49 protein-coding genes and 2 pseudogenes (2 of these 51 running past the window's edge) are annotated in these 57,671 nt (G+C 67.9%); 18 read left to right on the forward strand and 33 right to left on the reverse strand.

Annotation, left to right across the window (positions count from 1 at the left end):
• The 4 genes and pseudogenes from istA to ACRYCC_RS34860 form a co-directional block, all read left to right on the forward strand.
• Positions 1–1,483: pseudogene (gene istA / locus ACRYCC_RS34845) on the forward strand (IS21 family transposase) (it extends 164 nt beyond the left edge of the window).
• Entirely contained in the window at positions 1,480–1,818 is a 339-nt protein-coding gene (locus ACRYCC_RS34850; protein WP_433818154.1) for an ATP-binding protein, read from the forward strand. The pseudogene istA and the gene ACRYCC_RS34850 overlap by 4 nt, the downstream one beginning before the upstream one ends.
• A gap of 54 nt (positions 1,819–1,872) precedes the next feature.
• A protein-coding gene (locus tag ACRYCC_RS34855) for an IS5 family transposase (protein ID WP_433818156.1) occupies positions 1,873–2,687 on the forward strand; the annotation gives its coding sequence in 2 pieces (ribosomal slippage) (positions 1,873–2,233 and positions 2,233–2,687; 816 coding nt in all).
• A 19-nt stretch (positions 2,688–2,706) separates the two neighbouring features.
• A pseudogene (locus tag ACRYCC_RS34860) lies at positions 2,707–3,171 on the forward strand (ATP-binding protein); the annotation flags it as partial.
• A gap of 64 nt (positions 3,172–3,235) precedes the next feature.
• Here ACRYCC_RS34860 and ACRYCC_RS34865 read toward each other — a convergent pair.
• Positions 3,236–3,811: a dihydrofolate reductase family protein gene (locus ACRYCC_RS34865; protein ID WP_433818157.1), complete on the reverse strand. Its 576-nt coding sequence runs from the start codon at positions 3,809–3,811 to the stop codon at positions 3,236–3,238.
• A gap of 100 nt (positions 3,812–3,911) precedes the next feature.
• On the opposite strand from ACRYCC_RS34865, the gene ACRYCC_RS34870 reads away from it, so the two are divergent.
• Entirely contained in the window at positions 3,912–4,394 is a 483-nt protein-coding gene (locus ACRYCC_RS34870; protein WP_433818158.1) for a winged helix-turn-helix transcriptional regulator, read from the forward strand.
• 375 nt (positions 4,395–4,769) lie between these two features.
• Here the strand turns inward: ACRYCC_RS34870 and ACRYCC_RS34875 are convergent, their stop codons facing one another.
• From ACRYCC_RS34875 to ACRYCC_RS34925, 11 genes are all read right to left on the reverse strand, one after another.
• Positions 4,770–5,504, reverse strand: coding sequence for a phosphotransferase enzyme family protein (locus tag ACRYCC_RS34875; RefSeq protein ID WP_433818160.1), 735 nt, complete (start codon positions 5,502–5,504; stop codon positions 4,770–4,772).
• A gap of 990 nt (positions 5,505–6,494) precedes the next feature.
• Positions 6,495–7,154, reverse strand: a complete 660-nt coding sequence (locus ACRYCC_RS34880) for a hypothetical protein (protein ID WP_433818161.1) — start codon at positions 7,152–7,154, stop codon at positions 6,495–6,497.
• 470 nt (positions 7,155–7,624) lie between these two features.
• Complete coding sequence (locus ACRYCC_RS34885) at positions 7,625–7,984, reverse strand: hypothetical protein (RefSeq protein WP_433818162.1); 360 nt, start codon at positions 7,982–7,984, stop codon at positions 7,625–7,627.
• 43 nt (positions 7,985–8,027) lie between these two features.
• On the reverse strand, positions 8,028–9,650 hold the full coding sequence (locus tag ACRYCC_RS34890; RefSeq protein ID WP_433818164.1) for an ISL3 family transposase: 1,623 nt from the start codon (positions 9,648–9,650) through the stop codon (positions 8,028–8,030).
• Between the two features lie 211 nt (positions 9,651–9,861).
• Positions 9,862–10,350 (reverse strand): tyrosine-type recombinase/integrase, encoded by a 489-nt coding sequence (locus ACRYCC_RS34895; protein ID WP_433818165.1) that lies wholly within the window; start codon positions 10,348–10,350, stop codon positions 9,862–9,864.
• Positions 10,351–12,179: 1,829 nt separating this feature from the next.
• Positions 12,180–12,884: a vWA domain-containing protein gene (locus tag ACRYCC_RS34900; protein WP_433818166.1), complete on the reverse strand. Its 705-nt coding sequence runs from the start codon at positions 12,882–12,884 to the stop codon at positions 12,180–12,182.
• Between the two features lie 26 nt (positions 12,885–12,910).
• Positions 12,911–13,816, reverse strand: a complete 906-nt coding sequence (locus tag ACRYCC_RS34905; RefSeq protein ID WP_433818167.1) for a protein kinase domain-containing protein — start codon at positions 13,814–13,816, stop codon at positions 12,911–12,913.
• Positions 13,813–14,838 carry a PP2C family protein-serine/threonine phosphatase gene (locus ACRYCC_RS34910; protein WP_433818168.1) on the reverse strand — a complete coding sequence of 342 codons (1,026 nt, stop codon included), beginning with the start codon at positions 14,836–14,838 and terminating at the stop codon, positions 13,813–13,815. Before ACRYCC_RS34910 ends, ACRYCC_RS34905 begins: the two co-directional genes overlap by 4 nt.
• Before the next feature lie 10 nt (positions 14,839–14,848).
• Positions 14,849–15,847 (reverse strand): hypothetical protein, encoded by a 999-nt coding sequence (locus ACRYCC_RS34915; protein ID WP_433818169.1) that lies wholly within the window; start codon positions 15,845–15,847, stop codon positions 14,849–14,851.
• Entirely contained in the window at positions 15,844–18,084 is a 2,241-nt protein-coding gene (locus tag ACRYCC_RS34920; protein WP_433818170.1) for a hypothetical protein, read from the reverse strand. Before ACRYCC_RS34920 ends, ACRYCC_RS34915 begins: the two co-directional genes overlap by 4 nt.
• 17 nt (positions 18,085–18,101) lie before the next feature.
• Entirely contained in the window at positions 18,102–19,274 is a 1,173-nt protein-coding gene (locus ACRYCC_RS34925; protein WP_433818171.1) for an AfsR/SARP family transcriptional regulator, read from the reverse strand.
• 110 nt (positions 19,275–19,384) lie between these two features.
• On the opposite strand from ACRYCC_RS34925, the gene ACRYCC_RS34930 reads away from it, so the two are divergent.
• A complete protein-coding gene (locus ACRYCC_RS34930) occupies positions 19,385–19,591 on the forward strand; it encodes a DUF397 domain-containing protein (RefSeq protein ID WP_433818172.1) in 207 nt (68 codons plus the stop codon).
• 55 nt (positions 19,592–19,646) lie between these two features.
• Here ACRYCC_RS34930 and ACRYCC_RS34935 read toward each other — a convergent pair whose 3' ends face one another.
• Complete coding sequence (locus tag ACRYCC_RS34935; protein WP_433818173.1) at positions 19,647–20,543, reverse strand: helix-turn-helix domain-containing protein; 897 nt, start codon at positions 20,541–20,543, stop codon at positions 19,647–19,649.
• Positions 20,544–20,818: 275 nt separating this feature from the next.
• Here ACRYCC_RS34935 and ACRYCC_RS34940 point away from each other — a divergent pair, with 275 nt between their 5' ends.
• Positions 20,819–21,676 carry an effector-associated domain 2-containing protein gene (locus tag ACRYCC_RS34940; protein WP_433818174.1) on the forward strand — a complete coding sequence of 286 codons (858 nt, stop codon included), beginning with the start codon at positions 20,819–20,821 and terminating at the stop codon, positions 21,674–21,676.
• A 428-nt stretch (positions 21,677–22,104) separates the two neighbouring features.
• Here ACRYCC_RS34940 and ACRYCC_RS34945 read toward each other — a convergent pair.
• Both ACRYCC_RS34945 and ACRYCC_RS34950 read right to left on the reverse strand, forming a co-directional pair.
• Positions 22,105–22,898 (reverse strand): IS5 family transposase gene (locus ACRYCC_RS34945; protein WP_433818450.1). Its coding sequence is split into 2 segments (ribosomal slippage): positions 22,105–22,565 and positions 22,565–22,898, totalling 795 coding nucleotides; the frame shifts between segments, so codons are not numbered across the junction.
• A gap of 533 nt (positions 22,899–23,431) precedes the next feature.
• Entirely contained in the window at positions 23,432–24,619 is a 1,188-nt protein-coding gene (locus ACRYCC_RS34950) for a helix-turn-helix domain-containing protein (RefSeq protein ID WP_433818175.1), read from the reverse strand.
• Between the two features lie 170 nt (positions 24,620–24,789).
• Here ACRYCC_RS34950 and ACRYCC_RS34955 point away from each other — a divergent pair, with 170 nt between their 5' ends.
• Genes ACRYCC_RS34955 through ACRYCC_RS34975 form a run of 5 tightly spaced genes read left to right on the forward strand, consistent with a single transcriptional unit; the run spans position 24,790 to position 28,500 of the window.
• Positions 24,790–25,695 carry an AAA family ATPase gene (locus ACRYCC_RS34955; protein ID WP_433818176.1) on the forward strand — a complete coding sequence of 302 codons (906 nt, stop codon included), beginning with the start codon at positions 24,790–24,792 and terminating at the stop codon, positions 25,693–25,695.
• Positions 25,685–26,161 carry a hypothetical protein gene (locus ACRYCC_RS34960; RefSeq protein ID WP_433818177.1) on the forward strand — a complete coding sequence of 159 codons (477 nt, stop codon included), beginning with the start codon at positions 25,685–25,687 and terminating at the stop codon, positions 26,159–26,161. Before ACRYCC_RS34955 ends, ACRYCC_RS34960 begins: the two co-directional genes overlap by 11 nt.
• A complete protein-coding gene (locus ACRYCC_RS34965) occupies positions 26,158–26,661 on the forward strand; it encodes a hypothetical protein (protein WP_433818178.1) in 504 nt (167 codons plus the stop codon). The genes ACRYCC_RS34960 and ACRYCC_RS34965 overlap by 4 nt, the downstream gene beginning before the upstream one ends.
• 22 nt (positions 26,662–26,683) lie before the next feature.
• Positions 26,684–27,550: a CBASS oligonucleotide cyclase gene (locus ACRYCC_RS34970; protein WP_433818179.1), complete on the forward strand. Its 867-nt coding sequence runs from the start codon at positions 26,684–26,686 to the stop codon at positions 27,548–27,550.
• Positions 27,547–28,500, forward strand: a complete 954-nt coding sequence (locus tag ACRYCC_RS34975; protein WP_433818180.1) for an S-4TM family putative pore-forming effector — start codon at positions 27,547–27,549, stop codon at positions 28,498–28,500. Before ACRYCC_RS34970 ends, ACRYCC_RS34975 begins: the two co-directional genes overlap by 4 nt.
• Before the next feature lie 1,028 nt (positions 28,501–29,528).
• Here ACRYCC_RS34975 and ACRYCC_RS34980 read toward each other — a convergent pair.
• From ACRYCC_RS34980 to ACRYCC_RS35005, 6 genes are read right to left on the reverse strand one after another with little or no spacing between them, the layout of a single operon-like run.
• Positions 29,529–30,362 carry a sugar phosphate isomerase/epimerase family protein gene (locus ACRYCC_RS34980; RefSeq protein WP_433818181.1) on the reverse strand — a complete coding sequence of 278 codons (834 nt, stop codon included), beginning with the start codon at positions 30,360–30,362 and terminating at the stop codon, positions 29,529–29,531.
• On the reverse strand, positions 30,363–31,559 hold the full coding sequence (locus ACRYCC_RS34985; protein WP_433818452.1) for a substrate-binding domain-containing protein: 1,197 nt from the start codon (positions 31,557–31,559) through the stop codon (positions 30,363–30,365). It lies immediately after the preceding gene.
• A gap of 32 nt (positions 31,560–31,591) precedes the next feature.
• Complete coding sequence (locus ACRYCC_RS34990; RefSeq protein ID WP_433818183.1) at positions 31,592–32,560, reverse strand: ABC transporter permease; 969 nt, start codon at positions 32,558–32,560, stop codon at positions 31,592–31,594.
• Entirely contained in the window at positions 32,557–33,546 is a 990-nt protein-coding gene (locus tag ACRYCC_RS34995) for an ABC transporter permease (protein WP_433818185.1), read from the reverse strand. The genes ACRYCC_RS34990 and ACRYCC_RS34995 overlap by 4 nt, the downstream gene beginning before the upstream one ends.
• On the reverse strand, positions 33,543–34,967 hold the full coding sequence (locus ACRYCC_RS35000; RefSeq protein WP_433818454.1) for a sugar ABC transporter ATP-binding protein: 1,425 nt from the start codon (positions 34,965–34,967) through the stop codon (positions 33,543–33,545). Before ACRYCC_RS35000 ends, ACRYCC_RS34995 begins: the two co-directional genes overlap by 4 nt.
• Before the next feature lie 2 nt (positions 34,968–34,969).
• The gene (locus tag ACRYCC_RS35005; protein WP_433818186.1) at positions 34,970–35,182 is read right to left on the reverse strand and encodes a hypothetical protein; all 213 of its coding nucleotides are present in this window, start codon (positions 35,180–35,182) and stop codon (positions 34,970–34,972) included.
• Between the two features lie 146 nt (positions 35,183–35,328).
• Between ACRYCC_RS35005 and ACRYCC_RS35010 the strand changes: the two genes are divergently transcribed.
• The 3 genes from ACRYCC_RS35010 to ACRYCC_RS35020 all read left to right on the forward strand — a co-directional run bounded on the left by ACRYCC_RS35010 (position 35,329) and on the right by ACRYCC_RS35020 (position 39,780).
• A complete protein-coding gene (locus ACRYCC_RS35010; RefSeq protein WP_433818456.1) occupies positions 35,329–36,525 on the forward strand; it encodes an ROK family protein in 1,197 nt (398 codons plus the stop codon).
• A 295-nt stretch (positions 36,526–36,820) separates the two neighbouring features.
• Positions 36,821–37,909, forward strand: a complete 1,089-nt coding sequence (locus tag ACRYCC_RS35015) for an integrase core domain-containing protein (RefSeq protein ID WP_433818187.1) — start codon at positions 36,821–36,823, stop codon at positions 37,907–37,909.
• Between the two features lie 356 nt (positions 37,910–38,265).
• Positions 38,266–39,780, forward strand: coding sequence for a hypothetical protein (locus ACRYCC_RS35020; protein WP_433818188.1), 1,515 nt, complete (start codon positions 38,266–38,268; stop codon positions 39,778–39,780).
• A gap of 12 nt (positions 39,781–39,792) precedes the next feature.
• Here ACRYCC_RS35020 and ACRYCC_RS35025 read toward each other — a convergent pair whose 3' ends face one another.
• Entirely contained in the window at positions 39,793–40,341 is a 549-nt protein-coding gene (locus ACRYCC_RS35025; protein ID WP_433818190.1) for a hypothetical protein, read from the reverse strand.
• Positions 40,342–40,422: 81 nt separating this feature from the next.
• Here ACRYCC_RS35025 and ACRYCC_RS35030 point away from each other — a divergent pair, with 81 nt between their 5' ends.
• Both ACRYCC_RS35030 and ACRYCC_RS35035 read left to right on the forward strand, forming a co-directional pair.
• Positions 40,423–42,093 carry a hypothetical protein gene (locus tag ACRYCC_RS35030; RefSeq protein ID WP_433818191.1) on the forward strand — a complete coding sequence of 557 codons (1,671 nt, stop codon included), beginning with the start codon at positions 40,423–40,425 and terminating at the stop codon, positions 42,091–42,093.
• A gap of 9 nt (positions 42,094–42,102) precedes the next feature.
• Complete coding sequence (locus ACRYCC_RS35035; RefSeq protein ID WP_433818192.1) at positions 42,103–45,390, forward strand: methyltransferase domain-containing protein; 3,288 nt, start codon at positions 42,103–42,105, stop codon at positions 45,388–45,390.
• Here the strand turns inward: ACRYCC_RS35035 and ACRYCC_RS35040 are convergent.
• The 11 genes from ACRYCC_RS35040 to ACRYCC_RS35090 form a co-directional block, all read right to left on the reverse strand.
• Positions 45,356–46,099: a class I SAM-dependent methyltransferase gene (locus tag ACRYCC_RS35040; RefSeq protein WP_433818193.1), complete on the reverse strand. Its 744-nt coding sequence runs from the start codon at positions 46,097–46,099 to the stop codon at positions 45,356–45,358. The genes ACRYCC_RS35035 and ACRYCC_RS35040 overlap by 35 nt on opposite strands.
• On the reverse strand, positions 46,096–46,701 hold the full coding sequence (locus tag ACRYCC_RS35045) for a hypothetical protein (RefSeq protein ID WP_433818194.1): 606 nt from the start codon (positions 46,699–46,701) through the stop codon (positions 46,096–46,098). The genes ACRYCC_RS35040 and ACRYCC_RS35045 overlap by 4 nt, the downstream gene beginning before the upstream one ends.
• Positions 46,682–47,710 carry a UbiA family prenyltransferase gene (locus ACRYCC_RS35050; RefSeq protein ID WP_433818195.1) on the reverse strand — a complete coding sequence of 343 codons (1,029 nt, stop codon included), beginning with the start codon at positions 47,708–47,710 and terminating at the stop codon, positions 46,682–46,684. Before ACRYCC_RS35050 ends, ACRYCC_RS35045 begins: the two co-directional genes overlap by 20 nt.
• The gene (locus ACRYCC_RS35055) at positions 47,707–48,879 is read right to left on the reverse strand and encodes a methyltransferase domain-containing protein (RefSeq protein ID WP_433818197.1); all 1,173 of its coding nucleotides are present in this window, start codon (positions 48,877–48,879) and stop codon (positions 47,707–47,709) included. The genes ACRYCC_RS35050 and ACRYCC_RS35055 overlap by 4 nt, the downstream gene beginning before the upstream one ends.
• Entirely contained in the window at positions 48,876–49,856 is a 981-nt protein-coding gene (locus ACRYCC_RS35060) for a hypothetical protein (RefSeq protein WP_433818199.1), read from the reverse strand. Before ACRYCC_RS35060 ends, ACRYCC_RS35055 begins: the two co-directional genes overlap by 4 nt.
• Positions 49,853–50,002 (reverse strand): hypothetical protein, encoded by a 150-nt coding sequence (locus ACRYCC_RS35065; RefSeq protein WP_433818200.1) that lies wholly within the window; start codon positions 50,000–50,002, stop codon positions 49,853–49,855. The genes ACRYCC_RS35060 and ACRYCC_RS35065 overlap by 4 nt, the downstream gene beginning before the upstream one ends.
• 113 nt (positions 50,003–50,115) lie before the next feature.
• On the reverse strand, positions 50,116–51,330 hold the full coding sequence (locus ACRYCC_RS35070; protein ID WP_433818201.1) for a class I SAM-dependent methyltransferase: 1,215 nt from the start codon (positions 51,328–51,330) through the stop codon (positions 50,116–50,118).
• Positions 51,327–52,061: a DUF1365 domain-containing protein gene (locus ACRYCC_RS35075; RefSeq protein WP_433818202.1), complete on the reverse strand. Its 735-nt coding sequence runs from the start codon at positions 52,059–52,061 to the stop codon at positions 51,327–51,329. Before ACRYCC_RS35075 ends, ACRYCC_RS35070 begins: the two co-directional genes overlap by 4 nt.
• Positions 52,055–53,296: an NAD(P)/FAD-dependent oxidoreductase gene (locus tag ACRYCC_RS35080; protein WP_433818204.1), complete on the reverse strand. Its 1,242-nt coding sequence runs from the start codon at positions 53,294–53,296 to the stop codon at positions 52,055–52,057. Before ACRYCC_RS35080 ends, ACRYCC_RS35075 begins: the two co-directional genes overlap by 7 nt.
• Positions 53,293–54,489, reverse strand: a complete 1,197-nt coding sequence (locus ACRYCC_RS35085) for an FAD-dependent oxidoreductase (protein ID WP_433818205.1) — start codon at positions 54,487–54,489, stop codon at positions 53,293–53,295. Before ACRYCC_RS35085 ends, ACRYCC_RS35080 begins: the two co-directional genes overlap by 4 nt.
• Positions 54,486–55,847, reverse strand: a complete 1,362-nt coding sequence (locus tag ACRYCC_RS35090; protein ID WP_433818206.1) for a class I SAM-dependent methyltransferase — start codon at positions 55,845–55,847, stop codon at positions 54,486–54,488. Before ACRYCC_RS35090 ends, ACRYCC_RS35085 begins: the two co-directional genes overlap by 4 nt.
• A 203-nt stretch (positions 55,848–56,050) precedes the next feature.
• On the opposite strand from ACRYCC_RS35090, the gene ACRYCC_RS35095 reads away from it, so the two are divergent.
• Positions 56,051–57,671: the 5' portion of a helix-turn-helix domain-containing protein gene (locus tag ACRYCC_RS35095; protein ID WP_433818207.1), read on the forward strand. 656 nt of this gene lie beyond the right edge of the window; only the first 1,621 of its 2,277 coding nucleotides appear in the window; the start codon lies at positions 56,051–56,053; the stop codon falls past the right edge of the window.

Genomic DNA, 57,671 nt, shown 5'->3' on the forward strand with positions numbered 1-57,671 from the left:
GCGGGAGACCCGGCTTGATCCTTATAAGCGGCTGGTTGACCAGATGCTGCGGGCGGATCTGGATGCGCCGCGTAAGCAGCGGCACACCGTCAAACGGATCTTCGACCGGCTGGTCGATGAGCACGACGCGGCACAGGTGACGTATCGGATGGTCCGTGTCTATGTCGCTGAGCGGCGTGGCGAGATCCGGACTGAGGCTGGCCGCGGGCCGCCGAAGGCGTTCGTGCCGCAGTCCCACCAGCCTGGCGTGGAGGCGGAGGTCGACTTCGGGGACGTGACCGTCCGGCTTGCTGGTCAGCAGGTCAAGCTGGTTCTGTTCGCGTTGCGGATGTCGTATTCGGGTAAGTCCGTGCACCAGATCTTCGCCTCCGGCGGCCAGGAGGCGTTCTTCGAGGGCCACGTGCGCGCCTTCAGGATGCTGGGCGGCGTGCCTCTCGGCAAGGTCCGTTATGACAATCTCAAAGCCGCCGTCGCCCAGGTGCTGGGGTTCTCTCGGGCCCGGGTGGAGACGGCGCGATGGACGGCGTTTCATTCCTTCTACGATTTCGAGCCGTTCTATTGCCAGCCGGGCATCGAGGGCGCGCATGAGAAAGGCGGGGTGGAAGGCGACATCGGCTGGTTCCGCCGCAATCACCTGGTGCCGATCCCGAGGTCAGCTCGCTGGCCGAGCTGAATGCCATGGTCGATAAGTGGGACGTCGCGGATGAGACCCGCCGGATCGGGAGCCGGCCACGCACCATCGGTGAGCACTTCGCGATCGAGCAGCCCCTGCTCAAACCGATGCCGGAGGAGGTCTTCGAGACCGGCCTGGTGATGTCCCTGCGCGTTGATCGCTATGCGCAGGTCAGCGTGCGCACCGATCGCTATTCGGTGCCGGCTCGGTTGATCGGCCGCAAGGTCCGGGTCATGCTGCACGCCTCCGAACTGATCGTCTACGACGGACAAGAGGAGGTCGCCCGGCATGAGCGGCTACTGGCCAAGGGCGGATCCCGGCTGGAGTTGGACCACTACCTGGAAGTGCTGGTCCGCTAGCCCGGTGCGCTGCCGGGGGCGACCGCCTTGGAGCAGGCCCGCGCGGCCGGCAAGTTCACCCCGGTGCACGACAGCTGGTGGGCGGCGGCTGCAATGCCCACGGTGACCGCGACGGCACCCGGGCACTGATCGAGGTGCTGTTGCTGGGCCGGCACATGAACCACGAACATCTCGTCGCCGGGCTGGCCGTCGCGTTGCGGGCCGGTGCGCTCACCGCTGATGCCGTGCCCCTGGAAGCCGCAAAGCAGCAGAAGCCGACCGGCCCGAACCCGCCGAACCGTTCGAGAACCTGTTGGAGCCCGGCACCGCGACGGTGACCTTCCTGACCGAACGACAGATGGCTCACCTGCCACCCGATAACCGGCCGTTGCCATCAGTGGCGGTCTATGACCAACTGCTGCGACGCCCTCGCCCCGGTGCTAAGCGTCCGGCTGAGGGAGAGTCTCCATGACCGTCCAACGCCACCGTGGGCTGACCGAACAAGCCGCCCAGGCCGCCGTCGACCAGGCCTGCCGGATGCTGCGGCTGCCCACTATCCGCGGCCAGTTCCCCGAGCTCGCTGAGGCCGCCGCCCGCGAACAGATGTCCTATCTCGGGTTCTTGGCCGAGCTGTTGATGGCCGAATGCGACGACCGCGCCCGCCGCCGCTCCGAACGCCGGATCAAAGCCGCCGCGTTCCCTCGGGAGAAGTCGCTACGTGCGTTCGACTACGACGCCAACCCCAACATCGATCCCGCTGTCATTCACACCCTGGCGACCTGCGAATGGGTGACTAAGAGCTCCTAACAGAATGATCACTTCGGGTGTGCGCGGGTCGGTCGGTCCGGTTCGGTGATCTTCATGAGGAAGGGTGAGGATCCGCCGTGGATCGTGGCTGACAGTTTGTGGGAGCGGATCGAGCCGCTGCTGCCGAGGGTGGAGCGGCGTAGCCGGTATCCGGGCCGGCTGCGGCTGGATGATCGCAAGGCGTTGTGCGGCATCTTGTTCGTGCTGCACACCGGGATCCGGTGGGAGTTCCTGCCTCAGGAGCTGGGTTTCGGGTCGGGGATGACCTGCTGGCGCCGGTTGCGGGACTGGAACCAGGCCGGTGTGTGGGACCGTCTGCATCAGATACTGCTGGCTGAGTTGCACGCCGCCGGGCAGCTGGACTGGTCCCGGGCGGTGATCGACAGCTCCCACGTCCGGGCGCTCAAGGGCGGCCCAAAACCGGTCCGAGCCCGGTCGACCGAGCACGGACGGGCTCCAAGCACCATGTCCTGACCGACGGGCACGGCATTCCGCTCGCGATCAGTCTGACCGGCGGCAACCGCAACGACGTCACCCAACTCCTGCCGCTGATCGAGAAGATCCCACCAGTACGCGGGCGGGTGGGACGACCCCGCAGCCGACCCGACCAGCTGCTGGCCGACCGCGGCTACGACCACGACAAATACCGGCGCATGGTCTGGGCCAAAGGCATCAAACCCGTAATCGCCCGGCGCGGCACACCCCACGGCTCGGGCCTGGGCACCCAGCGCCACGTCGTCGAACGCACCATCGCCCTGCTGCACTGGTTCCGACGGCTCCGCATCCGCTGGGAGATCCGCGACGACATCCACGAAGCGTTCATGACCCTCGCAGCCGCCATCATCTGCTGGCGCCGACTCGTCCGCTGATCATTCTGTTAGGAGCTCTAAGGGCCAGCCGCTCTGCCTCATCGGTGACAGCGGGACCGGCAAGTCCCACCTGCTGATCGGCCTGGACACCGAGGCCGCGATGAAAGGATTTCGGGTCAAGTACACCCTGGCCACCAAGCTAGTGAACGAGCTGGTTGAGGCCGCCGATGACATGGTGCTCAACAAGACCATCACCCGCTACGGACGCGTCGACCTGCTATGTATTGATGAGCTGGGCTATATGGAACTGGACCGCCGCGGTGCCGAGCTGCTGTTCCAGGTTTTGACCGAGCGGGAGGAGAAGAACAGTCTGGCCATCGCCTCCAACGATAGCTTCGGCGGCTGGACCAAGACCTTCACCGATCCCCGTCTCTGCGCCGCCATCGTCGACCGGCTCACCTTCGGCGGCAACATCATCGAGACCGGCACCGACTCCTACCGGCTCGCCCAGACCCGCGCCCGAGCCGAACACAACGTCGGCTGACCCGCCGCCATGTCGGCATACGAGTTCCGGTACGCAGGAAGATGCAAGCAAACGTGGGCTCGGCTCAGGTCGGGATCGTCGCCGTTGTGGTGGGTCGGTACCGTACATTCACGGCTGACCCGGGGTCGCCTTCGCCGACCCCGTGGAGGCGGATCGGCTCACCACCGGGGTTGTCATACAACCGGATGCCCTCGCCGAGGAGGATCGGTGCGATGTGCAGGTCGATTTCGTCGATCAATCCAAGTTCGAGAAGCTGACGGCCGATGGTGGGCGAGAACACTTCGAGGTTCTTGCCGCCGGCCGCCTCCAGCCCGATCCGCACCGCCTCAGCCGGACCGCAGTTCAGGAACGTGACTCCGTCGGCGGGCGTCGCATCCTCGGGGTGATGGGTGAGCACGAAGATCGGTCCGTCCCAGGCACCACCGTACGGGCGACTGTCATCCACCGCGGCGTCCCAACCGTCTCGGCCGCCCAGTACGGCGCCCGTGGTCCCGACGTACTCCTCGACCAGGCCCGGACGGAATGAGATTCCGGTCATCCAGTCCATTGCGTGGTTCGGCCCCGCCACGAAGCCGTCCAGCGACATCGTGAAGTGCCAGAGCACCTTCGCGCCTGCGGTCTGCGGCTGGGTGTCGCTCATTCGTCGCCTCCTACAACCTGCTTGCGTTTTGCAATCGGTAAGCTGACGCTAGGCCATCCGGTGGTAGATTGCAACCAGTCTGGAGGTGAGGTGCGAATTGGTGGAGTCAGCGCGTTCGGGTTGTCCGATCAATGCCGCGGTCGAGGCGTTCGGCGACGGCTGGAGTCTGCTCGTGCTGCGGGACGTGATGTTCGGAAATCGACGTTACTTCAGGGAGCTGCTCGCCGGTTCCGAGGAGGGGATCGCCTCCAACATCCTGGCCGACCGGCTGAAGCGGCTGGTGAACGCCGGCCTGTTGACCCGCGAGGACGCGGGGCCGGGACGGCGGGCCGCCTACAGCCTGACCGAGGCCTCGATTCAGCTGGTGCCCGTCTTCGCCCAGCTCGGCGAGTGGGGTCTGCGCCACCGCCCGACCACGAGGCGGCTACGGGTGCGGGCGGAACTGCTCGCAACCGGTGGGCCGGAGCTGTGGGCCGAGTTCATGGCCGAGCTGCGGACCATCCATCTCGGCGAACCGATACCGGAACGGGATGGTCCGAGCGTCATGGAACGCCTGGCCGAGGCCTACGCCGCCACGCTCTGACGCGGTGCCCAAACTCACCGACAATCTCAGCCCTTCGATCACCAACCGGTGCCCGAACCCGCCGACAAACGGTGCCGCATCTCGACGGCAAAGCCACACCTCCGCCGAGCCGACCCTGTGGACCGTCGGCGGTTCACCCCTACGGGGGTGGGACCACCTCTGCGCCGCGTCGCTAGTCGGCGACCCCGACGGTTCACCTCCACGTGGGGGTGAACCGGCGGCGCTGATGGAGCCGGAGACGTGGACGAAGTGGTCCCCACGCCCGTGGGGGTGAACCGCGGCTGCTGGTGGCGGTCGACTCGTTGTCGACGACGGCTTGAATACTGACCCCCTCCGGGCGTAGTGCAGAAGGGTTGGCTCTCCTCGAACGCGTTCTCAGACCGCTCGAACTTCGGCGAGCCGCTTGACTGCGTACTCGTCGTCCCAGCAGACGGCCGCTTCCCATGCGGCCGACGCTTGCGCGGCGATGTCGTGCGCGGCGTCGTCGAGGCCGGCGGCGTTGTGGGGCAGCACGAGGTCGAGGACGGGGACGTCGACGTGCGACTCGTCCCAGTCGATCAACGCGACCTGATTCGCGGTCATGCGGACGTTGCCAGGGTTGTTGGGGTCGCCGTGGACGACGCATGTCTGATGTCCGATGAGCCGCGCCCACGCTGCTCGGCATCGAGCAACGCTCTCAGGGGGCATCGCGCCGAGGTCGATCCTCGTCCCGGTCTCAGCATGCAGGAGGTCGGTCGACGATCGCCAGCCTGGGCGCTGCGGCCAGCCCTGCGTCAACCGATGCAGCTCGCGGAGCGTGCCGGCCACGCGACGCCAGTCTGCCTGCGTCTCGGGCGGTCCGCCATCCAGGTAGGTCATCACCACCAGACCGTCGGCGAAGAGCCGGCCGTCCGTCGTCGGGATCGGCACCGGCACAGTCAGACCTTCACCATCGAGGTATTGCAGGAGCGCGGTCTCCCACGCGAGATCAGCGTCGCTCCTGGCACCGAGACGACCGACCGCGAGGTGCCCGTTGAGGCGCACGCTCCACACGTCGTTGGCGACTCCGCCAGCGAGTGGTTCGATGCGAGCAACGTCTTCACCCCACTGCCCGAGCGCCTCCCACCCCACTGGCCACACCTTACGGGCTCCGAGCGTCACTGTCCTCGGCAGAAGATGATGCTCAGCATCACGAGTGTGGCCGACCAGACCGAGCACGGCCGCGTTGGCGGCCGCCAACAGCCGTCTACGGCATGTGTTTGGGGCAGAATGCACGCAAAGGAATGCTTCGGCCCGGTCGGCTACCCGACGACCGCATCCAACCGTCCTGCGAGCCCGGCCTGCTTGACCAGGCGCCCCCAACGTTCACTACGCCCGAACTGACCGGCTATTGCCTTCCCCGGTGGAAGGTCCCCTTCGGGTGTGCGATTGGCCACCGCCCAGCGCCACGCGCGCTGCTGAGCGCCCGCAGTACTGCCCGATCGGACTCTGCGACGGGACGGCTGCCCTGACCGCGCATCATCAACCGGCCGCGCTGGGTCTCTGTCTGAAGCGCCTATGAAGTCGATCGGCCGATACGTATGGGCTCCATCCGAGCCCCCGGACGGATCCACGGGGCTGGTAAGAGCGCCGTAGGAGCTCGCCGTCTCCGTTGCCCAGAGCGTATGAGCTGGCTCACTGGTCGTATGAGGCCCTGTATGAGCCACTTCGGGGGCCGTATGCGGAACGTAGGTGACAACGTTCTCGCGTCCGACGCCTCTTGCCGCGGTATGTCTGATCTGGCTCATCAGCAGCTCATACGAGCCGATCAGAGCACACGAGGGCCACCCGGCTATCAACCGACCCACCACAGACGGCTCGGCCACGGCCACGTTGGCCGCGAGACTTCCCGCGCTACCAACAATCAGCAACACCCACGGCAGCAGCCCGCTACGCCTGCCCTGCCGTGAATCCAACAGCAGCGTCATCAAGGCAGGAACTCTTGATGGGCTCCGTGGCAGCTCAACGGGCCCCTGCGCCGGGACTCGTCGTCCAGTGCTCGCGCTCGCTACGCGGCAAAGTAGAGCGTGTTCTCACCGAGCCTGCTGACGAGGCGGCCGAAGAGCCCCATATGCGACCGGCTTATGCCGGGTAGCCGAGAAGGCGTGCCCAGGGTCCTCCGACGCGGGTTCGGTTCGCGCTGTGGCCGGGCGGCAGGTCAAGGACATCAAGCAACGTCGGATCTTCGTCCACGGCGTGGTGGAGGTGTCCGATCTTGCCGGTGCTGCCCGCGCCCGTAGCGCCGATGAGCTGCCAGAGCCCATCGTCAGCGTCGTTCCCGACCAGCAGGACAGGCTCGCGACGCTCGAAGACCTCGATGGTCTGGATACAACGGGTGCCCAGAAGCCAGTGCCGCATCCACCACGCCCGTCGATCACGCTCCATGACGCGGTCTGCGACCCACCACACGAACGGGAGATCCACATGGGTGCGGGCCTGGTCCGCCACCAGGTCCGGGCCGCCCTGCGGCACGTGCTCGAACGGCTCGTCAGCGAGAGAGAACGCGTGGCCGCCCTCGTGCCAGAACATGACAGCGTGAAACGTACCGCCGTCTGGATTGCCGGCGCCGATCCCAATCGAGAGCCGGGCAAGGTGAGGCACCGGCCCGGTGGTCCAGCCGAACGCGTACGAGGCCAATTCACCCTGCGGGCCGACGAACTCACCGAACGCACGGCGATCCATGCCCATGGCATCGGCGGTCGGCACCTCGACGAACGAACCCTCCAGAACCTGGACATCCACGCGGCCAACCTAGCCGATACCGATCACGTCCAGGACGCGGGAGAGACGTGCGGAACCGCAGGCGCAACCGCGCTCCAGCTTCGCCAGCCACACCGTGCCCATCTCACTGACGAGGCGCGCTCGCCGCTGCGGCAGCGGACGCACCAGCACCGTATCGTCAGATGTCGATCATGGGCTGATCCGGGCCGATACGGTCTTCGGACTCGAACCCCATGCACACAAAACTACGGCCAGTGCGGGCACGAGGGCTCGTTGGTCCTGCCTGCGGATGCTGCCGGCGGCAGCCTGTGAGATCGGACCGCTGGCTAGTCCCCGTTCCGCACATGTCGCATCGTCGCTGGCCAGAGCTGCGCCCATAGTTGGTGAGCTACGCCGACCGTAAGCGGCTCACGGTCGAGGTCGATGGGCCGATGCCGCAGGAGGCCGGCTCGTGGCAGGACGCCGTGTTCCATAGTGCCGATGACTGCAGATCAGTCGTCTCCCGGCTCGGGGCCCGCGTACAGGTCGGCCTCGTCATCGGGGGTTTCGTCCTGGTCACGCTGGGCGAGGCCGGGCCGGAAGGGCGGAAGTCCAAGCATCTGGTTGAGGACGTCGACCAGAAGGTGACGGCGAGCGTCGAGGAACTGTGGGAAGCCGGCGATGTCGCGCAGAGCCTCGTTCTCGGGAATCCACTGTTCCCGTAGCCGGTTCGGGTCGATCTGGCCCATGTACTGGACAGGCGGCTTGGACCCGATGAACTTGTTGGTCTCGGCCGAGATGAACGCCAGATTCGCGAGGCTGTTCCACTCGTCTTTGGCGTACACGTGCTGCACCTGCGCCTTGGGGAACACGTGGCAACTGGTTCTGGCACTGATTTCGTGAGGTTGGCCCTTCTCAGTCGGCGAGGAGGATGCGTTTGCGCAGGAGGTCGGGGTTGGCTCGGCCGTACATTTGTCGTTTGATCATTTTGATGCGGTTGACATGTCCTTCGACCTTCCCGGAGCTGTAGGGCAGGGTGAGGCCGGCGTTGGCGGCGTCCAGGTCGCGGCGCAGGCCGGTGACGAAGGAGTGCAGTTCGGGCAGGTCGTCGGCTTGGACGCCGCGGATCCACTGTTCGAGGCGGTCGCCGCGAAGCTGGAGCATCATGGTGGCGAAGGCCTGGACGTGACCGCGCATGGCGGCCAGTGGCGGGCAGGCGCTGGTAAGGGCGTTGAGGTAGTGGTGTTCGTCGGAGTCGAGGTCGGCGGGGTTGCGCAGGAACCAGCCGGTGGCCTGGCGGACGGTGGGCGGAGGCTGCGGCGGCGGGGCGAGGGTGGTCAGTGACCTCCAGGGATGCACGTACTGGCGCACGGTGGTCGGCCTGCCGCGATAGCCCATCGCTTTGATCTCCTGGTAGAGCTGTTGGGCGTTGGTGCAGCCCAGGTTCCACCGTTCCCGCAGGTAGGGGGCGAACGCTTCGATCGCTTTGGGGCGTTTCCCAGTGCCAGTGTTGACCAGCAGTTCCTCGGGGCTACTCGCGCGGGCGAAGCGCCGGACGGTGTTGCGGGCCATCTGGAGCTCACGGGCGATCGCCCGCAGGTCCTGACCTTCGGCGATCAGCTGATGGACGGCAGCGTGCCGGTCGCGGGTCCGCTCAGCCAGACGTCCGGATCGCCGGCCCTCCTCACGGGAGACAGGTGGGAGGTCCGCGGTGGGTTGCGCTGTTGAGGGTGGGTCGCACTGCCGCGCGGCGGGGGTGAGTTCCCGCAGGTGGGAGCGGTGCTTGGCGAGGGTTCGCTCGACGGCGTCGCTGAGGTTGCGCCACATGTGCCACCTGTCCGCGACCTGGATCGCCCTGGGTGCGCCGCGGCTGGTTCCTTCGGCGTAGCAGCCGGCCCGGTCCCGGCAGACGATCTCGACACCGGGGTGGTCGCGCAGCCAGGCGGCCAGTGCGTCCGCGGATCGTTCGGGCAGTACATCGATGGGTCGGCTGGCGGTGATGTCGACCAGGATGGTGCCGTAGGTGTGGCCGCGGCGCAGCGCGAAGTCATCGACTCCCAGCACCCGGGGCCCACTGGCGAGTTCGGGGTCGGGCAGGGACCGGATCATCCTGATCAGCGTCATCCGGTTCACCGCGGCGGCAAGCCGGCCGGTCAGCCGCGCACCGGCCCGTCCGCCCAGGGCCAGGCCGATCGATTGCAGCACCTGCCTAAGCCGGACACTGTGACGCCCGTAGCGGACGGTCAGCCCGGGAACCTGCTCGACGAAGGTCTTCTTGCCGCAACCACCGTTACGGCACACAAACCGCAGAACCCGCAAGTGAACGACCATCTCCTGGCCACTGACCGCCGTATCGCACAGCCGCCGCTCGTAGCTACTGTGCACCCGCCCCGACACCACCCCACACCCTGGACACGCCAGCTGCGAGGTGCGTGTTCGGGCCCGGACCCGTACTGATCTGCCCGACCGGTAGACCTCCTCGACCTGCAAGCAGGCCAGGTGAGGGAACAACAACGCCAGCAACTCCGAGACCGTCACCTACCATGATCAACAACACGTCCCGGTGAGCGCTGGAAGATCACGAAATTCGTGCCAGAGCCAGTCTTCAGCCGGAATCAACATATGTTCCCTGGTCAGAGCGGTTTCCCTTGTTCTGGGTCCCCCGTTGGGGACTCGAACCCCGTGCAGCGTTGCCCAGTCGAAGCCCCGCGGGGTTCATCGCGGTTGGGGTAGCAGCTGGGGCCGCCGGTCAGTACATCCGGCCGATGTCGCGGCGAGCTCGGATGGCGCGATCCTCGGCCATGTCCTTGCCGTAGCGGCGGGCCATCTCCAGACCCGACCAGCCCATGTGCTCGGCCAGATCATCGATGGCACCACCCTGCTCACGGAAGTCGTGCGCGAAGGTGTGCCGGAACATGTGCGGCGTCACATGCACGTCATAACCCAGGCGCTTGCAACGACGGATCAGCATGAGCCGGATCCCGTTGTACCCGAACGGCGTCGCCGACCCCTTACCGAGCCACAGATGACCCGCCAACGCGGTACGCGCCAGCGGATGCGACTCCCGGGCCCGGAGCCACCGGTGCAAAGCCTTCACCGTCTCCTGATCCAGCAGAACCCGCCGCCCCGAATCCTCCGCATAACGACGCTCGGCCTTCTTCGGCTTCAGACGCACGACCGCTCCGGCCAGCGTCGGCACCTCGTGCGGCTCGATCTCGGCCAGCTCGGCCACCCGCATCCCATCCAGCATCAGCCGCGATGGCCCGGTCCCGCACATCGGTGAAGCCGTGCCCCTTACAGTCGGCCAGCAGCTCACGGATGAAGTCCCCGGTTAGCGTCTTGGGCTTGGTCTCCCGCGGCCGGTACCGATCCAGCACCCGGCTCCGGTACGGGCTCTCGATCTCCGTCTCCACCTCCAGCCAGTTGAACATCGTCCGCAGATTCCGCTGCACGTTCGCGGTCCCGTTCTGCGAGTGCCCGGCCAGATAGGAACGCAAGAAGGCGTTCAGTACCCGAGGATCACACGCCGGGGACAGATCCCCCGCGATCTCCTGATCATCAAGAAACCGGGCCAGCAACCGGGCAGCGTGCATGTAGACCCGGACCGTCTTGGCATCGAACGGCCGCCCGTTGCGGTTCGTCGCGGTCTGCAGATGCTGCTCGTAGTGATCGAGCATCATCTCCCGCGTCAGGGCCCCGGCGAGCACCTTACGGCCGACTGTGGCCGGGGCCTGGGCGGGCTGGGATCGGAACATGGACTTGGACTTGGCCGGCATGGTCGCCTCCCCACTTCGTGGGACGACCGGTTTTTAGTTCACAGGTCAACCGGTCGTCACCCACTGGAAGTGGTCAAGCGGCCCCTCACGTGACGGAGTCTTCCCAGCTCACACCCACGGTGGTGGGGCGGGCGGGACTCGAACCCGCGACCGATGGATTATGAGACCCGCTGCAGCCGTATCGATTGATGTCGGACGCTGCTTGGCAGTGATGTTTCGTGTCGCGTTGCGCGGGTTTCGGCGAATTTCCGTGCCGATCACTGCCGGACGGTGCCGCGATGATCCACGGCGTACGAGCAAACATCGCAGCGCCATTGCCCGGGTACCGGCCACCGACGCAGCACCATTAGTTCGACGTCCTTGAACAGATCCGACCGAACCAAGCAAGCATACCGAGCAGGCACCTCACCAATCCGATAGAGCAGAGCCAACAGCACCTCGAGACGCTCCCAGCCACGGCGGGGATCCCACAGCAAAACCGCAGCTCACAGTACCAACCGGGTTTTCCAGCGGCACAGCATGGGCGCCACTTCGGCTTGCGTGGCATGTCAGCGACGTCGGCGGGCTATTGATCTATGGCTGTAAGCCCGTCGGCCTTGCTCCAAGATTCGCCCTGGAGGTGGTCATGACCCGTGTTCATTCGCCCGTTGTCGGTCCCAGCCGTTTGCCTGATCAAGTTTCGGACAGTGCTGCGGCGATGATCACCAGAAAGTACAAGCCCATGAGCGTCGCAGCGACGATCACGAAGACAAGGACCGGTCCGCTGAGCTGCTGGCGGTGAGGGATGCCCGGTGGGAACCCGGGAGGGCCGTAACCGGGCGGGCCGTAGCCGGGCGGGCGGTACGGCGCGGGGCTCGGTGGGCGGAACGCCCCAGGGTGATATCCCGTCGGCGGGACGGGTGGCACAGCGGGCGGAGCGTAGAATTCGATCGGCGAGACGGGCGGACGGGTGTGGCTGATCCTGGCGGAAGTACTACGCGGCTGGGTGGGTCTGGGCGCGCAGATGGTGGGCAGGGGCTGGAGAGTGCGGGAGTCGACGGCCAGCCCATGGGACGTCTCGCACACCTGGCAGGCGATATGGCCGGGGTCGTTCCAGACGTCGCAGCGCAGGCATTGCCAGGTTTGGAAGTCGGTGCTGGTCATTCGGTCTTCCGATCTGCCGGTAGGTCGGCGGTGCGCTGGTCCAGCTCGCGGAGCAGCGCCTCGGTCTCGGCATGTGGCCGGAAGGTGATCAGCCGTCTGTCGTCCGGGTCAGCGGTGGAAGAACGTCGGCGCGCGGGCCAGAACCGTTTCACAGGCTGCCCGCCACGGTGTCGATGATCTCGTTGAGTTCGAACTCCTGGAGTCCTTCGCCCGCCTTGGACGGGAAGTGGATGGTGAGGTTCCACTCTTCGTAGAGGTCGACCCACGGGAAGGCAGGCGGGGCGTAGAGCACGAGTCGCTTGGCGGAGTTCTCCATGACGGCCTGGGTGCTGCGTGCGTAGCCCCACTGCTCGGCCAGCTCGTCCAGGCTGGCGGGGATGCCCTGCGGGTAGGAATAAGCGGCCTGGGCGTTCGGCTCTCCCAGCGGATGGGCGGAGGCGTCGGTGAACATCACGATGATGTGGCGGCGCCGGTCAAGGCCGCTTTCCCACGGTGAGTTGATCGCCAGGGCGAGCGCTTCCAGCCCGGACTCGGGGAAGTCGCCGCCGCCACCGGGGTAGAGGCTACGAACGAACTGGGCGAACTCGCCGGACTGTTCTGGGAAGAGCATAAAGTCGGTCTGCTGGATGGCGTCGTCGGCGTTGTCCGCGAAATCGCGGAAGGCGATCACCTTGATGCGCAGCTGGCTGATCGACTTGTTCTTCCGTGCCATCTCGTCCTCCAGCCGTTCGTGGAAGGACAGGGCGCTTTCCTTCACCCGGTCGAGCACCGGGCGCATGCTGTCGGTGACATCGATGCACAACACGATGTCGACGGCGTACTGCAGGTTCGCGCTATAGGTATCGTTGCTCACAGGGGGCCTTCCGGTGGAGGATTTGCTCAGCTCTTCAGACGGCGTAGCACGCACGCGTCAGGGTCTTTCAATGCCGTGAAGAAGTCGGCCGTCGCCGGTCGGGAGAGCGGGTCGCGCTCAGTCGCAGCCTCGATCAGCGCACGAAGCGACGGTGTCAGCCGCTCGTCGATGCCCAGGGGCAGCCGGGCGTTGACGACGTCGGCCGGAGATTCGAATCCGCTGGGCGCCTGGGGCAGCGCACCTGTCAGATAGCGATGCGTCATCAGAGCCAGCGAGAAAACGTCCGTGCTGGTGGTGATGTCGGAGGGGTGTACTTCGCCATCCTCTCGCATGTAGCGCAGCAGTTCGGGCGAGCAGTAGGGCGGTCCGCCCGTGATGACATCGCACTCGGGCGGAGCTCCGGACAGGTAGGAGTCCTCGAGGTCGATGAGCTTGGCGACGTGGAAGGCGTTGGCCGCGCGCTGCTGGATGACAACGTTCTCGGGCTTGAGGTCGCCGTGAACCATGCCGATCTCATGCAGGAGCAGGACGCTCAGCGTCAAAGTGCGCAGGAGCACGCACTTGTTACGGGTGTCGAGCGCGAAAACGTTCGCCAGCGGGGCGGGGATGATCCGTTCGGTCACCTTGTAGTACGTCGAGCGCTCGTAGAAGAACGCCACCGGCAGGACGAGATTGCCCGATCCGCTGGCCCGGGGGTTCACTCGGTCGCCGATGAGCCGCTGCCGGAACTCGAAGTCGGCGCATTCCTCCAGCAGGGCCCGGGTGCGCGGCGAGTCGGGAGCGCCTTCGCGCGGTCGTTTGGGATCGAGAAACTGCTTGACGAAGTAAGAGCGCCCGTCTCGTTCGGCGAAGGCCCATACGCATTTGCCGCCGCCCTGGTTGGTGGGCTCGCTGACAATGAGGTAGCCACCGATGGAATCTCCGAGTTTCACAGAGCCTCCCGGCGGAGTGGCGGCATACGACGCTCGTAGCCGGGTCGATAGGTGTGCCAGGTTCGGGTGCGCCACTGCTCCAGCGTCAGGCCGTCGTAACGGAGGGTGGGCCGGTAACGGGCGACGACGTCGTCCGTTCGTGCCGAAAAGAACGTCTGGAGTTCTTCGAACCCACGGAATCCGAGCGCCACGCCGCTCAAGGAGGCATCGTCCCCCGAGGCGGCGCCAGCCCAGTCGCACAGGCGCTGCGCCCAGTCGGCCTCGTCGCGTGAACGCCGCAGTGCGTCAAGGAGAAGGCATTCGAAGTCGGCTGGGGTGTCGACATAGCCGAAGAACCCATCGGTGGCGCAGATGAGAACGCAGGGCGCGGGCAGTTCCGTCTCGAAGGAGTCCACGGTGAATGGCCGGTCGGCGCTGATGACGTTGGCCATCGGTGGGTCCTGGCGGAGCTGGTCGAGGGCGTCAGTCTCGACGGTGTGGTCGCGGGTGAGCGCCTGCAACCCGGCATCGGCTGTCAGCACGTAGGCACGGGAGTCGCCGGCCCAGAGGGCATGGCAACGCACCATCTGCCCGGTGAGGGCGTAACTCAGAACGGCCATCGTGGTGGGCAGTTCGCGCCGCATCTTGGCCATCAGGCGGCTGCCCTTCACCGGGCGCATCCTGTCGAGCAGCTCGGTGAGCCGCCGATGGAGTGTCCCGGTGGTCCGCCGGCCGGAGCCTGCGAGGCCGTCGCGAAACCAGGACTCGACGGCGGCGCGCGCCACCCGAGCTCCCACCCAGGCGCCGGTACGTGGGACGCCGCAGGGCGGCTCGTAGGCGATTGCCGCGCCCGCACCGCCCAGTCCGTCGAACACCCCGAGCACGCCCTCTCCGCTGCGGGTGTGATGAACGAGCAGCGGCTCGGCGTCCTCCCCGTGGCCAGGGTCGCGCTCGGACCACATGCCGATGGCGAGCACGGGCCCGTGCCGGTGATACCAGATCGAGCGGTCGGTCTCGGGACCGGTCGAAGCCGTCATCTTCATCCCGGCCCCCTCAGCGCTCGTCGCGAGGTGGCCGCACCCGGCTCGGCGTAGGAGATGGAGCGTCGTCGAGCTCGTCATCCTCGAGCGGCGGCTCCTCGTCGTGCAGCCGGGCCCCGTAGACCGGACCGCCGTCCTCGATCCCGCGCCTGGCCCGGCGGACCCGGCTGGACCCGGTGCCGCCGAACGCCACGCTGGACCCCTCGTCCATCCGGCGCATGATCGACTGCTCGGCATCGGCGAAGTCGAACTCCTCGCGTCTGCGGCCGGAAGCGCCCATCACCGTGTCGAGGGTCTTGCGCAGTTCCTCGCGTTCAGTGAGCTCGGCGCCCGCGATCCAGTCAAGGACGGCCGCCGGACCCCGGGTCTCCAGCATCTCGGCCAGCAGACCCTCGGCTCCGTCCCGGCGCAGCATGCCGAGATTGTTGTCGCGTTGCATGGCCCGCAGGCGATTGTCGCGCCTGACCTTGCGGTAATCCTGGCCGTTGGCGAGGTTGACCGCCGGGTCGACGATCAGTTCGACCTGGACGCTGCGCAAACGGAAGGCGGCGTCGCCGGTGATCGACTCGAACGCCATGTTGAGTGCCTGCTCGGCCTGGTGGAATTGGGAGATGTCGAAGGTCCGTGCGATCTTCCGCATCCACTGATGGATCGGGGGGCTGAGCGCGGCGGTCACGTCGCGGATGCCCCGGGTGACCACCACCGCCGGATCAGCGACCCGGCACACCAGCGTGACCCGCGAATGGAAGGAGAAGCTCGGATCGTTGGTGACCAGCGAGGAGTCGAACGTCAACTGGTACTCCGTCAGGTTCACCAGATAGCTGTACTGGTAGGCGCCCATGTGCGAGGACGGGATGGGCTCGCCGTGCCGGAAGGAGACCGGCGCGCCCTCGTACGGGAGCAGCACCAGCGCGCTGCCGGCGTTCGGCGCCTTCAGCGGGCTGAGCAGCCGCAACAGGGTCAGAGTCTTGATCTCGATGATCGGGTCGTAGGTGGTGGGGGGTCGCATCATTTCGGGGTCCTCGTCGAGGTCGAGTGCGTCAACGCCGCGTGGACGGCCTTCGCGCCGGGGGACGGCCGGACGGGATCCCGCGCCCAGCGGTCGAGGTGATAGGTGATCCGTTTGGCCTGACGGGGGTTGAGAGCGGCGACGCCGAGCAGGAGTTCGCTCAGCGCCTCCCGGGCGCGCGCGTCGTGGTCGGCGTGGTCGGAGAAACAGCGGCGCAGCGCCGTCAGCGCGTAGTCGCGGGCAGTCTCGTCACCGAGCGCCCGGCCGAGCAGCCGGGTCAGCCGCCGCCGGTTGCGCCCGTGGTCGGCGATCACCAATGGGGCGCCCGGAGCCCCTTCAGGCTCGCGGGTCCAGGGCAACGGCGCGAAGACGGTGAAAACGAAGATCAGCAATGCCTGCTGAACGATCTCCGGGTCTCCGACCGGGTCCGACCACTCGACGAGCGCCCGCAGAGCCTCTGTGTCGCACTCCAGCTCTATCAGCCTGCCGACCCCGTCCGCGGTGGCGCCGAGACCACGCCACGTGTCGTCGTCGAGCCCGCACCGCAGGATCCGGAACGCGTGCTCGGGGCGATCGGCGCCCAGTGGCCCGCCGACCGTGGCCGCGGCGGTGGTACGAAGCCGCAGCCGCGGGTTGACCTCGTCGGTCCACAGGTCGAGTTCTTTCCAAACGATGTCGGTGAGGTCGGGGTCGGCACCGAGCATCGCCATCGTCATGGCGGCGGACTCACGGACGCGTTCGCTGTCGTCGGCCGCCCACGGGCGCAGGTAACGGCGGACCGCGTGCACGTGGTCGTGGCGGGCGAACAGGCTCATCGACACGGCAGTGCTCGTCCGCACCTCGAAGTCGGGGTCGTTGATGAGCCTGCGGATCCACCGCAGCAGTGCCTCGCGCTCACCGTCGAGGTGAAGCCAGGCATACTCCAGAACGGCCTCGCGCAGTGTCGCATCGGTGAACCGGACGCGCTCGGGGTCGCCGCGCCGCGCAGCCACCCTCAGTACGATCCACCGGGGGTCGGAGCCGAGCCGTTCGCGAAATCGCAGCCTGGGCGGCCGCACGTCCCCGGGGCTGGGGACGAGCAGTCTGTGCAGCTCGGCGGCGGCGTCCGAGACGGTCAGGTAGGTGGCGTCTTCGAGCATGGCGGCGGCCAGCGCGAAGGCCATCGCAGCGGGGTCGCGCTGACGGCCGAACCAGCTGCGCACCCGCGGCGCCGAGTCCCGCAACTGGGCGACCACCGTGGCGAGGTCATCCCCCGCGCGCAGCGCGTCGGCGAGGTGGACGGCGACCCGCGGCTCGGACCACTCGGCGAGGAGGGCGGCACCCCCGCCGGCGGTCACCTGGTCGACGAGCCTGCCGCGTTCGGCCGTGCTCGGACTCCTGCCGAGCACGCGACGAACGACGACCTCCATCAGGTCGAGCGCGCCGAGGGAGCTCACCACGCACGGGGAGTGCATCGACGCGTCGGCGAGCGCGCCGTCGGCCGGGCCGGTCAGCACCACCATGTGGCTGTCGGCGGTCCGGAGCCGAGCGGCGATCCGCTCGATCCAGCCGCCGCCGAGGTCCGCGGCCCGCACCGGTGAAGCATCGGATGGGTCGCTGAGGTCGACCAGGTAGGCCATCTCCTTCGTGGGAGGCTCCCAGGACGCGGCCGCCAGCTCGGCGGACGCGGGGATCTGGTAGCAGGTCCCGCTCCTGCTGGACGCCGACGTCAGCAGGTTGATCGCGGCTGCGGTGCAGCCGGCGCCGGGTACGTCGGCGAGAAGCACGAGCCGGTGCTCGGTGAGAATCCGCAAGGTGGCGTCGAACTCCGCGGGCCGGACGAAGTGCTCGACGTGTGCCTTCACCCAGGCCGCATCGAGCTCGCCCCCTCCGCCGGGTGCCGGGGTGGAGCCACCGCCCATGTTGAGGCCACCACCGAACTCCACGGAGTCCTGAAAGAAGTTGACCTTCATATGGACGTCGGGGCCGCGCTGCCCAAATCGGCGGAAGGCCTCTTTGAGGATCGCGTTGATCTGAGCGGACTCGGCGCGCGACCGAGGGTCCTCGGATTCTCGCAGGCCCTTGACCGCTTCGTCCCGTTCCTCCTCGGCCTTCCTGCGCTCCTCTTCGGCCCGGCGCTCCTCCGGCGTGTGTTCCGGCTCGGGGGCCTTCTCCTCCTTGGGCGGCGGGGCTGCGGGGCCGCGTTCGCCGCCGGCACGGTGATGACCCGCGTCGCCGGACTGCTCCGGTGGATCGGTCATGATGAGTTCCTCAGGTCCTAGAAGTTCATGTCGCCGCTGATCTGGACCTTCTCCTGGAAGATCGTCAACTTCTCGATCGTGTCGGCTCGGACACTCGCTTTGCCGTACTCGATCGGAGCGGCCTGGTCGACCAGCCGGGCAACCTGCCGGGTGAACTCGGCGTCCTCGCTCAGGAGCCGTAGCAGGCGTGCGGCAAGGGAGGCCACCGCCTCGGGGTCGTCTGGGGAGTCGCGGACCCAGGCCAGGGCGGCCCGTTCCGCCGGTTCGACGAGCCTGCCTTCAAGCGTCTCCACCAGCCGCCCGGCGGCGGGGACGGCGGCCCCGGGCCGGCTTCCCGCGGCGACGAGCTCGGCCGCGTCGGTGGCGAGGGCGGCAGGATCGTTGGTCATCTGCACTCCTGGGGCGGACTCTGGCAGGCGCAGCGCGGGGTCGTCCCACTGGATGCGCCTGTGGAGGTCGGTGAGGGTGTGGCCGGGCGGTGCCTCGATCTGCTCGTCGAGACGGAGCCGCACGCGTTCGAAGGCCTCGAGTGCGTCAGCGGTGCGGCCGGCGCGGTAGAGGGCGAGCATCAGCAGTTCGGCGAACTTCTCGTCCACCGGGCCCTGCTCGACGGCCCGGTACAGTTCGGGAATCAATCGCTGGTGCTCGCCAAGACCGAGTTCGAGTTCGAGGCAGGCAATGCGGGCTGCGTGGTGGTCTTCGGCCAGCGCCTGCCGCGTCGTGGCGGCCCATTCGCCGGGAAGCCCGGCGAGGGCCTCGTCCCCAGTCCGGGGACCGTCGCCCCACTCGGCCAGCGCGGCCCGGTAGTGCGAGATGGCGGCACGCGGGTCGGACGCGGCGCGCGCGTGCCGGAGCCCGTCGTGGAAGCGGTGCAGGTCAACGTCCTCGCGCGGAACGTCGACGCGGTATCCGCCCGCTCCGCGCGGGATCAGGTCGCTGGCGCCGACCGCGGTGAGACGGCCGCGCAGTTTCTTCATGTACTCACGGATGAGCTCGCGCGCGGTGTCAGGCGGATCATGTGGCAGCCAGAACCGGTCAACAAGCCGGTCTACGGTGAGCGGTGTTCCGTCAGCGATCAGCAGTATCGCGAGCAGGAGTCGCTCGCGCGGATGCCCGAGGAAGACCTCGTGCCCACCTGATTCGGCCGTCACCTCCTTGAGTAAGCGGAAGCGCACCCGCTTCAGTGCCATCCGACCTCCCCGGAACGACCCCGGTTACTTCCCCTGAACCTTCTCCCGTCCCGTCGGCACCTTTGATGCCAGCGAGGCGCCGAGCCTCGCAGGACGGAAAGGGACCGGAGATGACCATGCACCCGAAGTTCACGCTGGACGCCGAATGGATCAGGAGCACCGCGAGCGAGGGCTACGGCGAATGCGTCGAGGTAGCGTTCGTGACCGTCGTGTCGCTGCGGGATTCCAAGGACCCGGACGGTCCGAGCCTGTTCTTCAGCGGCTCGGAGTGGGAAGCGTTCCTGGCCGGTGTCCGCAGCGGCGAGTTCAGCCTGTGATGCTCTGACGTGGGAGGTGCCGTCGCCCTCCGGCTCGGGCACCTCCCACGTCGGCCTACCTTCGGAAGCCATCATTCCCCCCAGAGGCGTCAAGGCCCGACCGCAGTGCGCCGAGGAAGGCCCTCGCGTCCTCGTCGTACCGCGCGGCCTCTCGCAACTGCTCCCAGCGGCTCTGGTACAGCCGGACGTCCTCGACCACGTCGACCGTCAGCCGGGCGTGGATCGTCTCGACTGAAACATGCGGCTCACCGTCGGATGGGTACAGGATCGTGAAGGCGTGCGAGGCGTAGGGCGTACCGTGGGCGTCTTGCGGAATCAGCCCGATACTGACGTTGTCGAGGGTGCTCAGCGCCGCGATCCTGTCGAGCTGAGCGAGCAGCACCTCGCTGGGGCCCGGGCGCCAGCGCAGGGCCGCCTCGGTGATGAGGAAGTCGAATTGGCGGTTCTCATCGTAGAGCGCGAGCTGACGGCTCAGCCGGCCAGCGATGGCCTGGGCGAGCTGTTCCTTGCCGTAGGGCATGTCGCGCTGAATGGCGAAGATCTGGTGGGCGTACTGCGGAGTCTGGAGCAGTCCCGGCACGACGGACGGCTGGAACACTTCCAGGCGCCGTGCCGCGCTCTCGCTGCTCTGGACGACATCCTGGAGGTGAGGCCGGCCGCGCAAGCTCGTACGCCATGTGGTCACCTCGGTGAAGGCGGCCTCGGTGCAGGTGACCAGCCAGCGACGCTGACCCGACGAGGCGGCGACGGCGTCGGCCCAGCCGTTGACCTCTTCGAGGGTGGGCAGGGTGTGACCGGACTCAATGCGCGACACCTTCGACTGGCTGATCCCGATGCGCCGTGCCATCTCACGACCGGACAGCCCCGACATCCGGCGCAGGACCTGCAGTTCGGTGGCGAGCTTTTCGCGGATGGAGAGCTCGGCATCCGCCTCCTCAGTGTCTAAGACCATGCGGCAGCCTCCCGTCGAGCGTCCGAAGCTCCGCGCGCAGCTCGCGGAGCCTGACCCCATATGATGCAAGATGATTCACAATGATGCAGCGCGCGCCCTGGTGGCGTCAACCCCCGCATGACCTTCAAAGGGTGGCAAGAGTACAGAACCAATGCAGGGAGATCGGATAATTGTTCAGGAATCAGCACCCTTCCCCATCCAGAGAAGTTAAGACAAAACGGATAAAAGCTCTATAGACACCGTTTCTGGATAATGACCATTGCGATGACACAAAGATGGAGGTTGTTGAATCAATGTCACTTTTTGCCGGACACCGAGTGATCTTCGCCTGCGACATCGTAGGATTCGGTCACCACGCCAGGACCGACTCCATACAGGGCCACCTGCGCGCCGAGCTCCACACCCGAGTAGGCACCGCCTTCGCCGCCTCAGGGATTTCGCTGTCGGAGTGCCACACGGAGGACCGGGGCGACGGCCTGCTCGCCGTCGCCCCTCCAGGCGTCCGAGCGGGGACCATGGTCGCGCCACTCGCCGATTACATCGACGCCGAGCTACGCCGCCAGCACGAGGTCGCCGCCGAAGCGGCCAGCCTGCGGTTGCGCGTCAGCGTCCACGCGGGCGAGGTCTACCAGGACGAGTACGGCATCACCGGTCACGCCATCATCGAGGCGTTCCGCCTGCTAGACGCCCCGGCGCTCAAACGGCGCATCACTGAGACGCGTGCCCGCCTAGCCCTCATAATCTCCGACCGTCTCTATAACACTGTGATCCGCCAGGACCCCGGTGGCCTCAGCGATCCCGCAATCTTCGCCCCCCTACACGTGGTGATCAAGGAGACCGACACGACAGGCTGGGTCCGCCTCTTCGGTGCCTCCGCCCCCGAGCTCATCACGCTCGTGGACGGCCTGGAAGGGGGTGCCCATCAGACCCGCGACCAGCTGGCCCTGGCTCGGCGGCTCCTGACCCTCCCCGCTCTGCGAACCACGGCATCCCGTGCCAGAGTAATCGGGGCGCTGCCGCCAGACCTCATCGTCGCCCGCCAGCCAGAACCCGTTCTGGACATTTTCTGCCTTATTCAAGCCTGTTTGGAATACCCGGACGGAATTCCCCTGCTGTCAGCCGCCCTCCAGTAGTAGGCGGACTTCCAGACTGGCGAGGACGCTTTAAAGAGCGACCGCAAATCATCTCATCGGGCCTGCGGCCATAGATGAGGGGCGGCCTCCTTGCGCTGTCCTGGCCTCCCTGGGCTGGCACCGACCCCGATGCCTCCCGCACTCCGACGAGCCGGGAAACCCTCGTTGGTGTCGAGCCACTTGGCGAGCAGGCGGGTGTGCACCGCATGTATCCCGCGATGGGCCCGTCCGCGTAAGGCCGCCCGTTGCGGCTGGTGGAGGTCCACAAGTACTGGTGGTAGTGCTCGACCATCAGAGCCCTGGAGTCCTCGGTCCTCCAGCTACGGCCTGGCGGGTCGGCCAGGCCCTGTATGGCTAGACGTCTCGTTCCGAAGCAGTCTGATCATGGCGCCCCCGTCGGGTAGGCATGACCGGTTTTAGACGTCGTTTCATTTGGCAAGTTGGCGGTGGCAGATGAAGGCGGCGGCTATGGCGGCGAAGGCCAGGAAGTGTTCGGGTTTGCGTTCGTAGCGGCGGTGTAGTCGGCGGAAGCCGTTCAGCCATGACATCGTGCGTTCGACCACCCACCTGTGGCGGCCCAGGCGCTGGGAGGATTCGATGCCTCGCCGGGCGATGCGATGGGTGATTCCGCGGCTGCTCAGCCATCTTCGCAGGTGGTTGTAGTCGTAGCCCTTGTCCGCGTGGAGCTTGCCGGGTCTTCGGCGGCGGGGGCCGCGAGGGGAGCGGATCGGCGGGATCCCTCGTATGAGTGGTTGCAGGGCCTGGCTGTCGTGGGTGTTGGCGGCGGAGATCCCGACAGACAGCGGCAGTCCGGCACGGTCGACGATCAGATGGATCTTCGACCCGAACGTGCCGCGGTCGACAGGATTCGGGCCTGTCAGCTCCCCTTTTTCGTGGCGCGGATGCTGACGGAGTCGATCGCGCACCGCGACCAGTCCAGCTCGCCCCGCGCACCGAGTTCGTCCAGGACCACCCGGTGCAGCTTGGCCCACACTCGGGCGGCGCTCCACTCGGCGAACCGCCGGTATACCGTCTGCCAGGACGCCTCGAACACCGGCGGGAGCTGCCGCCACGTACAACCCGAGGTGGCCACGAACACGATCGCGGCCAGCACCTGACGATCCGAATGCCGCCGCCGGCCCCCGCCCTGCGGCCGGGACGGCGCTTGCGGCACCACCCGCTGAAACAGCTCCCACAACTCATCGGGAACCAAACGCTCCACGATCGACACCGCAGCACACTACGACAAACCCAAATGAAACGACGTCTAAGGGAAGCAAGCACTATTCTCGGCGGTGCGCTGGATTGGCAACGATTGGAGTCAACTACTCAGTATCGATACCCACATCGAATGTGCACCCGCCTGGTTCCCAACCTCGATCGTCGCCGCCGAAATCCGGCGCCAGTACCCGGACCTGCAAGCGACTGACCGGCACAGCAGCACGCGGGACGGCGATGTCACTCGGGACCTGGCTGCTCAGGTCCTCTCCATCGAGTCCCAGCCTGCCTGATCGCCATCGGTCGTGGTCGGCACCGATCACGTCGACAACCTCATCGAACCCGCAGTATGCCGCAGATCATGATGCCCCCGCCTCGTAGACGCCGTCCTCGGCCTAGCGACCATCTCCCGGTAAACGGAAGCGGGCAGTTAAGAGGTATTACAACGACTCACCCAAGCACTCTCCAGCTCCAAACGGCGTCACTGTATCGGCTGTGATCTCCGAACCTCGGGTATTGACTGGTCGGCCCATAAAATCAGAACTCTACTCTGGGCCGTTCGCTGATATCCCGACTGAGTAGAGCCCGAACATCTGCTTTTGGGAGTCCGGAACGATTGAGAAAATCGTCAAAGGAAAGGCCGGTCGTTTCCATAAGTTCTAGTGCACGTTGCAGGAGAACCGGGACCTCCGGGTTCCCAAGAGAGCCTGGCTCTATTTTTCTCCAGCCTCGCGCGGACAGGGTTTTCCATCCCTGTGCGTAGGTGTGTTCGCTCATGACGCCGAGCGTTTTCGCTCTAACCAGAAGAGCTGCGATCGAGACGTGCCATTTTGCTTTCAAACGGAGAAACGCGGGCCAGTCAAGTCGATCCGGGAGTTCGGGTTTGATGTCGTCAACCGGCATGAGGAATGCGGCGGCGAACTCGTGAGCTTGCGCTTCCGTGGTTTTGTCCCCTATTTCTCCCGAGACGCCGTGCAGGACCAGGTGGCCTAGTTCGTGGGCTGCATCGAAGCGAGAGCGGTCACGCAGGCCCTTGTCGGCCCCGAGAGCGACGACGGGCCGGTCGGGGAAGTCGACGCAGAATGCGTCAACCTTTTCGATGCTGACGTGGAAACGGACGACGATGATTCCGCTCATCTCCAGCAGTCGTACGACGTCGTGAACCGGGCCGCTTGGCACGCTCCAATGGTCGCGGACCTGGGCCGCCGCTTGTTCGATGTCGGCGGGCTGAAGTGGCTGCCCTTCGTCAATCGGGATACGCGGCAGGTTGAGGTCCGGCAACGCGACGTGCTTTTCGAGCTCGAGCGCAAGTTCCCGTGCGAGGTGCACGTAAGCGAGAGCTTGATGGCGATCTCGAGGGGAGGTTGATCGAAGACTGCGGAAGAACCCGTTGACCTGGTCTTGAGCGGGGGGGCGGGCCGGTGCGGCAAAGAAGGTCGGCGGCACCCGCAACGCGACCGCGAGGCGGCGAAGCGTCGACGCGGCGGGTCTGGTGTGTCCGTTCTCGAACTGGCTGACCGAGGCGGCGGTGACGGAGCCGACTTCCCGCGCCAGTTGCACCTGGGTAAGGCCGCGAAGTTCACGCGCCATCCGCAATCTGGCCCGATCGAACAGGGCCGCGATGTCGCCGGGGTCCAGTTGCGGGTCGTTCACGTCGCTCGTCTCCGCGCCAGTCCATGTCCGCCGATCAGCGAACGATTCTCGATCTTGATGCTCCACCGGCATCTTAGGCACACCTTGGTTACCAGGCGGTCAAGTAGCTCAGCCTCACCAGGACACGCCCGAGTGAAGTATGTCGAGTGCATGTCCACTCCGTCGTGTAGCCTACCCAAGTTAAAGAAGATCTTGTTTAAATCTGAGGCGATCTGCCGCGTATGGGGGACGGAGTTGAGGGGATGAAGGTTCAGGAGTGCGTGCTGTCGGAGGAGGTGGTCACCGCCGACTCGGCGGAGGCCGCGCTGTGGGACGCCATCGTGGTGCCGGAGGCGATCAAGGAGCGGTTGCGGAACCAGACCTTGTTGTCGCTGCTCGTCCGGCCTGACCTGCCGTTCGCGGTGACGGCGTTGCACGGGTTGTGCACGCTCTACGGGCCGCCCGGCACCGGCAAGACCACCCTGGCGCGCGGTCTGCCGGCGCAGGTCGCGCGCTTCGTTCCCGGCGGCGAAGTGCGGCGGATCGAGATCAACCCGCACGGGCTGATGAGCGCCGAGCACGGGCAGTCGCAGCAGCGGGTCAGCGAGCTGCTCGGCGAGTACGTGCCGGGGCTGGCTTCGGACGGCGTGCCGACCGTGGTGATCCTCGACGAGGTCGAGTCGATGGCGGTCGCCCGCTCGGCGGCCTCGTTGGCCGCCAACCCGGCCGATGTCCACCGCGCCACCGACGCGGTAGTCACGGCGCTGGACCTCAACGCCGCCGGGCACCCACACCTGTTCTTCATCGCGACCAGCAACTTCACCACCGCTCTGGACGAGGCGTTCCTCTCCCGCTCCGATGCCGCTATCCTCGTCCCGCTCCCGGGGCCCGAGGCGCTCCGGGAGATCCTGGCCTCCACGCTGCTCACGCTCGCCGACAAGTACCCGGCGCTGGGTGATCTGGCGCGCTCATCGGCGATGAGCCGCATCGCCGAGGCCGCGGACGGGTTGGACGGCCGCCGCACGCGCAAGGTGGTCTTCGAAGCCTTGGCTCAGCGACTGGACACGGTGCTCGACCCCGGCAGCCTCACCGAAGACGACCTAGCCGCCGCGGTGCGCAACGCCGTCGCGCAGACGAACCGGCCGGAGGTGGCCCGTGTTGCGCACTAGGGAGGTGGCGGCCTCGCCCGTACGCAGTGCCAGCGCGACCTGGACGGTGATCGCGGATCTCGTTGCGGACACCGTGGCACAGTCCTCCTCACTGTCTCGCGACGAGGCGGTGCAGGCGATGTCGGCCGCCGAGGCGATGGGGCGGATGCTGATCGCGGGAGGGCACCTGCACAAGCACCCGATCACCCTTGTGGCCGGCAGGGTGCACTGCCAGATCACCACGGTGTCCGGCACGGCGGCGATAGCACTGGAGGAGAACCTCAACCCCGTCCCCGGCGCGACGGGCGCCGATGACTTCACGATCCACCTCCCGTCCCTCGCCCCGCTTCAGGAGCAGGTAAAGGCCGCCGCGAACGGGCACGCTCGGTTGTCCGACGCCGCCCCGCCTGCCCCGGAAACGAAGGCCGCCGCCTCGGGTCCGCTGATCGACCGTGAGGCCCTCCGCCGGGCGGTGACCCAGCGATGACCTCCACCCACACCTACAGCTACACCCGGACCCACACCGCCACGCACCTGACCGACATCATCCTCGGCGCCATCACCGACATCCTCGCCGACTTGGGGATCAACATGGACCGGCTGCGCCGCGAGTGGGTGCAGAACGAGAACGCGATCAAAGCGTGGATCAAGGAGGGCTCTCTCGACACGGTCGTCCTCGAATGTCACCAGCCTTCGGGTGCCGTGGTGCCGGTGATCGAGTTCCCGGTGTCCTACACGACCTCCGGCGACGGCAACGCCGAGTTCACCGCTTCTCGTGCCCGGCTCGCCCGGTTCCGGGCCAAGCTCGACCGGGTGCCCGCTGGCACCACCTACCGGCTGTTCTGCACCTTCAACGGGCCACGCACCCCGCAACCGGGCTGGGGCCCCGGCCGGCGGGCGAGCACCGACGGTCTGCGCGGCATCACCTTCGGCACCCTCGGCTCCGCCCCGCACGCCTCGACCGGCATGCGGTACTACCACAACTGAGACCACGAGCAGGAACACCGCTATGGGATACATCGACGACGCCTTCGCCAAGCTCAAGCACAACCTGGAGATCACTCAGACCGAGCAGAACGTGGCCAAGGCACGGCACGAGGTTATCCGCGACTTCGTCAAGTCGCACTGGGACCTCGCCGACAACTTTCTCACCGGCAGCTATCGGCGCGACACCAAGACCAAGAAGCTCAAAGACATCGACATCTTCGTCGTCCTCGACGCCGACGGGTCCCAGGCCGGCTTTCGAGACCAGGCCCCCATCCAGGTCATCAACGCCCTGGAGACCCTGCTGCGCCAGAAGTGGAGCGCCGCCGCGCGCGACGGCATGGCGGTCGTCATCCCCTACGGCGCCGACGACGAGGTCATGTCCATCGACGTGGTCCCCGCCTTCAAACGGAAGGACGGCGGCTACTACATCCCCAACCCCTCGGCAGGCGACTGGCTCGCGACCAACCCTAAGCGCCACCACGAGCTGAGCATCGCCAAGAACGCCGACTGCAACGGCAAGTACGTGCCCTTCGTCAAGATGATCAAGGGCATCAACCGCGAGCTCGGCGAACCCGTCTCGCCCTCCTTCCTGCTAGAGGTCATGGCCCAGTCTCTGGTGAAGCCACCGATCGAGCGCTACCAGGACGAGATCGTGCTGTTCCTGGCCACCGCCGCCGAACGCATCGGCGACGAGTGGCCCGACCCTGCCGGTCTCGGCGGCGACGTCAACGCTGTCATGAACGCCACCCAGAAACTCACCGCGGCCAACACGCTCAACCGGGCCCGCGCCATCGCCGAGCGGGCGGTCGACCTGGAGGACGACGGCCAAGACCGCGCCGCCTACGACGAGTGGAAGAAGCTCTTCGGGAACCGGATGGCCAAGCCATGAACCTCTCCACCGATCCCGCCGGCGTTCGCGGGATACCCTCCCGGGCCATCCACGAACGGCAGCTCGACGACGACATGCTGCTCCTGCAGCGCGCCGCGGCGGCAAGTCACCAACGTGGCCAGCTCTTCGAGGCCGTCCGCATCGACGCCGCCGTCGCGCTCGCCGCCGCCGGTGTCCTAATCACGCTGATCGGCCATGGCCGGACCGTGATCTCGATCGTCGGGTTCTTCTGGTTCATCGTCTCCACGTTCCTGCTCAAGGGCCTCGCCGGGAACACCGCCCGCCAAGGCGCCCTGCTCCAGGAGATGTTCGACACCGCCTTGTTCCACATGCCCTGGCGCGCCACCGTCGCCGGCGACCCGATCCCCGGCCCAGACGTCCGCCGCCTCGCACGCCAACTCCCCCAGGATGGCAAGAAGGACAAGCGCATCACCGACGGCTGGTACGACCCCACCCACGACGTCCACCACCCCTACGACGTCTTCATCGCCCAGGAACAGAACCTCGCCTGGGACGCCCGCCTCCGCCGCCGCTACAGCCACCTCATCGCCACCACCGCACTCCTGTGGACCGCCATCGGTCTGATCGTCGGTCTCGCGGTCGCGAACACCACACTGCTCGACACCCTCCTCAGCTTCTTCATCCCCTCCCTTGCCGCCTACCAGATCGCCTACGAGATCTGGTCCAGCCAGCGCAAGGTAGCCGATGAACGCGAACGACTCGCCAAGGTCGTCAACACCGAACTGAACAACGGGCGCCCTGGCCCCGTGCCCGACACCGAATGGCACCGCCTACGCAACGTGGCCCGCGATGTACAGGACGGCGTCCTCCGCACCCGCCTAGACCCCGCCCGAGTACCCGAATGGTTCTACAAACGCTTCCGCGACGACGATGAACGCGACTTCGGCGACACCGCAGAAGGCCACCGCGTCCGGCTCGCCCATGGCTGAGCACAGCGCCCTATGCCCATCACACCAGGGCGAATCGGCTCCGATGGTGACCCACGCAGCCATTGGTCTGGCCCCGATTGAGCACGGGTCTGTGTGGCTCCCCGCTGGGGGTTCGAACCCGTGCACGGGCAAGACGACCCATCGGCCGACCCGCCCGGAACCTGCGTTGACCGGCGGTCACCGATGTCCGCTCGTACGCCACGGAACGACCCGGCAGCATCCGGCACTGCCCGACACGAAAACCGGCCTGCCTCCCTGTATCAAGATGGAGGTGACCCCATGCCCGCACGGCGGGGCGACCAACGCCGCTCATCACATCGTGCGGCGCTGGTGCCCTATACCGACCGGTCGGACGCAACAGCCACCGCCGCCCCATCACTGCGTACCCGATGAAACATCGACCGCCCGGGACCGCCCACGGAGCCATGATCAACCCCGGCCCGACCCCACGAGCAAACATGGAGCAAACACGGAAAACAAATCATCCGAAACCCGACACTGGCATATCAGACAAAAATTGGATACTCCCAGGTCAGAATAGGTGGGGCGGGCGGGACTCGAACCCGCGACCGATGGATTATGAGACCCGCTGCAGCCGTACCGATCGGTGTCGGACGCTGATCGGCGGTGTTGCTTCGTGTCGCGCCGTGCGGGTTTCGGCGAATTTCCATGCCGATCACTGCCGGACGGTACCGCGATGATCCACGGCGTACGAGCAAACATCGAGCAAACATCACGGCGGCGTTGTTGCCGGGGAACGACCGACGGCCGAACCCACCCATTCGACGCCGGCGCACGTACACGCCGACCGGCCAAGGCCACCGCCAGAGCCCACCTGCCAGCGCGTTCTCAGCGATGAATAGTCACCAAGAGAGGACGTCAAGGCCCGATATCCAATTCGTATTGATCCACTACGGCATTGACGTCAGGGAAATCACCCGGAAAGACGGGGCATCGAATTTCTCCAGACATGATTCCAACAAGGAAGTTCGACATCGGGCCAGTTCACCAAACCGGATCGCCACGGATCAGTGCATGAGGCCTTGCAGGAAAGCGAGTCCATCGGTGGCGATGGCGTCCTGGCTGCGGGCCAGCGGACGCCAGATGGAGGCCGCGGTCGCGATGGTCGCGTTCTCCGCTGTGAAGGATTCGATGACGAGCGTGCCCCCATAATTCACGTCCCGGACGGCGCCGGAGAAACCCGTCCAATCGAAATGGTCGGCACCGGGCGCGCCCCGGTCGGTGCCGCATACCTGGACGTGGGCGATCCTTGCTCCGGCCGTCCGGACCGCCTGGACCGGACTCTTCTCTTCGATGTTGAGGTGGTAGGTGTCGAGGGCGAGACCGCAGTCTTCCGGCAGGGCCTCAAGGGCCTGTTCGACGGTGTTGATGACGCTGGTCTCGTACCGGTTGAGCGGTTCCACGCCGATCTTGACGCCGCGCTCCGCCGCGTAGTCGACGACGGGCTTCAGGTTCTCCTTCAGCTCGGCGTAGACGGCCTTGCGCTCGTCGGCGTCCATCCGCCAGGTCCGCCCGACCGACGCGTACGCCGGTCCGCTGACCGCCGGGGCGCCGACGGTCACCGCGACGTCCACGCAGTGCCGCAGGTAGTCCTGGGTCTCGGCGACGGACGGCGCGGCGACGAGTTCGCGGCCCGGCGGCATGACCAGGACGACCGAGGTCGCGAGGCCCAGGTCGTCCAACAGCTCGGAGGCGGCCGCCGGGTTCCAGTCACCCGGCTGCTCCACTGGGAGTTCGATCACGTCGAACCCCCAGTGGGCGATCCGGGGCGCCAGCACGGCCAGGTCCCCGTCGGTGAGCGGCGAGGTCCATACCCAGGTGTTGACGCCGATCGGGTTCATCTACTTGCCGCCCCACTTCTGCGGGAAGCCGGGCAGGGTCTCGCAGCCGCAGAGTGCGTAGTGCAGCGGCGGCATGTTGGGCTTGAGGTAGGTCGCCAGGTTGGACTCAGTGATCTTCGGCTGGGGCAGGTTCCAGACCTTCGGCAGGTCCTCTCCCTTGAGCATCTTCAGCGCTGCGATGATCGGCGTGCGCCACTGGTACGTCGGGTACGTGGGCGCCAGCGCGGTGAGCTTGGAGTCCTTCCACTTCTGCAAGAAGTCCTGCTGGTCCTCGCCGTTGATCGGCGGAACCGGAACGCCCTCGTCCTCGAACGCCTCGATCGCGGCGACGGCCGTCGCGCCGGCGTCCATCCAGATGCCGTCGATCTTGCCGTGCCGGTGGATGTAGTCGCTGACGATGGACTTGGTCTTGGCCGCGTCGCCATCGGTGAACTCGACGCCGACGACATCGAGCCGGCTCTTGTCGAAGGCGACCTTCGCGGCCGACCAGCGGGTCTCCAGCACGTCGACGCCGGGCAGGATCCGCAGCGCGAGGACCTTCCCGCCGGGCTTCACCTTCTCGATGAGGAACTCGGCGGCGTCCGCGCCGAAGGCGTAACCGCCGATCGGTTTGATGAACGTCACCGGGCAGTCGGTGCCCACACCGCGGTCGAACACGATCACCGGGACCTTCGGGCACGCGCCGGAGACGGCCGGAGTGAGCGTGGCCGTGGTGTTCGGCGAGATGATCAGGGCGTCGCAGTTCTTGCCCTGCAGGTCGGCGATGTCGGAGATCTGCTTGTCGTCCTTGCCCTCAGCGTCGAGGTGCGTGAACTTCTTGATCTCCTTGTGCAGAGCCACCTCGGCCTGCATGGTCTTCCAGCCGACCTGACGCCATGGGTTGTTGACCGCCGCGTTGGAGAAGCACAGGTTGTACGGGCCCGCCTTCTTGTACTTGGCGGTGCTCACCATCTGGGCGCCGATGTGCTGTTCCCATGGTTTGTCCGAAGGGCCCTGCGGAACCTGGCTGCGCATCGCGAGCTGCGCGTCGTAGTCGGCCTGGACGAAGAACTTCGACTGCTCTCCGGTGTTCTTCTTGGCTGTGCTCTTGGCCGCGCCGGGTGATGCCGTCGTCTCGGGTGCGTCGCTGGAACAGCCCGCCAACGGCAGCATCGCGGCTATCGCTGCACCGGCGAGGAGGCGCCGGGGGGTGGACAACTGCATGATTTTCCTTCCAAGGGGTGAGGGCCTTACCGGGTGACGCTGGTGTCCGCGGGATGGCGCGGCTGAAGCGAGTGAGCGCGGATCCATTGCGGAACACGGACGGACCCCATCGCCACCGCGGCGATGAGGATGACTCCCTGAACGGTGAACTCCAGGGCCCCCGAGATGCCATGAAGGTTGAGCAGCGTGAACAGGGCCTCCAGGGTGAAGGCGCCGGCGATGGCGGCGATCACCGAGCCGCGGCCGCCGCCGAGCACGACGCCGCCGAGGACGACGGCGGTGATGGCCTGGAACTCCAGGCCCTGGCCGACCTGGGCGGACACGCCCGCGAACCCGCCGAGGAGGATCGCGCAGATCGCGGCCGACAGCCCGGACAGCACGAAGGCGACGGTCTTGACCCGGTGGATCCGTACTCCGGAAAGGGCGGCGGCCCGGTGGTTGTCCCCGGTGGCGACGAGCATGCGGCCGAAGTCGGCGCGCATCATCGCGATGACCGCGGCCGTGATGACGGCGAGGATGATCACCGACCAGGGGATCGGGCCGAGGCTGCCGCGGCCGAAGTTCCGGAACTGCTCGGTGAGCGCGCCGCGCGGGGCGCCGCCCGTCCACAGGAAGACCGCTCCGGAAAGGATCAGCATCATGCCGAGCGTGGCGATGAAGGACGGCACCCGCAGCAGCGTGGTGCCGACCCCGTTGACCAGCCCGACCAGCGCGCCGAAGACCAGCAGCAGGAGGAGCACCGGCCAGGTCGTTCCGGCGTCGCCGTCGATGAGCCGCGCGGCGATCACTACCTCGGCGGTGACCAGCGAACCGACGGACAGGTCGAACTCGCCAGAGACGATCACGAAGTACTGCCCGGCGGCGAGAATCGCCAGCGGGGCCGCCCGCTTGACGAAGGCGAGGAAGCCGTCCGGCTCCAGGAAGTGCGGATTGGCGGCCGCGATGAGGACGAGCAGTACGGCCAGGACCCCGAAGATGGGCAAGGTGCGTTTCATCCGGAACGCCTCCGTCGTGCATAGATCCCCAGTGCGGCGACGAGCACGACACCGCGCACCACGTCCTTGGCGAAGGAGTTGACTTCGAGCTGGTTGAAGATGCTGTCCAGCACGGCCAGCACCAGGACTCCGCCGACGGTTCCGGCGACACCGCCCTTACCCCCGGCAAGGGCGGTGCCGCCGAGCACGACCGCGGCGATGGACTCCAGGTCGTAACCGCCGTCCGTGCCCACGGTCGGCGCGCCGGCGCCGAGCCGTGAAGCCAGCAGCAGGCCCGCGACGCCCGCGCACAGCGAGCAGAGCATGTGGGTGGCGATGATGACGCGGTCGGTTCGCACTCCGGACAGCCGGGCGACTTCTGGATCGCCGCCGACGGCATAGATCCGGTAGCCCAGCCTGGTGCGGCGCAGCAGGAACCAGGCGGCCACTGCGATGCCCGCCCACAGCAGTGCCGAGACCGGAACGGGGCCGATCCGGTCGTAGCCGAGCCCCTGGAAGGATTTCGGCACGCTGCCAGCGGGACCGTCGTACCGGTCGTCCAGGATCCCCCTGATGATCAGTGCGACGCCGAGGGTCGCGATGAACGCGTGCACCCTCAGCTTGGTGATGACGAGCCCGTTGACCAGGCCGACCAGCGCGCTGACGGTGAGCACCGCCGCGATCGCCGGGAGCACCCCGCGGTCCGCCATGGTCTCGGCGGCGACCAGCGAGGTCAGGCTGATCAGGAACGCGACCGACAGATCCAGCGAACCGGCCAGGATGGCCAGGGTCTGCCCGACGGCGACGATTCCGAGAGCGGCCGACCGCTGCTGGATGCCGACGACGTTCGCTTGGCTGAAGAACTGCCCGCCGTCGGCTGTGACGAGGATCCAGCCGATCACGAGCAGGAAGCCCAGCGCCAGGTAGATGGCGCGGGCCGGGTTCTCGGCGGCGAACCCGCGCAGGGCCGCTCTTTTCGGGGGCGGGGCCTTGAGCAGCTGCATCATGATCCGGCCGCCAGGTGCATCACAGCCTCCTCCGAGGAACCTGCGGGAAGCTGACCGGCGATCCGCCCGTCCCGCAGGACGACGATGCGGTCGCTCATGCCGATCAGTTCGGGGAGCTCGGACGAGATCATGAGAACGCCTATGCCGTCCTCGGCGAGTTCCCTGATGAGCTCGTGGATCGCTGCTTTCGCACCGACGTCGACCCCGCGGGTCGGCTCGTCGAACAGCAGCACCTTCGGGGCGACGGTCAGCCACTTGGCCAGCGCGACCTTCTGCTGGTTGCCGCCGGACAGGTAGCGCACCTCCTGCTCGGCCCGGGCCGGGGTGAGCCTGACGCGTTCGAGCAGGCCCATCACCGATGCCTTCGGGCCCTTGCGGGTGCGGGCAACGAGCAGAGCGTTGTCCTTGACCGATTGATGCAGGACGAGCCCCTCGGCCTTGCGGTCCTCGGTGACCAGCCCGATTCCGGCGCCGATGCCGTCGCGGACCGAGCCGGGGCGCTTCGGCGTCATCTCGCCGCGGGTGAACGGCCCGGCGCCGAAAAGCGCTTTGACCAGCTCGGTGCGGCCGGAGCCCTGCAGCCCGGCCAGCCCGACGATCTCGCCGGCGCGCAGCTCGAGATCAATGCCGTCGAGCTTGGTGTTGCCACCGCCGCTGACCGCGAGCAATGTCTCGCCAGGCGGACCCGACGCGCGCGGCGGGTAGTAGTCCGACAGCTCGCGGCCGACCATCAGCCGGACCAGCTCGGTGGTGGTGAGCCGATCGATCGGGGCGGTCGCGACCCTGGCGCCGTCCTTGAGGACCGTGACCCGGTCGGCGAGTTCGAAGATCTCACGGAGCCGGTGCGAGATGTAGACGACAGCGATACCGCGCTCGCGCAGCCGCCGGACCAGCCCGTAGAGCAGCTCCACCTCGTGTTCGGCGAGCGCGGCGGTCGGCTCATCCATCACGACGATCCGGGCGTCCACCGAAAGCGCTTTGACGATCTCAACGACCTGCTGCTGAGGCACCGACAGGCGCCGCACCAGGTCGCGCGGGCCGAATCCGTCCTCGCCGAGCTCCTCCAGCAGCCGGGCCGTGGTCTTCTCCATCGCGGCCCGGTCGACCAGCCCGCGACGGACCGGTTCACGGCCGAGGAAGACGTTCTCGGCGACGGTCCGTTCGGGCAGGAGCGTGAACTCCTGGTAGATGATCGCCACCCTGGCCTTCTGCGCCTGCAGCGGATGGCCGAACGCCATGACCTTGCCGTCGATCTCGATCGTCCCCTCGTCGGGCGTGTACACCCCGGCGAGGATCTTCATCAGCGTGGACTTGCCAGCCCCGTTCTCCCCGACGACGGCGTGCACCTCACCGGCCGCGGCCTCGAGGTCGACCTCGGAGAGCACCCGTGCGCCGAGGAAGCTCTTGCCGATACCGGTCATCTTCAGCACGCGATCCACCCCCCGGTCCCGGCGGGCTCAGGGACCACGTCGGTGATGACCGTGGCGCGGAAGCCGTCGTCGAAGACGGGCAGGTCGTCGTGGTGCTCGCCCCGGCTCGCGGCGCGGCGATCAGCGACGAAGGCGTCGAAACAGTCGTGGTGACCCTGCGGGAGCGCGCCGGCCAGCCGCCCGGCATGGGCGTGCATCCCGGCCATGACGCCGGTTTCGACAATCTTTGCCAGGACTTCTGCCGGTCCATGCCTTATAACCGCCATATCGCGGATCGTACGAGTGCCTTATGCCGAGGGTCAAGCAAAAGCAGGCTTATTGATATCATTACAAAGCCCCTTGGCAGCATGAGCTGTCACAGCAAGGAGATGCAGAGTTGATCCCCGAGACGGCAGGCGCAGGCGCTCTTCTGACGATCCTGCGCGACGGCCGCGCCCGAACCCGCGCTGAACTGGTGGAACTCACCGGATTGGCCAGGTCCACGGTGTCGCAACGGCTTGACACGCTGCTCGACCAGCAGTGGATCGTCCCGGCCGACAATGCGATCGCCTCGGGTGGCCGGCCCGCGGTGGCCTTCACGTTCAACGCGGGTGCGCGGATCGTGCTCGCCGCCGACCTCGGCGCGACCCACGCCCAGATCGCCGTCACGGACCTGGACGCACATGTGATCGCAGAGCACAGCGAAGACGTACTGATCACCGGCGGGCCGGAGAAGGTGCTCGGCTGGCTCGTGGACACCTTCGGACGATTGCTGGCCGAAGCGGGTCACACTCTGGCAGATGTGTGCGGTGCCGGAATCGGGCTGCCCGGCCCGGTGGAGCACGAGACGGGCCGGCCGGTGAATCCGCCGATCATGCCCGGCTGGGACGGCTTCGACGTGCCCGGCTGGCTCGGCCCCCGGCTGGGCGTGCCGATCCTCGTCGACAACGACGTCAACATCATGGCGCTCGGCGAGCACTGGGCGACCAGCCCCGAGATCGAGCACCTCATCTTCGTGAAGATCGGCACCGGTATCGGCAGCGGGCTCATCACCGAGCACCGGCTGCACCGCGGGGCCCAGGGAGCGGCCGGCGACATCGGCCACATTCGCGCGTCCGCCGACCCGAACGTGATCTGCCGCTGTGGCAACACCGGTTGTCTCGAGGCGATCGCCGGAGGCGGCGCTCTGGCCGCCCGGCTGCGCGAGACCGGCGAGGACGCCGCCAACAGCCGAGACGTCGTCCGGCTCGTCCGCGCGGGCAACGCCCTGGCCATCCAGGCCATCCGCCAGGCCGGCCGGGACATCGGTGAAGTGCTCGCCTCGCTGGTGAACTTTTTCAACCCGGCCGTCATCATCATCGGCGGCGACGTCTCCGGCGCCGGCGAACACCTGCTGGCCGGCGTCCGCGAAGCCGTCTACAGACGCTCGCTACCGCTGGCCACCGAGCACCTCGGCATCCGCGTCTGCCGGCTCGGCGACCACGCCGGCGTCATCGGCGCCTCGGTCATGGTCATCGAGCACATCCTCAGCCCCGGCGCCGTAGACCAGTCCGTGGCCTCCACCGCCTGATCGCGTGGAGGGCGGCTCGCGCGGCCAGCGGCCCGCGGAGTCCGGTGATGAATACGTGCAGGGCCGTATTCGAACTCGCGGCGTCCTCCGCGTTTTGTGGCGATATAGCGTTGGAAAGGGCTTTGATCCGCTTCCGGCCAGCTTCTGTGGGTGGCGTTGAACTCTGCTGACGGTGAGTGCGCCGGGTCAGGTCAGCTGTTGCGGCGTTGGCCCCTGTGCCGCTCGAAAACTCGGTTTGGTGGCGTGACCTGGGGTTTCGCTGCGGGATCTTCGCGGTGGCTGGGATCATCTCGAGGTGCTGTTGTCGCTGATCTACCGCTTGCTCAGATGCCTACTCGGCTTGTTGGTGATGTTGCTTCGGTCGGACTTGTCCAAGGAGGCCGAACTCCTGGTGCTGCGGCATGAGAACCAGGTCCTGCGCTGGCAGGTGCGCGGCCAGCCGCGATGGGGTCACCTCGACCGGCTCTGGTTGGCGGCGTTATCCCGGCTGGTTCACCGCCGCCGGTGGGCTGAGATCTTCCCGGTCGCTCCGGCCACGATCCTCCGCTGGCACCGCTGGCTGGTCGCCCGGAAGTGGACTTACACCGACCGGCGCCGTCCGGGCCGACCGCCTACCGGCGTTTCGATCAAGACGCTGATTCTTCGCATGGCGCGGGAGAACCCGAACTGGGGGCATAGACGCATCCAGGGTGAACTCGCCCGCCTCGGTTACACGATCGCCGCTTCTACGGTGTGGGAGATCCTGCACGCCGCCGGCATGGATCCCGCACCTCGGCGTGCCGGCCCGACGTGGCGGCAATTCCTCACCGCCCAGGCTCACGCGATCATCGCGTGCGACTTCCTGGTCGTGGAGACGGTCCTGCTCAAACGGCTGTACGTGCTGGTGTTCATCGAACATGGAACCCGCAGACTCCACCTGGGCGGCGTGACGACGCACCCGACCGGGGCGTGGGCGGTGCAGCAGGCCCGGAACCTGACCATGGACCTGGGCAACCGGATCGACGCGCTGCGGTTCCTGATCCACGATCGCGATCCGCTCTTCACGACCGCGTTCGGGGAGGTGTTCCGGGCCGACGGACTGCGGGTCATCACCACCCTGCCGCGGACACCGCGGATGAACGCCATCTGCGAACGCGTCATCGGAACCTTCCGCCGCGAACTCCTGGACCGGACCCTGATCCTCGGCGAACGCCACCTGGCCCTGGTGCTCGGCGAGTACCTGATCCACTACAACCGCAACAGGCCGCACCAGTCCCGGCAACAGCGCCCGCCGGACATCCAAACGCAGCCGATCCGAGACCCGACCGAACCCATTGACCTACGCCGCATCCACCGAAAACGCGTCGTCACGGGCTTGATCAGCGAGTATCACCACGCCACATAACCACAGGTCAGACCACATGACCCAATAATCGAGCGCCACAGGATCCGCAACAGCAACCGGGCCATTCCCGGTGTGAGAGTGAGCGGCCGGCCGCCCACCGGGTCAGGACAGTCGACTTGCCCACGCCAAGCGGGCCGACCAGGTTGACCACCCGGCCCTGCCGACCACGGCATCCAGCTCATCCATTGCCTCGCGGACGGCGGAAGCGCGGATAATCCCATTCCCAAACGGTTGGCCCGCCGCAGCCGGAGAGCGTGGGCCCAAGACACCCTAATGACCCGCAAAGACCGATTTATGGGCCAGGCAATAGACGCACGAATGCCTAGCTACTCGTCGCCGCAGAGGACGATGGAGGAATGAGCTTCATCTCGGCCTCCGGTTCGTTCGATCATGATGGCTGGTCGCTACATCAGTCCGGTGATGATCCACGGACGGCGCAGTTCGCCTCTGCGCATGAGTCACATCACAAGCAACTTCAGGACTCGACCAGTTATGGCGCGGTCGCGCGGATCTATCACTCGCTCGGCGTGGCGACGGGAGAGCCGAGATATCGCCGGCTGGCCGGACGGCTGACCAAGGCGAGCGAGCAGGTCCAAGAGGCATTCGCCTCCTGGTCGCCCGCCGTGGCACTTGGATGGAGCCGGGCCCAGGTCATCGAGCGTTATCCCGCGTACCACCGTCATTTCGACGCCATGGCGGGGATCGTCGATTCGGTGGACAGCCTGTACCTCCGCCTGCACGCCGCGCACGCCGCAGCGCGCGCCTGTATGCAGACAACGATCATTGAGCGCGTCGTGGAGGTCGGTCTCCGGGATTTCACGCTGGCCCATCTCCGCGAGCGCGAGCTGCCCGCCACACGCTTCGTCCGCCTGAGAACGCGTCCGCCTCGATGGAACGCCCACATCCCGGCGAGCGGTGACGAGCGGCCGGCCAGGCTCATCGACGCCGAGAAGCTGACCGCCGACCTCTTCTCGGTCGAGTTCGAAGACCTGTGGACGCTGGTGAACGGCGCCATGTACGCGGCCGTGGTCGAGGTGCTGGGTGGTGACGGCACTCTCGAGGTGAACGGGCATCTGGACTGGACGCCGGCGCTGGTGGCGGCGGCTCGACGGATCAGCGATGCGACCGACGTCGCGCCCAGCGTGCGGACCCGGCAGGACGAGACCCACATCACGGTGCTCGCCAACATCGAGGCGGAGACCTTCACGGTGGCCGAGCCGCTGCCCGCCCGGGTCTTGCCCGCGACCACGCCCCCCGCCCGCATGGCCGCCGACCTGGAGCGGCCGCACCTGTTCATGACGGTACGGCGGACGCCCGCGCTGTTCGCGAACTACGTGCTGGAGGACGGTGCGCCGCCTCCCGCCACTCCCGTCGTGACCTGCCTTCGCCGGACCGTGGCAGAGACCGACGGGCGACACGTCGTCGAACTGCTCCCGGTGACCGATCCTCCGCGTGTTCCGACCGGGGATGACGTACCCCTGGTGACGGTCGTGCCGTGCTCGCTGCTGGACGGTGTCCACGCCGTATCGGGGCCCACCGCCCTGCTTCTCGACGTGCCGCTCGCGCCGCACCTGGACCTCTGGCTCTCGGCGCCTGGCAGCCGGTTCCGCTACGCCTTCCTGCGGATCGAATCGTTCGGCCGGGTCATTCCGTTCATGGTCGGCGTGCTCGATCATCTGGAGTCGTCGCTGCCGTTGATGGTGCGCCCGCTGTCGCACTCCGGGGTCCGCATCCACAAAGCGGCACTTGAGGAGCTCTATCCCGGCCGGGACGTGCTGGTCGAGGACGGCTCCTTTCTGGAAGGTCGCCGGCACCTCGATCTGGTTCTCGCGCATCTGGCGGGTGAGGAAGTGCGGTTCGGGCGTGGCTGAGAGCCCCGGCCGTCATCCGTGGACGATGACGAGGCTGATCCGTCCCGTCACCATCGGCCGCTCGAGGTCGGCCGCAACGCTCAGCGCGGTGGCGAAGTCCGTGAAGTCCTGGGGATGAACGCTGTCGCGCAGGTGGTCCGGGATCTCGCGGGGCACCAGCCGCAGGCGCACGACGGTCTGCTCGCCGTCGACGGACACGACGGTCGCGGGGAGATCGACCACGGCGGGCAGCACCTGCGCGGCCAAGCCGATCGAGGTCACCGCCAGGCCCGCCCGCACCAGCAGCGCCGCGACCGCGGCTTGAAGCAGGCCGACGCGGTTGACCTTCTCATCGAGATCGAGGGACCACCGGTCCGAATGGAGTTCAAGCCAGCCCTCGACGTGGCGTCCGCCGCTGTCCCAGGAAAGCCCGCAGACCTTCGCCACGGCGTCGATGAAGTCATCGGCATCGGTGCCGTCGAGGCTGTCCGCGACACGCTCGAGATCGTCGCGGCGTACGTTCGCCCCGGCCGGTGTCGCCTTGCCGAGGAGCGCGTCAAGCGCGTCTTTCCCGTCGGTCACCGATGTCCCTCAATGGTCGCTGGATTGCAGCATATTGTGGTCCTCGCGGAGGGGACCCGCCGGCCGACCGGAGGACGATGAGTGACCGGCACCGATGACGACCATCTGGCCGCGCTATTCCTTTCTCAGGCCGAGGAGGGCAGCCGCGGGGTCTACGTGCCAGGTGGGTTCGACCTGCACCTTCGAGGCGCCGACGCGCTGGCCGATCGGCTGGTGCACCACCATGAGGCGCAGCATTTCCTGCTGACGGCGACGACCGCCTGGGGCGCGGCCTTACTCGTCGCATCGAAGGTGCCCGCTTGGCGGCCCCTGTTCGAGAGCCTGCTGGATCGGTGCCGGGCGACGCAGGAGTCGTTCGCCACGTTCATGGGATGCAGCGTGGTCGCGGTGGGCTTCGGACCGTCGGCGGCCATCGCGCTGATGTCCTACCCGGAGTACCTGCCATTGATGAAGCGGCTCGAACGGTATCTCGCGGCGGTACCGGGCGAACATCGGCGGGCGCTGGCCACCTCGGCGCTGGCGCGGGCCTGCATGCAGACTCCGATCCTGCGGCAGATGATCGCGTCCTGGCCGGAAGCGGTGACGACCGGGGCCTTACGCGGAATCGACGTACCGGACGAGCGTTTCACCGTTCTGCTGAGGGATCCGCAGGGGCTGCCTCGCTCGGTGGTGGCCGCCGCGGACGAGGCGGTGGCCACGGAGTTCGGACCAGAGCCGCTGGCCGCGGACGCGGTGGACGCGAGTCCGGGCCTGGCGCTCGACGACCGATTCGATGACGCGTGGGCGCGGTGGGAGGACACCGTCTACGCTGGTCTCGCCGCCCGGCTGACCGACGCCGGCGCCATCGTGCTTGGCGGCCATGATCACCTGTCAGAATCCGCCGAGCTGGTCGCGCTGGCGTCGAGCCACGGGCCCGGACTGGGGGTGACCGTGGATCCGAGTCCGGACCTTCCCGACGACCGCGTGCTCGCACGTGTGCTGGTCCAGTCTCGCCTCTGGCTGTCGGCGTTGCCCCGCCCGGCCCGAATGATCACGATGGGCGACGAGGTCGACGCGGCCGAGGTGATCCGGGTGATGGAGGCGACCACGCGGATGGGCGGTCGTCCGAACGTTGTGATCAACGCCCGGTTACCGGACCGGTTGCTCGCCGGCTACGAGCTACCGGCGGATGAACGCGCCGTACTCGCCGGGTGTGAAGGGCCGGTGACGGTGACCCGGACGATCGCCGACGACGGCACGGACACGGAAACCGATGCGGTCTGGCTCCTCCGGCTGGACAAGCCGGACGACGTCGGGCGCCTGGCAACCGGCTGGGCGGGACGCGGGGACCTGACGTGTTGCGTGGCGGCGAGCTGTCTGGCGGATTCGCGCTGGAGCGCGGAATGGCTGCCTCTGCTGGGAGAGGCCGCCCCGATCGTCTGGCTGATCGATGTCGCGATCCGATCGCTGGCCGGCGAGTTCGGTTCCGGCACGGTGCACGGTCTCCATGTGGACCTCGGCCCGAATCCGACCGGAGTGCGGAATGCGGTCGCCTTCCACATCTCGGGCAAGGCCGGAGTCTGGTTGGCGGTGGCCGACGAGGTGGGCGTGCAGATGATCACCCGGCAGATGGCCGAGCTACCTGGAATCGACCTCCAAATGACCGGTGCGGACTGGACGAAGGCGATCCCCACGCTTCGGCTGGCCCTGCACGACCTGCTACGCACCGAGTCGTACGTGGACCTGCGAGCGTTGTCGGAGCACGGAGGCTGACGCGGCGCCATGCCCGGGATCTTCATCAGCTACCGCAACATCAAGCGGTCCTACGCGCCGATGCTCATCGACCGTGAGCTGTCCCGCAGGTTCGGGCCCGAGAACGTTTTCCAGGCCGGCCGGTCGAACGTGCCGGCCACGCACTTCCCGAGTCAGATCGAGCGATGGCTCGAAGGCTGCTCAGTGCTCATCGCACTCATCGATCCGCCATGGGTCAACGAAGATCTGCGTCTGCTGGAAGATCCCAAGGACTGGGTCCGGCGAGAGATCGCCTATGCGCTTCGGCACGGAAAGGAAGTGCTGCCCGTACTCCTTGACGGCGTGGAGATGCCGAAGACGAGGCAGCTGCCCGGCGACGTGGCGAGCCTCACCCACCACATCGGTCTGAGGATGGAGTCGGCCACCGCGGACACCGATCTGCTCCGGCTGATCGGTGAGGTCGAGCGGCTGGCTCCGGACCTGGTGCTCGCGAACCTGATGGATCCCGCACTACCCGCTCCGGCCGACCCGGCGGCCCTGCTCCGTGCCGAGCACGAGGTCCTCCCGTTCCGGCCGCGCCCGGAACTCGACCGGCTGGTCGAGTGGTGCCGGCACGACACGGGATCGCCGGCGGCGCTCGTCACCGGCGTTCTCGGTGCCGGGAAGACCCGGCTCGGACTGCACCTGACCACGCGGCTCCGCGGGTTCGGCTGGTCGGCCGGGCTGCTGTCGGTGTCCGCGCCGCCTGAGGCACTTGAACGTCTGGGCGAGACCCGTCTGCCGTCCCTGGTCGTCATCGACGATGCCGAGGCCCGTCCAGACCACGTGCGCGCCGCGCTGCGGTCGCTCGCCACCGCGCCGGGCATGTCCAGCCGGCTCCTGTTGCTGGCCCGGGCCGGGGGCGACTGGCTGGATCGTCTTCGAGACGACCGAGACGACGGCGTGGCGGCTCTCGCGGGCCTCCTTCGGCCACTGCCACTTGAGGCTTTGCGACCGGCGGAGGGTGACCTCCGTGCGGCCTGCACCGCCTTCGCCGAGCGCCTACGGCTACCGCCACTCGCTCCGCCGCCGGCCGTTCCGGCCACGATGCTGGAGATGCAGGCCGCCGCCCTGACGCACGTCCTGCCGTCACACGGTCCGGCCGAGCCGCCGTTGCGCCGAATCCTGCAGCTAGAGCGAGAGTACTGGTCGCGTACCGCGGCGCTCTTCGGGTTACCGGCGGGACGGTCCACCATCGCGGAGCTCATGGCGGCGGTGACACTGTTCGGCGCGAGCACCGAACCAGAGGCGAACGACCTGCTCAGAGCCCTGCGAATGTTTCGAGAAGCCCCGGTGAGCCTGCTGGACTCCGGTCGTGATTTCTTGCGCACCGTCCTGCCGGGACCTGCCCCGTTGAACCCGCTGCGGCCCGAACAACTCGGCGAGAATCAGCTCGCGGACCACCTTCGCTCGCATCACTCGCTCCCGGACGTTCTCGATCGGGTCTCGGATCGGCAGGCCGGTGCCGCGCTGCTGACGCTCGGGCGATGCCTGGATCGCCATCCGGACCTGGCCGGCGCCGTCGAGGCGTTCCTGGGCGCGGCTCCGTACCGGCTCCTGCCGCTGGCGATGACCGCGCTGCCGGCGGTCCCCCGGCCAGAACTCCTCGTCGCATCGATGTCGGCGACACTCGACCGGCTTCCCGCCGCCGAACTCGACCCGATCGTCACCGCGCTGCCGCAGCGCAGTGAGGCACTCGCGCGCTTCGCCGTGGTGGCCACCGAACGGCTGCTGACCGCCCGGCGAAGTGCCGGCCTCGATGACACCGCCACGGCACGGCTTGCCCGGCTGTTCGCGGTACGGCTGGTCTATCTGGGCGAACGCGCCACGGACGCCGCCGAGGCGGCGCGGGCCGCCATCGCGCGGCTGACCGCATCGGCTGGGGTCGAGGAGCGTGCCGAGCTGGCCGAGTCGTACGCGGCGCTGGCTCTGGCGCTCGATCTGACCCCCGGAAGCGCGGAGGAGGCGATGACGGCCGGTGAGGCGGCGATCGACGCCTACCGGACGCTCCCCGAGGAGGATCGGTACACGGCCGCACTGGCCACGACATCGCACAACCAGTCGGTCCGCCTCAGACACGGCCGCCGGATCGAGGAGGCCCTGTCTGCGGCGTCCACGGCCCATACGCTGATCGGCCCGCTCCACCGCACCCGGCCGGCGAGGTTCCGGTCGCTGTACGCCGACGTACAGGAGAACCTGGCGACCCTTCACCACCTGACCGGCCGATCCGCGGAGGCCGAACGCCTCGGCCGCGACACCCTCGCTCTCCGCCGTACGCTGGCCGCCGCCCGGCCGGACGCCTACAGGCCGCAGCTGGCGGGGACGCTGTACAACCTGGGGCTGATCCGGTCCGACCGGGGTGATCCGGCGGAGGCGACGATGCTGTGGACCGAAGCCCTGAGCATCTTCGAGGCCCTCGCGGCACAGCGACCTGACCGCTTCGGCGATGAACGTGACCGGGTCCGCGCCCGGCTCAGCGGTCACCGGCAGCCACCGACACCTGATGACGCAGGAGAGAGAGGACGGTGTCCGATGACACTGATGGATGAGACGCGCATGCACTATGAGGCATTTCCCTTCATCGAGGGTGGCCGGCGGCGCGTCCGGCACTGGAAGCGCCGGTTAGGCGAGCCCCTTCCCGACGGCGTTCTCGCCGATGCCGCCGTACTGGACGTCGGATGTGGTTCCGGGGAGGTCGCGCAGGGCCTTGCCGAACGCGGCGCACAGGTGATCTGTGTCGACCTCACCGCGGCGGCGGTACGCCGGGCGAGGCGGCGGATGCCGGGAATCCTGGCGTGTCAGGCCGGCGCACTGACATTGCCGTTCTCCGACGCGGCCGTGGACCACGCCGTCTCGATCGGCGTGCTCCACCACACGCCCGACGCGTTCCGTGGGCTGGCCGAGATGGTGCGCGTGACCAGGCCCGGTGGGCGCGTCGTCGTGATGCTGTACGCCCGGTGGACGCCCTACCACCTCGTCTATCGCCTGAGCGCGCCGCTACGCGCCCGGGTTCCGGTCACCTGGCTCGGCCGGATGCCGCGCCTCCCGCTTCACGTGATGCGGCTGGTCGTCGCGGCTCAGGTCGGCCAATGGTACGGCGACGACCAGCTCCGGCGGCTGCTCGCTGATCAGTTGTGGACGCCCCGCGCGTCATTTCAATCCGCGCGGCGGATACGCCGGTGGGCGGCGTCGCTCGGCCTGGTCGAGGTGCGGCGACACGCCCTGCTCTGTCATGGCAACCTCTTCACCTTCCAGGTGCCGGCGGACGTTCGAGGATGAAGACGTTGGAGTAGCCGAATATCCGGCGACGCGCCCGCAGCCGTACGCCGAGCGTCCTCGCCCACCTGCGGATCTGGGTGGGACCGTCAAACGTCGCACGTGGCGTCCAGATCTGGTCCGCGACGAGGCGCCGCAGTTGGTCGTCGGAGAGACGCTGGCCGATGAGGAGGCGAACTCCCGGTCGCAGGCAGGCCAGCGCCCACGGCGGCACATCGTCCAACCGGCGAACCGGCACGCGTCGTCTCAGCGGAGCGGTCACGCCATAGAGCAGGTGGTAGGGGGTCCAGCGGGCGTACAGCAGAATGACGATGCGCCCGCCGGACCTGGTCACGCGCACCATCTCCGCCAGCCCACGGAACGCGTCGGGCGTGTGATGGAGGACGCCGATCGAGACCGTGTGGTCGAACACGCGGGACGGGAACGGCAATGCCAGCGCGCTGGCCTGGCACGCGGTGACACGCTCGCCACGCCCCCGTGTACGCCGTGCGGCCGCCTCCGTCAGATCCAGCCCCACCACGCGTGCGCCGCGCCCCGCGAGTGATTGGGCCACCTCACCCGATCCGCAGCCCACGTCCAGCACGAGAGATCCCGACAGCAGCGCGTCGGGGAGTTCCGCCCTGAGGCGCTCGGCCCACCGCGCGACACGGCGCGGGCCGCCTTCCAGGAACGGATACGTCTCGTAGTGCGCCTTCGTCCGCGCGAGAGTCACGACCGCCTCATCGTCCTTCGTAGCCTGCCGAGGAACAGCAGCATGGTGATCAGGATGACCGGAACGAGGACCACGACGACCGCCAGCCGATGTTCGGTGATCAACCGGCTCACCTGGCCTAGGCCGGTCGCGAACCGCGCACCGAGATAGATCAACAGGCACGTCCACATCAGCACACCGGCCGCTATCGCCGGATAGGCCATGCGGCGGTCGGCCCGCTGCGCGCCGAGGGCGAGGTCCACCGGGGTGCTCTGGTGTATCAGGCAGGACGCCAGCACCAGCCCGACCACCATCGGATGCCGCAATTTCGGCAACAACCATCGTCCGGCCCTCATGCGCTCCACCGCTAATCCGCCGGCCCATCGGCCGAGTTCGTAATAGGCGATGTGGAAAAAAGTCCTCAGTGGAACCACGATCGCCAGGATCAGGAGAGCAGGGAGTTCTTTTTCCGTAAGAAGGATGACTTCTGTACTCGGGCGTAGAACGAGCAATACGAGCCGCGCATGGTCGATCAGAACGGAAAGGGCGGCGAGTCCGATCAGCGACGCCAGGTAGAGCGCGACGACACAGACGACACTGCCGCTACCCCGTACGAAGGTCATCTGACCGATCCGCTGCACGTCGGAGATCCCAATACCAGCGCCAATATAGTGCGAACGCCCCTTCCCAGAGGAACAGCGCGATAATCGCCGCCGAGAACGGAATGACCGGCGAGCACAAAGCCACGCCTATCAACAAGAGCAGGAAGCCGGCCGCGAAATAGATCTCCTGGCCGCGTGGCGAGGGACGGCGCAGGCCGGCCAGCAGGGCGCGCAGGCTCGCCCCACCCACAACGCAGAGGACGGCGATCGCCGCCGCTGTGGCGGGAAGTACGACGGGCCTCCCCCATGCCGCCACGGTGACCAGCACCGCCCCGGACAGCGCGACCAGACCCGACACGGACCAGCAGTAGCGCGCGTACGTGCGGCCCGGCACGAGCGTGCCGTCCGGGCCGATACGGGCGCCCATCGCCACCGCGACCGTCCGGAAGCCGGTTCTGAGGTCCGATCCCAGGTCCTTGAGGTTGCCCGCGACGCTGTTCAGCTGCAACGACGCCAGGAACAGCAGTGCCGTCGCCGCCCAGACCACGGCACGGACACCTCCGGCGGCCGCCTGGGCCGTCACCGGCAGCGGTGCCGCCATGGTCGTCGCGAACAGCAGGTCCATGGCCAGCGGATGAGGCGTCGCCTTCTGGTACACGTTCACAAGTGCGCCGAGGATCAGCATCGACACGAACGCCGCCGCCGCGATGGCCGGCCAGTCCATGGCGACCACGACCAGCGTCGCCGACAACGGCAGGATCACCGAGTAGAGCACCGCGACGCGCTCGGAGACGACGCCGGTCACGAGAGGACTGCGCGCACGCGCCGGGTCCAGCCGGTCCCGAGGCAGGTCCACCAGATCGTTGAGCGCGAAGATGTATCCGTTGATCAGCACTCCGGCGAACCAGTACCCCACGAGCCCGGGCGAGGCGCGGTGGCTCATCAGCGGTCCGAGCACGAAGGCCAGGCCCTCGAAGCCCGCCGTGTGCAGCCGCAGCAGGTTCAGGTGCCCGGCGACCAGGTCCTTCACCGTGCGGCCCCGGGCCCGACCGCCGTGGTCCCCCGTGCCCGGATCAGGGCGCGCATGGTGATGGCGCCGAGGATTCGCGCGTACCGGTTGGGGCGTGCCGCCCGTTCGACGAGATCGAGTCCCGCGGCCGGGTCGAACGTCGCGCGATCGATGACGAGGCTGGAGCGCTGCCGATGCGGTGGAAGCCACCGGCCGGGCAGGACGCGCACCCCTTCCAGCCTCGCCAGCCGACGCAGGCGTCGGCGGCCGCCCCAAGCCGGGTGGATCACCACCAGCCCGTCCCTGCGGGCGACGCGCAGTGACTCCAGAAGCGCCCGGCGGACCGGCCCGACGTGCTGCAGGGCATGACCCGCGGTCACGACGGCGAACACCTCGGTGCGGAACGGCAACGCCTCGCCGAGACCGGCGACCGCCGCCGCTTGCAACGCCGCCCCGGCGGCCCGCGCCGGCGCGCGAAGCGAGAACTGGGGATCGAGGGCGACGGCGGCGATCCCGTCGGCGGCCACGTCGATGGTGAGCGGAGAGTCTCCCGAACCGACGTCCAGCAGCGGACCGTGTACCGCGCCGAATCTCCGCTGCCAGGCCTCGCCACCGACCCTGCCGGTGCGCAGGACGCGTCGCCACGGCGGCCGGAGCGACGCCGGCCGGGTCACCGGCGGGCGGCGAAGGAGCAGGTCTCCGGGAGTCTCACCGACGATCTCGAAACCGCGCAGCCGGTAGATCCGGGAGAGCCGGACGTTCTCCCGGGCGGCTTCGGCGCGCAGGGCGATCCCGTACCGGTCGGCGAGCGCCAGCGCGAACCCACCCAGGGCCGCCGTGAGGCGGGCGGCGGCCCGGTCGCCGGGCGATCGGGCCAGGTTGACGAGCCGCCAGGTCTCCGTACCGGACGCGCGCAGGACCCAGGGCAACGTATCCCGGCCCCGCGCGCCTCCGAGCACCAGCCAGAGGACGTGCAGCGCCGCCTCGCCGACGCGATGACGAACGCCGTCGCACGGGAACGGCTCTACCCCCAGCACCAGGCTCCGTCCCGGCACGGTGAGGTGCGGTGTCGTCAAGGCCTTCACGAGATGCCGCCAGTACGGTCCACCGCCGTACGTCTCGTGCAGCACCCGGGCGGCCGTCGGCACCTCGCCGAGGAGCAGCCAGCGCGGTCGATCCTCACCGGTCACGGTGCTCGCCCGGCCGCCACGAAGGCCGCGTCGAGGCCGGCGACGCGGCGCACCGCCCGCGCGCGCCAGGTCTCCGCCAGTTCGGCGAGCACCCCGCCCCCCGCGTCGACCGCCTGCCGAGCGGCGTCGCGGAACGCCTCAACGGCGAGTCGCGCGCAGCCGTGCGCGGCACCACTGCCAAGTACGGCCGCCTCGACGGCCTCGGCGTCCGACACGTCCAGCTCCGGATAGGCCAGCAACGCGGAGGTGACCGGCCACGTCCGGTTCCCGGTCACTGCGTCCTGCACGCAGTCGGCCAGATCGTCCATCAGCTGGAGCCCGGTACACAGCCGCAGTAAGGCCGCGGCGACCGCCTCGACGCCCTCCGTACGGCCGGCGAGATCGGCCACCACGTGCAGCATGGTCACGCCCGGAGCCGCCTTGTCGCCAAGCCGCAGGAGCTCGTCCGCGCCGTACGGCGTCAGGTGTTCGCGATGAGCCAGGTCCCCGAGCGTCGCGGCCGCGTAGCGGTCGTAGTACCGCCGGTGCAGTTCCCGGTAGTGCGGGCCGCGGTCGGGGACGAGGGCCTGCAGCCCGTCGAGGTAGGCGAGCAGGCACGTGTCGGAGAGCAGGCACATGACGGCCGGCGCCTCCCGCTCGTCGAACACCAGATCCTGGAACGCGAAGTGGAAGTGACCGAGCGCGCCGACGACCTGCAGCTCGGTGAGTACCGCGTCCTCGTCGACCCCCCACTCCCGCGCCAGTGCCGCGGGCAGATGAAAGAAGCCGCTCGACAACCCGAAGACCGCGTCCGGATAGCTCTCGGAGTGTTCGGCCAGAGACGGCGTCAACCGCCGCGTACGGGCGCGTGCTCGCGCCGACAGGTCGCGCCAGGGTGAGCGTTCGCGTTCACGGAGGAGCCTCGCCGGCAGAACGAATTCCGCCGGCGAGGCCGCCTCCCCCTCCATTGTGGACGGCGTCGTGGACCACGCGGTCACCAGACGTCCTGGTCCCCATTGGCCTTGGGCATCATCGTGCGCATCCGATCCAGGTCAGGGACGCTCTCGCGGGCCCGCGCGAGGGCGAGCACCTCACGCTCGGCCGTCTCGGCCACAGCCGGATCCAGCGTCATCGTGCCGGGCATATCTCCTCCAGGTCGGGCGGTCGAAGGTGGCGTTTCTCCTCCAAGACATCACCGCGGGGGACGGTGGCGCCTCGTGGCTGGAAAGCTCTGGAGAACCCTGGAGCGAGGCACCGTCAGCAGGCGCTGATCTGGAACTGCCATGCGTTGAGGTAACCGGATCGGAAACCGGCTTCGGCGTAGGCGAGGTAGTACTCCCAGAGCCGCCGGAAGGCCGCGTCGAACCCGAGTGCCGCCACCTCCGCATCGTGCTGAAGAAGACGTCGCCGCCAGGCGCTCAGGGTTCTGGCGTAGTCCGGACCGAGTTCGTGACGTCGCGTGATGCGCATGTGCGGGGCGACGTGCGCCTCGATGGCGGTCACGGACGGGAGCTGACCGCCGGGAAAGACATACTTCTGAATCCAGGTCTGCAGGTCCTTGGTCGCGAGCATTCGATCGTGCGGCATGGTGATGGTCTGCAGCGCGATCCGGCCGCCGGGGGCCAGTGACCGGCGGAGCACCGCGAAGTAGTCCGGCCAGAACTCCGCTCCCACCGCCTCGATCATTTCCACGGAGACCACGGCATCGAACCGGCCGTGGACGTCGCGATAGTCGCGAGAGAGAACTCTGATCTGACGGGCGAACCCGGCCGCGGCGATGCGTTCCTCCGCGAGGCGATGCTGGGCGGGTGAGACCGTCAGCGTGTCGACCGTCGCACCGCGCCTGGCCGCGGCGATGGCCAGTTCCCCCCATCCGGTCCCGATCTCCAGCACCCGGCTGCCGGGCCCGACTCGCGCCAGGTCGAGGATCGCGCCGATCTTGCGCCGCTGGGCGGCGACCAGGTCGTCACCCGGGCCGAAGACCGCCGACGAGTAGGTCATCGTCTCATCGAGGAAGAGCGCGAAGAACTCATTGGACAGGTCGTAGTGGCGCTGGACGTTGTGCCGGACACCGGCGACCGTGTTGCGTTCGCCGGCCGGCCGGTGCCGGTCGATCCGCCGGCGCAGCGCCGCCAGTGGCCGGTTCACCGGCTTCGTCAGGCGCGCGGCCATCGGGGTCAGCACTCCGACCGGATCGTCGCTGGTCCAGTCGCCGGCCACGTACGCCTCACCGAAGCCGATGGAGCCGTTCAGCGCGACTCGTCCGAGAAGGTCCGTCAGCCGTACGACGCGCATGGCCGGTGCGTCGGGGCCGCCACCACCGAGGTGGCCTCCATCCGGCAACACGACACGGACGGGCACCCTGGCGGCCAGCCGGCGCAGGATGCGGTAGAGCGCCCAGGATCTCAGCGGCACCGGCGGGGGCGATGCCGGCCGGAACGTGTCGGCCGTGGGCGGTGGAACGGTGCTCATGCTCTGTTCTCTTCCTTGTGATCGCGTCGCGGCGGACTGTGTGGTCTGGGCACCGTCGGCAGCCCCCTGAGCCACAGCCTGATCCCGTGACCTCTGATCAGGAGGCTGATCCACAACGGGGTGAGGGGCCTGTGAAGCGTCGCGCCGACCATCCCGGCGAGGTCCGACCTGATGCGCCGGCCGGTCAGCGTCGCGGTCAGGACGGCGCGACCGTCCTGGACGAGCGTGATCCGGATCGCGAGCCGGTCGCCGGGCACGGGCAACCACATGAGATAGCGGCCGCCGCCGAGAAATGGGGAGACGTAGAGACGTTTGTCCGCGCGGGCACGCCCGAATGGGCCGGGCTCGAGCAGGTAGCAGTACCGCTCGCCGTAAGTGTTGGAGACCTCGGCCACGACGCATCGCAGCCTTCCGTCACGGTCGTGACACCAGAAGAGGGTGAGCGGATTGAAGGAGTATCCGAGGACGCGCGGCACGGCGAGCATCAGGATCCGGCCGCCGTTCAGCCGGATGCCGCGCTCGGCAAGCCAGGACTCGACGTTGCGGCGGATGGTGCGATCCCCATCGCCCAGGTGATCGGCGGCGCGGAAGCGTGCGAACGGCCGCAGCCACCACGGCAGGGCCGGAAGGTCGTCCAGGTCGACCAGCCACCACCGCAGGTGATGGCCGAACGTCCGGGTGATCGGCCACCGGCGCACGTGGACCAGTCGCGCGGCGTAGATGTTCACCACCGGGGCGCTCCGAAGGCCGCCGCGGCTCTGGCGCCAGCGGCGCAGCCGTCTTCGTGAAACCCCGAACCGTGGTAGGCGCCCGCGTAGGCGGTGGTCGCGCTGGTGAGTGCGGGCAATCTCTGCCGGGCGTCTTCGGACGCCTGGTCGATTCTCGGATGCTCGTACCGCATCGATGCCAGGACGCGGTCCGGATCGATCGAGCCGTTGAGCGTCACCAGGTGATCACCGACGGCGTCGAGCCGCATCAGCCGGTTCAGGTCGTAGGTCACGGTGATCGGGCCTGCGCCCCGGCAGGAGCGTTTGCGCAGGTTCCAGGAGGCCCGTGCGCGCCGGGCTGCCGGGAGAACGGAGGCATCGGAATGCAGGTGGACCCGGTTACGTGTGTAGCGGAACGCACCGAGGACCTCCCGCTCGGCGCGGGTCGGGTCGGCCAGCAGGGCCAGCGCCTGGTCCGCGTGGGTGGCGATCACCACCTTGTCGACCTCGTGCACGCCGCCGCTCGCATCGACGAGGGTGACACCGTCCGCGTGCCTGCGGACCTCCCGGACCGGCGTGGCGAGCCGGACAGTGGTGAGTTCCGCAGCGATCCGGTCGACGTAATTCCGCGAGCCACCGACGACGGTCCGCCACCGGACCCGGTCGACGAGGCTGAGCAGCGCGTGATTGTTCAGGAAGTCGAGCAACGGGCCTGCCGGCTGTGCCAGTCCCGTGTTCTCTTCGGCCGACCAGACGGTCGCGACGAGCGGTAGCGCGACATGGTCGACGAAGTACCGGGAGTAGTCGTGGCGGGCCAGGAACTCGCCGAAGCTCAGTCCCGGCTCGCCGCCGATCCTGAGGAACCGGCGCGCGTCGTTGTTGAACCGCGGGACCTCCGTGAGCATCAGCGCGTAGTTCCGCCACACTCGGCGACTCCCGCGCGGAAGCAGCCCGCGACCACGCCGGCCACCGGCGAATTCCAGTCCGCACTCGTCGCAGTGGACGCTTAGGGACATCTCGGTGGGCCTGGTCTGCACGCCGAGTTCCTCGAACAGCCGGCACAACAACGGATAGGTCCTGGTGTTGTGCACGATGAAGCCGGTGTCCACCGCCGTACCGCCGGCCTGGTGCGTGTGCGCGTGACCACCGAGCCGGTCGTCCGCTTCGAAGAGAGTGACGTCGTGGGTCCGGCGCAACAGGTGGGCCGCGGTGAGGCCGGCCACGCCGGAGCCGATGACGGCGACCGTGCCGTGACTCATGCGTGCCCCGCCGCCCGGTCGCCAAGGTCCGCCTCCTGTGCGTGGGCGCGCAGCAAGGACCGGACGGCGGCCAATGCGGTGCGTGCGGCGCCCTCGGCCGAATCCATCGGATACGCGTTGCTCACATGCGAACCGGCGAAGTGGACGCGGCTCGCGGGGACGCGCAGAATGCGGTCCACGCGGGTGTAGTCACCGGAGAGGATCGCCTCCCCAGGCCGCTGGTTCGGCCGGGACAGGATCCCCTGCACCGGGAAGTCCAGCGGCAGTGTGGCTCGCACGATGTCCAGGACGTACTCGGGATCGGTCCGCTTGTTGCGTATGCACAGCGCCACGCATCGTGCCGCCTCCGGCTGGACCAGGACGCTGATGCCCTGACACTGGTAGACGGCCGGATCCGGGGTCCGGGCGAGGACCGGCTCTCGGGGGTCGAGAGCGATGGTGTGCGCGACACAGTGCATGTGGTCGACCTCGCGGATCCCATGGTCCAGCCGTGAGGCGTTCAAGAGTGCGATCAGATCGGGTACGAATGCGGTCACCACGACCGCGTCGAAGTCGGCGACCGCCTCGCAGGTGTGCACCCTGACGTGGTCGGCACAGGGCTTCAGGCGGGTCACCCGGCATCCGGTCTCGAACCGGACACCGCGCTGACGCAGGAAAGCGGCCCAGGGGTCGATCAGGCAGGAGTCGGTGGGGCCGGGCAGGGCGTATCCGATCTTGGATCGGAAGAGGTTGCCCGCCATCCGAAGGACCGAGCTCAGCGAGTAGTTGAACACCGAGCCGTAGCGATTGGCCCCGCGTTCGCGCGGCCGGTGCTCTCCCAGGAGCGGTGATGGCCGCCAGTTCCAGGTGAATCGGAGTCTGTCGGCCGACGAGAGCTCTTTGGCCATGACGCGGTAGAGATGGGAGATCTCCACCCATGCGCCGTCGCCGGTCCGGGCGAAGCGGTGCAGCCGGCGCAGCGAGTCACGTACTGACCCGCCGTCGGGCGCGGGAATCTCGCGCATCATGCGGAACAGGTGAACGTAGTCCTCCAGGAACACCCGGGGACAGTGCTCCCGGCCGTCCTCCACGTCGGCTCGTCCGCCGAGGCGCGCGGCCTGCTCATAGCAGGTGACCTCGGCCTCGGGATGGGCGGACAGCAGGTGGGCGGCCGACAGGCCGGCGATGCCGCCGCCGACCACGCACACTCTCACGGTGAGACCCCCTGGTGCATGTTCCAGCTCACGCCCGAGCGATCCCCGACCGGCGCGATCCCGCTATCCCCGTCCGGGCCGGTGCGGACGGCGAGGATCTGATGAACGCTCATCCTGTTCTGCTCGAAGGCGAGTGCGCCGCCCGCCAGATAGAGCCGCCACACCCGGGCACGGCGCGCCCCATGGCGGTAGACCACGTCGTCCCAGCCGTCCTCCAGGCGCCGCAGCCAGGCGTTGATGGTCGCCGTGTAGTGCTCGCGCAGGGAGACGACCTCGCGGATCTCAAAACCCGCCTCCTCCAGGAACCGGAGGGTGCGGGGGATCGGCCGCATCGTCATGTCAGGAGCGATGTAGCGTTCGATGAAGGCTCCCCCGCCCGGCGCCTTCTCCCCGCGCGACATCTGCTGGAGCAACAACCGCCCGCCCGGCTTCAGCGCAGTGTGAAGCATGGAGCAGTAGGCCGGGAAGTTCTCATCCCCGACGTGTTCCCCCATCTCGATCGAGGCGACGGCGTCATAGGGCCCGGCGCCCGTCGGGCGCCGGTAATCCTGGTTCACGACGGTGACCGTCCGGGTGAGATCACGGCTCGTCAGCCGCTCGCGGACGAACGTGTACTGGCTGCCGGAGTTCGTCACCCCCGTCGTCTGGACACCGAAACGTTCGGCGGCGTGGATGATCAGGGCACCCCAGCCGCAGCCGACGTCCAGCAGGGTGTCGCCTCGCGTCAGCCCGAGCTTGCGGCAGATGAGGTCCAGCTTGTCGCGCTGTGCGTCGGCGAGGTCGTAGTCCGGCGCCTCCGACATCCAGTAGCCGCAGGAATAACTCATCGTCGGGTCGAGAACCGCGGCGTAGAAGTCGTTCCCCACGTCGTAGTGGTGTGCGATCGCCGCCCGATCCCGCGTCGAGGAGTGCCGGCGCCCGGAGAGCCGTGCCTCGCCCGGAGGCCGTCTCGGCGGCAGCCCGAGTGCCCCGAGCCGGGCGGCGAGTGAGAGGACGCGCGGCCACTGGACTCGGGTGAGGTCGAATTCGTGGTCTCTCACCTCACGGACGAAGCTCAGACATCGGCGCAGGCCCTCTTGGAGATCACCGTCCACATCGAGGTCGCCGGCGACGTACGCCCTGGCGAGCCCGAGTTCCGCGCGCCCGCACATTAGATACCGCACGGCGCGAGACGATCTGATGACCACGACCGGACCGTCGGCCGGCCCGGAGCGGCTCCCGTCCCACAGCCGCAACCCCACGGGAAGCTCTCGCCCCAGTTGCTCGCGGACAAGGTCGGCGAGCCGGCCGGCGATGCCACGTCTTGTCGTACCGGCCGACGAGAACGCCGTCTCGTCCTCCAGCCCCGTATTCGCCATTGCTCTCCTTATCCGGCCCGATCCCCGATAGAGCGGGATTGACCTCCGACGAGAGCATGGAAACGGCGTCCGCTTCCCCGACATCTGGAAGCCTCTGGAATGCGCTGGAGAGTGTCAGGGACGATGCCGACAAATGCCGACATCAACGCCTGGGTCTCAGTAGGCTTACATTGAGGTGTGGGGCACGTCGGTGTGGAGGGCCTATGCTCGACAACAGCGCCGCGTCACGACGTCGGCTCGCCGAAGAGGTGTCCCGCAAGATCGTTCTGCTGGAGCGGCGGCAGGGGCGCAGCCTTGACCGGGCCCAGCTGGCACGACGGCTGAACATCTCACAGAGCAGCCTTTATGCCTACCTCAAAGGCACGACCCTGCCTCGGAGCGGTCTGTTCGACGAGATCCTGCACGCCCTTGAGGTCACCGGACCCGAGTTACGTCGGCTGAGCACGCTCCGGGACGAGATCGAAGTCGCCCAGCAGGTCCGGCGCGGCGCAAAACAGTCACCGGCCGGCCAGGGCGACGTCCCGCCGTCGCCCGTACCGCGACAGCTTCCGCCACGGAGCGGGAACTTCGTGGGACGGACGGCGGAACAGTCCCGCTTCGGCGAGCTGGCCGGCACCGGCACCTCACCGATCGTGATCCTCAACGGGATGGCCGGCGTCGGCAAGTCCACGCTGGGCGTCCACCTCGCCCACCAGGTAGCCGATCAGTATCCGGGCGGGCAGCTCTATGTCGACCTTCGTGGCTTCGGCGCCGACGCTCCCCTCGAGCCGGACCAGGTCCTGCAAGGATTCCTGACCGCACTCGGCGTCCGGCCTGACGCGATACCCGAGAACGTCGATATCAAGGCGGCGCTGTACCGCAGCCTGACCGCCGGCCGGCGACTTCTGCTCCTGCTGGACAATGCCCGGACCGCCGACCAGGTACGGGCGCTGCTTCCCGGCGCCGGAGACCACCTTGTGCTCGTCACCAGCAGGAACCGGCTGGAGAGCCTCCTCATCCACGAGGGCGCGAAGCCCCTTCTCCTGGAGAGCTTCTCGTACCGGGAGGCGATGCTCCTCCTCGACCGGATGGTCGGTGTCACCGGGTCCGCCGAGGACGCCACCGCGGCGGACGAGCTGGTCGACCTGTGCGGACGTCTTCCGCTGGCGTTGGCGATAGCGGCGGCCCGAGCGTGCGGACCCGGCCGGTCACTGCGGAGTTTCGTCGATCGGCTGCTCGTGGTCCGCGATCGGCTGGACGCCCTCATGTCCGCCGAACCCGGTCTCGACCTCTATTCGATCTTCTACGCCTCCTATGCCCTATTGCCACCGGCGGCGGCGCGGTTGTTCCGGCTGCTGGGTACCTGCCGCGGCCCGGACATCGACGCCTATGCCGCCGCCGCGCTGATCGACGAGGCGTTCCCGGCAGTACACGCACACCTGGAAACGCTGTCCAACGCCCACCTGGTCGTGGAGCGCGGCGACGGCCGATTCGGCATGCATGATCTCCTGCGGGCCTTCGCCAACCGGGTCGCCGACGAGACCGACGAGGCGGAGGCAAAGGCCGCCCTGCACCGATGCCTGGGCTACTACGCGTCCGTCGCGACCCAGGCCAGTACGCAGATCAGGCCGTGCCGGCCGGACGAGCTCCCCAAGCTCGCCTCCGTCACGCCCTTTCGGCCCATCGACACGCTAGAACAGGCGACCGCCTGGTTCGATCGGGAGCTCAACACCCTGCGCGCCATGGTCATGAGGGCCGTCGAGGTGGGCGATGACGAACCCGCCTGGCAGCTCGCCTGGGCCTGCACCATCTATCTGCGGCGCACCGGACGGCAGAACGAACGTG

It is taken from the genome of Actinomadura scrupuli (assembly GCF_050971785.1).
In the GTDB taxonomy this organism is placed as follows: Bacteria; Actinomycetota; Actinomycetes; order Streptosporangiales; family Streptosporangiaceae; genus Actinomadura_E; species Actinomadura_E scrupuli.

Excerpts from the sequence above, each read along its gene's own strand:
- ACRYCC_RS35045 (WP_433818194.1), bottom strand. The coding sequence starts at position 46,701 with ATGACCTTCGTACGGGGTAGCGGCAGTGTCGTCTGTGTCGTCGCGCTC.
- ACRYCC_RS35080 (WP_433818204.1), bottom strand. The coding sequence starts at position 53,296 with ATGAGTCACGGCACGGTCGCCGTCATCGGCTCCGGCGTGGCCGGCCTC.
- ACRYCC_RS34965 (WP_433818178.1), top strand. The coding sequence starts at position 26,158 with ATGACCTCCACCCACACCTACAGCTACACCCGGACCCACACCGCCACG.
- ACRYCC_RS34955 (WP_433818176.1), top strand. The coding sequence starts at position 24,790 with ATGAAGGTTCAGGAGTGCGTGCTGTCGGAGGAGGTGGTCACCGCCGAC.
- ACRYCC_RS34850 (WP_433818154.1), top strand. The coding sequence starts at position 1,480 with ATGACCGTCCAACGCCACCGTGGGCTGACCGAACAAGCCGCCCAGGCC.
- ACRYCC_RS35000 (WP_433818454.1), bottom strand. The coding sequence starts at position 34,967 with ATGACCGGTATCGGCAAGAGCTTCCTCGGCGCACGGGTGCTCTCCGAG.
- ACRYCC_RS34980 (WP_433818181.1), bottom strand. The coding sequence starts at position 30,362 with ATGAACCCGATCGGCGTCAACACCTGGGTATGGACCTCGCCGCTCACC.
- ACRYCC_RS34920 (WP_433818170.1), bottom strand. The coding sequence starts at position 18,084 with ATGACCGATCCACCGGAGCAGTCCGGCGACGCGGGTCATCACCGTGCC.
- ACRYCC_RS34910 (WP_433818168.1), bottom strand. The coding sequence starts at position 14,838 with ATGAAGATGACGGCTTCGACCGGTCCCGAGACCGACCGCTCGATCTGG.
- ACRYCC_RS35005 (WP_433818186.1), bottom strand. The coding sequence starts at position 35,182 with ATGGCCGGGATGCACGCCCATGCCGGGCGGCTGGCCGGCGCGCTCCCG.
- ACRYCC_RS34975 (WP_433818180.1), top strand. The coding sequence starts at position 27,547 with ATGAACCTCTCCACCGATCCCGCCGGCGTTCGCGGGATACCCTCCCGG.
- ACRYCC_RS34865 (WP_433818157.1), bottom strand. The coding sequence starts at position 3,811 with ATGAGCGACACCCAGCCGCAGACCGCAGGCGCGAAGGTGCTCTGGCAC.
- ACRYCC_RS34950 (WP_433818175.1), bottom strand. The coding sequence starts at position 24,619 with ATGCCGGTGGAGCATCAAGATCGAGAATCGTTCGCTGATCGGCGGACA.
- ACRYCC_RS35070 (WP_433818201.1), bottom strand. The coding sequence starts at position 51,330 with ATGAGCACCGTTCCACCGCCCACGGCCGACACGTTCCGGCCGGCATCG.
- ACRYCC_RS34935 (WP_433818173.1), bottom strand. The coding sequence starts at position 20,543 with ATGGTCTTAGACACTGAGGAGGCGGATGCCGAGCTCTCCATCCGCGAA.
- ACRYCC_RS34970 (WP_433818179.1), top strand. The coding sequence starts at position 26,684 with ATGGGATACATCGACGACGCCTTCGCCAAGCTCAAGCACAACCTGGAG.
- ACRYCC_RS34930 (WP_433818172.1), top strand. The coding sequence starts at position 19,385 with ATGACCATGCACCCGAAGTTCACGCTGGACGCCGAATGGATCAGGAGC.
- ACRYCC_RS35020 (WP_433818188.1), top strand. The coding sequence starts at position 38,266 with ATGAGCTTCATCTCGGCCTCCGGTTCGTTCGATCATGATGGCTGGTCG.
- ACRYCC_RS35065 (WP_433818200.1), bottom strand. The coding sequence starts at position 50,002 with ATGCCCGGCACGATGACGCTGGATCCGGCTGTGGCCGAGACGGCCGAG.
- ACRYCC_RS34995 (WP_433818185.1), bottom strand. The coding sequence starts at position 33,546 with ATGATGCAGCTGCTCAAGGCCCCGCCCCCGAAAAGAGCGGCCCTGCGC.
- ACRYCC_RS34895 (WP_433818165.1), bottom strand. The coding sequence starts at position 10,350 with ATGCGGGTGGCCGAGCTGGCCGAGATCGAGCCGCACGAGGTGCCGACG.
- ACRYCC_RS35035 (WP_433818192.1), top strand. The coding sequence starts at position 42,103 with ATGCCCGGGATCTTCATCAGCTACCGCAACATCAAGCGGTCCTACGCG.
- ACRYCC_RS35090 (WP_433818206.1), bottom strand. The coding sequence starts at position 55,847 with ATGGCGAATACGGGGCTGGAGGACGAGACGGCGTTCTCGTCGGCCGGT.
- ACRYCC_RS34990 (WP_433818183.1), bottom strand. The coding sequence starts at position 32,560 with ATGAAACGCACCTTGCCCATCTTCGGGGTCCTGGCCGTACTGCTCGTC.
- ACRYCC_RS34925 (WP_433818171.1), bottom strand. The coding sequence starts at position 19,274 with ATGGCACTGAAGCGGGTGCGCTTCCGCTTACTCAAGGAGGTGACGGCC.
- ACRYCC_RS34915 (WP_433818169.1), bottom strand. The coding sequence starts at position 15,847 with ATGATGCGACCCCCCACCACCTACGACCCGATCATCGAGATCAAGACT.
- ACRYCC_RS34940 (WP_433818174.1), top strand. The coding sequence starts at position 20,819 with ATGGAGGTTGTTGAATCAATGTCACTTTTTGCCGGACACCGAGTGATC.